Origin of the sequence: Nonomuraea sp. NPDC003560, from assembly GCF_042878785.1 — a bacterium.
In the GTDB taxonomy this organism is placed as follows: domain Bacteria; phylum Actinomycetota; class Actinomycetes; order Streptosporangiales; family Streptosporangiaceae; genus Nonomuraea.
Genome location: NZ_JBIAOF010000002.1, coordinates 459973 through 514555, shown reverse-complemented (window position 1 = coordinate 514555; position 54583 = coordinate 459973). Strand labels below are relative to the sequence as shown.

Below are 54583 nucleotides of genomic sequence, written 5' to 3'. Positions count from 1 at the left end.
GGAACCGATCGCGGCGTGCTCGCCGTGCTCCCCGTGCTCGCCGTGGTGCCCGTCGTCGAGCGGGATCTTCTCCCCGCCGTACGCCTTGGACATCCGGCCGCGGAGCTTGCCGAGCGGGCCGCGCATGCCCTTGGGCGGGATGCCGGAGGCGTCCTCGTCCACGGGCAGGGCCGCCACCGCCTCCTTGCCCCGCATGTGGGCCTCGAGGTCGTCGGACGGCGGCGTGTGCACCTCGATGAACTCACCGTGCGGCAGCCGCTTGATGACACCCGACTCCACACCGTGCCCGATGACCGCGGCGTCGCTGCGCTGCAGGCCGAGGCACATGCGGTAGGTGATCAGGTAGGCCAGCGCCGGCCCGACGAAGACCAGCACCCGGCCGATGTACGTCGTCCAGTTGAGGCTGACGTGGAAGTTGGCCGAGATCTCGTCGTTGGCGCCGAGCAGCCACAGCACACCGTAGAACGTCATCGCCGAGATGCCGATCGCGGTGCGGTGGGGGTTGTTGCGCGGACGGTCGGCGACGTGGTGCTCGCGGTTGTCCCCGGTGACCCACCGTTCGATGAACGGGTAGAGCGCGAGACCGGTCATGATGATGCCCATCGGCACCAGCGCCGGGATGATCACGCTCATCGGCAGCGTGCCCGCGTGGGCCGTGCCGAACAGGTTCCACTCCCACGGCGGCATGAGCCGCAGCGAGCCTTCGAGGAAGCCCATGTACCAGTCGGGCTGCGAACCGGCGGAGATGTCCGCCGGCGTGTACGGCCCGAACAGCCAGATCGGGTTGATCTGGGCGAACGTCGCCAGCCCCGACACCACGGCGAGCGTGAACAGGAAGTAGGCGCCCGCCTTGGCCATGAAGGCCGGGTAGAACGGCGCGCCCACCACGTTCTTGTTGTTGCGCCCCTTGCCCGGCATCTGCGTGTGCTTCTGCACCCACATGAGCACCATGTGAGCCGAGACCAGCGCCAGCAGGATGCCCGGGATGAGCAGGATGTGCAGCGAGTAGAACCGGGAGATGACGTCCTCGCCCGGATACTCCCCGCCGAACAGGAAGAACGTGATGTACGTGCCCACCAGCGGCAGCGAGATCGCCACACCCTCGGTGATCCGCAGACCGGCGCCGGAGAGCAGGTCGTCGGGGAGGGAGTAGCCGGTCAGGCCCTCGGCCAGCGCCAGGGTCAGCAGCAGCACGCCGATGATCCAGTTGAGCTCGCGCGGCTTGCGGTAGGCGCCGGTGAAGAACACCCGCAGCATGTGCACCGTCATGCCGGCCACGAAGAGCAGGGCCGCCCAGTGGTGCATCTGCCTCATCAGCAGACCACCCCGGACGTCGAAGCTGATCTCCAGCGACGACGCGTAGGCCTCCGACATCATGACGCCCTTGAGCGGCGCGTACGAGCCGTCGTAGGCGATCTCGCCCATGCTCGGCTTGAACCACAGCGTCAGGAACGTACCGGTGAGCAGCAGGATGATGAACGAGTAGAGCGCGATCTCACCCAGCAGGAACGACCAGTGGTCAGGGAAGATCTTGCGCAGGTTGCGCTTGAGGAAGTTCGCCCCGCCCAGACGGTCGTCCAGGAAGGTCGACGGCCCGGCGATGGCCTTCGGTACGGCGTTCAGGTCGCTCATGCCTGGCCTCCCTTCTCCCTGGCCTCGGCCTCGGCGTCGCCGCGCTCCCAGTAGCTGGGACCGACGGGCACGTTGAAGTCACCCTGGGCGATCAGATAGCCCTCGCTGTCGACGGTGATGGGCAGCTGCGGCAGCGGCCGGGCGGCCGGGCCGAAGATGACCTTCGCGCCGTCGGCCGCGTCGAAGGTCGACTGGTGGCACGGGCACAGGATGTGGTGGGTGGTCTGCTCGTAGAGCGCCGCCGGGCAGCCGACGTGCGTGCAGATCTTGGAGTAGGCGACGATGCCGTCGTGCGTCCAGTTCTGCTTGACGCCGCTCTTGAGCTCCTCCGGACGGAACTTGATCAGGATCAGCGTGGCCTTGGCGAGCGCGTTGAGGTCGTGCTCGTACCCCTCGGGCACCACCGACAGGATGCCGCCGGGCGAGTTGAAGTCGGCCGCGCGGATCGGCTGGCCGGTGCCCTCGACGACCAGGCGCAGCGGCTTGCCCTCCTTGGTCTTCTCACCCCAGACCGTGTGGCGCAGCAGCTTGTTGAACTTCGCGCCGGGCATCTTGGAGTTGTCGAGGTCGCGCAGCAGCACCAGCGGCACCAGGCCGAGCGGCGCGGCGGCCAGCAGCAGCGTGCGGCGCATCAGCTTGCGCTTGACGAAGCCGCTCTCGTTGGCGCCCTGCAGGAAGGTCTCGGAGACGACCTCGCGGTCGTCCTCGTCGGAGGCCATCGTGTGGCGCTCCTGGACCAGCGCGTACTTCGGCATGATCTGGCGGACCCAGACCACGATGCCGACCGCGAGGCCGAGGACGGCCAGGGTCAGCGTGCCGCCGAGGGCGAGGTTGGAGACCCCCGTCGCCTCGGGGCTGCCGACCTGGAACACCACGTAGGAGATGAGGAAGGCGATGCCGGCCAGGAACGTGATCGCGAAGCAGAGCGCCACGATCTTCTCGGCCTTGCGGGCCTTGCTCTCGTCCTGCAGCGTCACGCCCGGGACGTCGCGGTCGGCGACGTCTTCCTTCTCCGCGGCGCCCAGCATCGACGTGCCCGGCGCGGGAGTGCCGATGACGCGCTTGGGCACGCGTTCGTCCGGCTGCTCGATCTCGTGCTCGTTGTCTGTCATGACTTCTGTCGCTTCTTCGCGGTGATCCAGATGGCGGCGAGGGCTAGGGCGGCGATGCCTACCACGAACGCTACGAGACCTTCGGTGACCGGGCCGATGCGCCCGAGGCCGAACCCTCCGGGGTCCTTCTGCTCACGGACCTGGGTGATGTACGCGATCATGCTGCGCTTCTCCTCAGGCGTGATCGTCGAGTCGTTGAAGACCGGCATCGCCTGCGGGCCGGTGACCATCGCCTCGTAGATCTGCGTCGGTGAGGACTCGTTGAGGTTGGGCGCGTACTTGCCCTGCGTCAGGGCACCGCCGGCGCCCGCCCAGTTGTGGCACTGGATGCAGTTGGCCCGGAACAGCTCGCCGCCCTTGCCGGCGTCACCGAGCTTCGGGTCGACCTGCTCCTTGCCCGGGACCTGCGGACCGCCGCCGAGCGACTGCACGTAGGCGGCGACCTGACGGGTCGTGTCCTCGTTGACCCAGTGGGCCAGGGGCTTGCGCGGCGCCTGCGGGCCGGGGTTGCCGGCGGGCATGCGGCCGGTGCTCATCTGGAAGTCGACCGCCGCGGCGCCGACACCGACGAGCGTGGGGGCGGTGTTGGTGCCCTCCGCGTTCATGCCGTGGCAGCTAGAGCAGTGGGCCACGAACAGGCTCTTGCCCTCGGCCACGTCGTCGACCTTGCCTGCCGCCAGCGCCGCGTCGGCAGGCTTGCCCGCCTGGACAAAGGCGGCGTATACCATCCCGACCAGCGCCAACGCCAAAATCAGGACGGCGTATCTCGCGAGGGGATGCCGCCGCCAAGCGGTGATCCTAGTCACAGAGATCCCGTTCCTTAACGAATGATGTAGATGGTCGCGAAAAGACCGATCCAGACGACGTCTACGAAGTGCCAGTAGTAGGACACGACGATCGCGCTGGTGGCCTGCTCATGCGTAAAGCGCTTCGCGGCGTACGTGCGTCCCAGCATGAACAGGAACGCGATCAGGCCACCGGTCACGTGCAGGCCGTGGAAGCCCGTCGTCAGGTAGAACACCGAGGTGTAAGCGTTGGCGGACAGGGTCGCGCCCTCTGACGCCAGCTCGCCGTACTCGTACAGCTGACCGGCGACGAAGATCGCGCCCATCAGGAAGCTGACGATGTACCAGAAGCGGAGCTTGCCGACCTGCCCCTTCTCCGCGGCCCACACGCCCAGCTGGCACGTCACACTCGACAGGACCAGGATGATCGTGTTGACCGTCGCGAACGGGATGTTCAGGTGAGCGCCTTCTGCCTCAACGCCTGCAGGAAGGAAGGCAGGGCCCCACTCGATGCCCTTCCCCTCGCTCACCGACCGGATGGTGAAGTACATCGCGAACAGCGCCGCGAAGAACATGAGCTCAGAGGACAGCCAGACGATCGTCCCGACACTGACCAGGTTCGGCCGTCGGTACGACTGTGCTGTCGTCGTCGAAGTTATTGCGGATGCTGTCGCCACGGGCAGCATTATTGCGGCTCCGGTGTTCGGTCCGGCCAACGACCCCCCGTTAGGAGGAACAAACCGGCCATCAACCTGGGATAATTGGGACAAAACGCCTGTCAGACCCGGTGGCCTGGGATTGCATCCCGGCGCAACGGTACGATCCAGGTGACCATACAGCTTCGACCGATAGTGAGCGCGACAGTGACGTCCTCTGGGAGCACCGACGACACGATGAGGGTCCTCGTCTACAGCGACGACGCGACCACCCGGGCCGAGGTCCGCCAGGCGATCGGCCGGCGGCCGGCGGCCGATCTGCCCCTCGTCGAGATCATCGAGTGCGCCACCGAGCCCAAGGTCCACCAGTGGCTCGGCTCCGGCGAGATCGACGTGGCGGTCCTCGACGGCGAGACCCAGCCCGCCGGCGGCATGGGCGTCTCCCGTCAGGCCAAGGACGAGGTCTACGACTGCCCGCCCGTCTGCCTGATCATCGCCAGGCGCGACGACCGCTGGCTGGCCGAGTGGTCCAAGGCCGACGCCGTCGTCCCGCAGCCCATCGAGCCCATGGTCCTGGCCGACACCGTCGCCGACCTGATGCGCCGCCGTTCCGCCACCCGACTCAACGCGAAGTAGGTGCCCATGGACTCCCGGACGACCTGGCCTGCCCTGTTCTCCGCGCTCCTTTCCGGCGAGCACCTGTCGGCCGACGAGACGGCCTGGGCGATGCGGGAGATCTTCTCGGGCAACGCCACCTCCGCCCAGATCGCGGGCTTCGCGCTGGCCCTGCGGGCCAAGGGCGAGACGGTGGCCGAGGTGGTGGGCCTGGCCCGGACGATGCTGGAGTTCTCCACGCCGCTGACCGTCGAGGGGCCCGTCCTCGACGTCGTCGGCACGGGCGGCGACCGCGCCCACACCGTCAACGTCTCCACCATGGCCGCCATCGTGGCCGCCGCGGCGGGGGCCAGGGTCGTCAAGCACGGCAACCGCTCGGCCTCCTCGCTGTGCGGGGCCGCCGACGTCCTGGAGCACATGGGCATCAGGCTCGACCTGACGCCCGAGCAGACCGCGCGGGTGGCGCGCGAGGCGGGCATCGCCTTCTGCTTCGCGCCCGTCTACCACCCGGCGCTGCGGTTCGCCGGCCCGGCGCGCAAGGAGATCGGCGTCCCCACGGTCTTCAACTTCCTTGGCCCGCTGACCAACCCGGCCCGGCCGAGCGCCCAGGCCATCGGCGTCTACGACGCCCGCATGCTGCCCGTCATCGCCGGCGTCTTCGCCGAGCGCGGCGTGTCCGCCCTGGTCTTCCGCGGCGACGACGGGCTCGACGAGCTGACCATCACCGGCACCTCCACGGTGTGGGTGGTCCGCGACGGCACGGCCACCGAGGCCAGGTTCGACCCCGCGATCCTGGGCATCCCCCGGGCCGACGCGAACGCGCTGCGCGGGGGCGACGTGCAGTTCAACGCCCAGGCCGTGCACGACGTGCTGGGCGGCAAGAAGGGGCCGGTGCGCGACGCCGTCCTGCTCAACACCGCCGCCGCGCTGGTCGCCCACGACGGCGCCGGCGACGACCTCGACACGGCGATGATCAAGGGCTACGAGCGCGCCACGCAGGCGATCGACTCCGGCGCGGCCGCCGACACGCTGCGCCGCTGGATCGAGGTCAGCAGCTCCTACCGCCCGTCGTGACCGCGAGCGCGCCCCTGAGGCGCGCTCGCATCCTTCGGCGGCAACGAGGTGCCCGAGCGCCCTGGCAGAGCCTCCAGGGCCTGCTCAGGGCCGGGTGGCGGTCAGAAGGTGATGCTCGGGCCGTCCTTGAGCGTGCTCCACTTGAGCCAGTCCTTCCAGTTCTCCTGCCAGTGGCCCCACCCGTTGGTGGGCTCCAGCTTGCGCGGCGAGCCCGTGATGATGATCGGGTCCCCGATCAGGGTGTTCTTGATGAACCAGGCCGCGTTCTCCGGGCTGACGTTCACGCAGCCGTGGCTGACGTTGGAGTTGCCCTGAGAGCCCACCGACCAGGGCGCGCTGTGCACGTACTCGCCGCTGTTGGAGATGCGCACGGTGTTGTAGACGGTGAGCTGGTAGTAGCCCGACTGTCCCGGGCCGATGCCGGGCGAGGTCATGACGGTCACCGGCTCCCGCGACATCGCCAGGTGCACGCCCGAGGTGGTGTAGTACTTCCACTGGCCGCCCTGCCCGGCGCTCATCGGCATGGTGCGGATGCGCTTGCCGTCCCGGCGGACCGTCAGCACGTGCTCGTCGGTGCTGCCGCGGGTGATCTGTGAGCGGCCGATCTTGAAGTCGAGGGTGACGTCGCGCTTGCCGTACAGGCCGGGGCCGCCGCGCACGCCGGCCAGCTTCGCCTCAAGCCGCACCTTCGTGTACGCCGGCCAGTACTCCTCCGGCCGGAAGTCCACATGGCTGTCGTCGAACCAGTGCCAGGCCCCGTCCACCGGCTTGGAGCTGCGGATGGTCAGGTTGCGCTCGACGGCCACCCGGTCGCTCACGGGCTTGTCGAAGGCGATCATGACGGGCATGCCGACGCCGACCGTCAGCCCGGTGTCGTCCTTGTTGGGAGTGATCGTCTGGATGTCGAATGTCTTGTCGCCCTTGACCGTGGTGAACGTGCTGGAGGTCTCGCTCTGCTTGCCCGAGGCGTCCACGCTGACGACGGTGACCGTGTAGCCGGCGCTCGGCCGGGCGGTGGTCGTGCTGCGCCAGCGGGTGCCGTCACCGCTCAGGACGCCCTTCAACCGGCCCGCCTTGCCGCCGTCCACCCGGACGCTCTTGATCGTGCCGCCGTGCGCGGACACCACCACGGGCTGGTCGGTGGCCACGTTCACGGCCTTGTCCTGGGGCGTGACGCCCACCGCCGGCTGCCGCGCGACCGCGGTCAGCTCCTTCGTCTCGTTCGCCGCGCCGCTCAGCGAGCACGCCGTGAGCAGCGCCAGGGCCAGCAGGCCGGCCGATCCATTCGCCACGCGTCTCACGAGTGACCCCCTCGCCCAAGATCCAACCTTCTCCTCCCTTATTACCCTGAGTGATCTATTCACGACATCCGTGACCTGGTAAAGAACACGAAAAAGCGGGCGTCCTCCCCTATGGGAAGGACGCCCGCTTCGAGCCGCTTGTCAGTGCGAGAAGTTGCCCCGGTAGTACTGGAACACGAACCCGATCATGGCCATGATGATCAGGAACACGCCGATCAGGAACATCCAGAAGCCGATCACGAACCCGGCGAAGGCGAAGGCCGCCGCCAGGCACAGGAACAGCGGCCACCAGCTGCTCGGGCTGAAGAAGCCGATCTCGCCGGCGCCGTCGCTGATGTCGGCCTGCTTGTCGTCCTCCGGCTGGGCGCCGATGCGCCGCGCGGTGAACATCAGGTAGTAGCCCACCATGAACGCGAACCCGACCGAGATCGCCATGGCGGTGGTGCCCACGGGCTCACCGTGGCCGGTCGCGGCCTTGGTCCAGAACCAGTAGCCGACGTCGACACCGGCGAAGAACAGGCCGCACAGCAGGAACAGCCAACCCTGGACCTTCATCAGGCCTCCACCTCCTGGGCGGACTTGGCGGACATGTGCGGGTAGTGCAGGTCGAACGCCGGGCGCTCGGACCGGATGCGCGGCAGCGAGGTGAAGTTGTGCCGCGGCGGCGGGCAGGAGGTCGCCCATTCGAGCGAGCCACCGTAGCCCCAGGGGTCGTCGACGGTGACCTTGACCCCCGACCGCCAGGTCTTCCAGACGTTGTAGAAGAACGGCAGCGTCGAGGCGCCCAGGATGAACGCGCCGACCGACGAGATCATGTTCAGGTCGGTGAAGCCGTCGGCCGCGCTGTAGTCGGCGTACCGGCGGGGGAAGCCGACCATGCCCAGCCAGTGCTGGACGAGGAAGGTGGTGTGGAAGCCGATGAACAGCAGCCAGAAGTGCACCTTGCCCAGCTTGTCGTCGAGCATCTTGCCGGTGAACTTGGGCCACCAGAAGTAGAAGCCGGCGAACATGGCGAACACAACCGTGCCGAAGACCACGTAGTGGAAGTGGGCGACGACGAAGTAGGTGTCGCTGATCTGGAAGTCCAGCGGCGGCGAGGCCAGGATGACGCCGGTCAGGCCGCCGAGCAGGAAGGTGATCAGGAAGCCGACGGAGAACAGCATCGGCGACTCGAACGACAGGTGACCCCGCCACATCGTGCCGATCCAGTTGAAGAACTTCACGCCCGTCGGCACCGCGATGAGGAACGTCATGAACGAGAAGAACGGCAGCAGGACCTGCCCGGTCGGGAACATGTGGTGCGCCCAGACCGTGATGGACAGACCGGCGATCGCGATGGTGGCGCCGACCAGGCCGATGTAGCCGAAGATCGGCTTACGGCTGAAGACCGGCAGGATCTCGGTCACGATGCCGAAGAACGGCAACGCGATGATGTACACCTCGGGATGGCCGAAGAACCAGAACAGGTGCTGCCACAGGATCGGCCCGCCGTTGGCCGGGTCGAAGATGTGGGTGCCGAGCTTGCGGTCGGCCTCCAGCGCCAGCAGCGCGGCGGCCAGCACGGGGAAGGCCATCAGCACGAGCATGCTGGTCAGCAGGACGTTCCAGGTGAAGATCGGCATGCGGAACATGGTCATGCCGGGGGCGCGCATGCAGATGATCGTGGTGATGAAGTTCACCGCGCCGAGGATCGTGCCGAGGCCCGACAGGGCCAGGCCCATGATCCACAGGTCGCCGCCGATGCCGGGCGAGTGGATCGCGTTCGACAGCGGCGTGTAGGCGAACCAGCCGAAGGAGGCCGCGCCGCCCGGGGTGAGGAAGCCGGACACGGCGATGACGCTGCCGAACAGGTAGAGCCAGTAGCTGACCATGTTCAGGCGCGGGAACGCCACGTCGGGGGCGCCGATCTGGAGCGGCATCAGCTCGTTGGCGAAGCCGGCGAACAGCGGCGTCGCGAACATCAGCAGCATGATCGTGCCGTGCATGGTGAACAGCTGGTTGAACTGCTCGTTGCTGGTGATCTGCAGCCCCGGCTGCGCCAGCTCGGCCCGCATGATCAGCGCCATGACGCCGCCGATCAGGAAGAAGGCGAACGACGTGATCAGGTACATGTGCCCGATGATCTTGTGATCGGTCGAGGACATCCACTTGGCGATGATCTGGCCCTTGGTGACGGGCCGGACCGGCGCCCGAAGCGGTTCTTGGATGGCGGTCACTGGGCACTCCCAGCCTGGGTCGCGATGTACTGGTCGAACTCAGCCTGCTTGACGAGCTTCACCGAGAACAGCATCCGGCTGTGGTCGACGCCGCACAGCTCGGCGCACCGGCCGGCGTAGACGCCCACGCGGTCGTCGCCGAGCGTCTTGATCTCGAACTTGCGCCCCGGGTTGCCCTCGGGGATGCCGGGGATGATGTCCCGCTTGAACAGGAACTCGGGCACCCAGAACGAGTGGATCACGTCGTCGGTCGAGAGGTCGAACTCGACCTTGGTGTTCGTCGGCAGGACCAGCTGAGGGCCCTGGTGGTAGTCGTGCACCGGCATGCCGGACACGGGCTGCGTCGTCTTGCCGTTGTAGGTCGTGGTGAAGCGCCAGCTCCACTGGTAGGCCTCGACCTTGACCTTGACGGGCGCGTCACCCGCGACGTCCGTGAGGGCCTTGCTGTCGCGGGCGGTGAAGAAGAAGAACACCGACACCATGACGAGCGGGACCACCGTGTAGAGGATCTCGATCGGCAGGTTGTAGCGCACCTGGGGCGGCAGTTCGGCCTTCCCCTTGCGCTTGCGGTGGAAGATCGCGGCCCAGACGATCAGGACGATGACGACGACGCCCGTGGCGAGTGCGGCGATCCAGGCCCCGTTCCACAGATGCTGAACGACCTTGGCCTGCTCGGTCACGCCCTCGGGCAGCAGGCCGTTGGACCAGTCGAACTTGGGAACGTCATTAGCACACGCCGTAGCAGTGGCCAGCAGCAACGCCAAAGCGGCGGCGCGCGGCACCCTGCGCCGGGCCAACGAACGCCGCGTCGTACGGCGAGTCGGACTCACGGATCGCCTACCCCACAGATGAAGCCCAAGAGTCTTTCCCTTGGGTGCTCGTATTTCCAAATGCACAGCTGATTGCAGACACATTAGCGTGCAGGTGTCCCGCCCTACCGCGCGACCCCTCGATGGCGCCGCAAGTGGGACGATGAGTCTCGTGGCGTATTTCGACGCGGCCTCGAGCGAGCCGCTCCACCCTCAGGCACGCGAGGCGCTGCTGGCGGCGATCGACGTCGGCTGGGCCGACCCCGCGAGACTGTACACCCAGGCCCGCCGCGCTCACCTGCTGCTGGAGCAGGCCCGCACGGAGGTGGCCGAGGCGCTCGGCGCGCGCCCCGACGAGGTGTCGTTCACCTCGTCCGGCACGCAGGCCGCGCATCTCGGCGTGCTCGGCACCCTACACGGCAGGCGCAGGGTCGGGCGTCATCTGGTCACCAGCGCGGTCGAGCACTCCAGCGTGCTGCACGCGGCCGGCGTGCACGAACGCGACGGCGGCACGGTCGAGACCGTGGGCGTGAGCCTGGAGGGGCGGGTCGACCTCGACGCGTTCGCCGAGGCCGTCGCGCGTCCCGGCACGGCGCTGGCCTGCCTCCAGACGGCCAACCACGAGGTGGGCACGGTGCAGCCGGTCGCCGAGGCCGCCGCCGCGTGCCGGGCCAACGGGGTGCCGCTGCTGGTCGACGCCGCCCAGACAGCCGGCCGCATGCCGATACCACCGGGCTGGTCGGTGCTGACCGCCAGCGCCCACAAGTGGGGCGGCCCGGCCGGGGTGGGCGTGCTGGCGGTGCGCAAGGGCACCCGGTTCCGCTCGTTCCTGCCCGAGGACGAGCGCGAGCGGCGGCGGGTCCCCGGCTTCGAGAACGTGCCGGGCATCGTGGCCGCGGCGGCGGCGCTGCGCGCGATGAGCGCCGAGGCGGCGCAGGAGCAGGCCCGGCTGTCCACGCTCGTCGCCCGGATCAGGGAGACCGTGCCGAAGGTCGTGCCGGACGTCGAGGTGATCGGCGACCCGGTCGGCCGGGCGCCCCACATCGTGACCTTCTCGTGTCTCTACGTCGACGGCGAGGCGCTGCTCACCGAACTGGACAAGGCGGGATTCGCCGTATCGTCCGGAAGCTCGTGCACCGCTAGTACGCTTCGTCCATCGCACGTCCTCGAAGCGATGGGCGTGCTGACGCATGGGAATGTCCGGGTGTCGCTGCCCAGGGGCACGTCCGCGGCCGAGGTCGACCGGTTCCTGGCCGTGCTGCCCGATCTGGTGCGCCGCATCCGGCACGACGCAGGAGTCGCATGACCGAGGTAACTCAGCCGTCATTGACGATCGACGCGCTCGGGAAGAAGTGCCCGATCCCGATCATCATGCTCGCCGAGCAGATCAACCACGTGCCGCTCAACGCCGTGGTGGCGGTGCTGGCCGACGATCCGGCGGCCTACACCGACGTGCCGGCGTGGTGCCGGCTGAAGTCCCACCGCCACGTGGCCTCGTACGAGCTGCCCGAGGGCGGCTGGGCCATCCACGTGATGCGCAACTACTGACGGTTTGTGGGTAGGGCCCTCCCCTGACGGCACAACGACCATTCGGGGGAGACCATGGCCAAGGGGAACGAGACCGCCCGTGACGTGATGAGCACGGGCGCGGAGTGCATCGCCGCGCACGAGACGCTCGACCGGGCGGCTCAGATGATGCGCAACAACGACGTGGGCGCGCTGCCCGTGTGCGGCCCCGACGACCGGGTGACCGGCATCATCACCGACCGCGACATCGTCATCAAGTGCGTCGCGGCCGGTCACGACCCGGCGCAGGTGACCGCGGGCGAGCTGGCGACCGGCCTGGTCTGGGTGACGGCGGACGCCACCGTGCAGGAGGCGCTGTCGCGCATGGAGCAGAACCAGATCAAGCGGCTGCCGGTGCTGGAGAACGAGCGCATCGTCGGCATGATCAGCGAGGCCGACCTCGCCCGGTGCCTGCCGGACGACCAGCTCGCCGAGTTCGTGCACCGGGTGTACGCCAAGCGCTGACACCCGTACGGGGATCGCCCCGCCACGCCTGCGGCGGGCGGGGCGTACGCGTGTCAGGGGTGGTAGCAGCGCACCTGGCCGGCGATGTCGGCCGCGGCCTCGGCGCCGTAGGCGGCCGTGAAGCGCTCCAGGAAGACCTTCTGCCCCAGCTCGTACTCCTGGCCGCCGACGCGCTCCAGCACGTGCGTGGCCGTCAGGTTGCCGATCTGGCCGCAGCGCTCCAGCGGCAGGCCCCAGGCCAGGCCGGACAGGAAGCCGGCGCGGAAGGCGTCGCCGACGCCCGTGGGGTCGGCCTTGCCGCGCTCGGGGGCCGGGGCGACCTGGATGGACGGCTCGCCCTTGCGGTCGATGACGGCGCCCTTGGGGCCGAGCGTGGTGACGCGGACGCCGACCCGGTCGAGGATCTCCTCGTCGGACCAGCCGGTCTTCTGCTCGATGAGCCCCTTCTCGTAGTCGTTGGAGAACAGGTAGGCGGCGCCGTCGACGAGCTGCCTGATCTGCTCGTCCTCCATGCGGGCGAGCTGCTGGGAGATGTCGGCGGCGAAGGGGATGCCGCGCTGGCGGCACTCGTCGGTGTGCCGCAGCATCGCGTCGGGGTCGTTGGGGCTGATCAGCACCAGGTCGAGGCCGCCGACCCGGGCCGCGACCGGCTGCAGCTCGATCAGCCGCGCCTCGGCCATCGCCCCGGTGTAGAAGGAGGCGATCTGGTTGTGGTGCTCGTCGGTGGTGCACAGGAAACGCGCGGTGTGCTGCGTCTCGGAGATGTGCACGGACTCGCAGTCGACGCCGTGGCGCTCCAGCCAGGAGCGGTAGTCGGCGAAGTCGTTGCCGACGGCGCCCACCAGGATCGGCTTGAGGCCGAGACAGCCCATGCCGAAGGCGATGTTGGCCGCGCAGCCGCCGCGACGGATCTGAAGGTCGTCGACCAGGAACGAGAGCGACACCCGGTCGAGCTGCTCGGCGATGAGCTGATCGCCGAAGCTTCCTGGGAACGTCATCAGGTGGTCTGTCGCGATGGAGCCGGTTACGGCGATGCGCACGGGATTCTTCTTCCTCGTTGTCAGCAGGCCAATGAGCCCCACGAGAATACGCGAAGGTCCCGCTCGCACAAAGGCGGGCGGGACCCCACAGGCCGAAGCCGTGACCCCTTAGTTGAACGAGTCGCCACAGGCGCACGAGCCGGTGGCGTTGGGGTTGTCGATGGTGAAGCCCTGCTTCTCGATCGTGTCGACGAAGTCGATGCTGGCGCCCATCAGGTAGGGGGCGCTCATGCGGTCGGTGACCACGCTGACACCGCCGAAGTCCGTCACCACGTCACCGTCCATGGAACGGTCGTCGAAGAAGAGCTGGTAGCGCAGGCCGGAGCAACCACCCGGCTGCACGGCGACCCTCAGCTGCAGACCTTCCTCACCCTGCTGCTCCAGCAGGCTCTTGACCTTCGCGGCGGCCGCGTCAGTCAGGATCAGGCCCTGCGTCGTGGTCTCGCTGCTCTCAACCGTCATCTGCTGACTCCCTAACCCGGCTGTCTGTTTCCGACGTCCTACTGATGACGCTACCAACACCTCGCCCATGCCACACATTCCCGGGTCCCCTACCCCCGGAATAACCACGTTCGTCCGTGTGTCATAGTGAGTATCGTCAAAACGACGATAAGGGGGTATGGCGATGGCCACCCAGACTGGGCTGCCGCTCTTCGTCCTCGGGCAGGGCGCCGATCCGCACAGCGAGAAGGGCGTCGACTGTCCCGGCGAGCTGCCGCCCGCGTCCGACCCTGACCTGGTCGAACGCGCCCGCAAGGCCAAGGAGGCGCTGGGCGACCGCCTGTTCGTGCTGGGCCACCACTACCAGCGCGACGAGGTCATCCAGTTCGCCGACGTGACCGGCGACTCCTTCAAGCTCGCCCAGCAGGCCGCCGCGCGGCCCGAGGCGGAGTTCATCGTCTTCTGCGGCGTGCACTTCATGGCCGAGTCCGCCGACATCCTCACCGGCGAGGCCCAGAAGGTGGTGCTGCCCGACCTCGCCGCCGGGTGCTCCATGGCCGACATGGCCACGTTCGACCAGGTGGAGGAGTGCTGGGAGGCCCTTGAGGACGCCGGTCTGGCCGGCGAGGTGGTCCCCGTCACGTACATGAACTCCAGCGCCGACATCAAGGCGTTCTGCGGGCGCAACGGCGGCGTGGTGTGCACCTCCTCCAACGCCAAGAGGGCGCTCGACTGGGCCTTCGAGCAGGGCCGCAAGGTGCTGTTCCTGCCCGACCAGCACCTCGGGCGCAACACGGCGGTGCTGGAGATGGGCATGTCCCTGGAGGACTGCGCGGTCTGGAACCCCCACCGCCCCGACGGCGGGCTGACCCGCGAGCAGCTCGACCGGGCGCGGATGATCCTGTGGAAGGGCCACTGCTCGGTGCACGGCCGCTTCACGGCCGAGTCCGTCGACGACGTGCGCGCGCGCATCCCCGGCGTGAACGTGCTGGTGCACCCCGAGTGCCGGCACGAGGTGGTGCTCAAGGCCGACCACGTGGGCTCGACCGAGCACATCATCAAGACCCTCCAGGCCGCTCCCGCCGGGTCGAGCTGGGCCGTCGGCACCGAGCTGAACCTGGTCAAGCGGCTGGCCACGATGTTCCCCGACAAGAACGTGTCGTTCCTGGACCGGACGGTCTGCTACTGCTCCACGATGAACCGGATCGACCTGCCGCACCTGGTGTGGGCGCTGGAGTCGCTGGTGCTGGGCGACGTCGTCAACCGGATCACGGTGGACGAGGACACCGCCCACTGGGCCAGGGTGGCGCTGGACCGCATGCTGGCGCTCCCGTAACGCCCTCCCCCGACGGGCCGGGCCCGTGGCGAGGAGCGCCCGCCCTCGCCGCGGGCCCGGCTCTGTTCCGGCTCTGTTCCAGCTTGGTCAGGCGAAGTCGTAGCCGACGCGGACGCCGACCGTGAGCGTCTGGCGGCCGGGGCTGACCGAGGACGCGCTCTCGGCCGCCGCGGCCATCGCGACCAGCGGCTGGGGGCCGCCCCTGAGCTCCTCGGAGATCGACACGACCGGGCCGAGAGGGCGTCCGGCCAGCTCGGCGTAGTGGGCGGCCTTGGCCGCGGCGTCCCTGAACGCTCTCGTCCTGGCCTCGCCGAGCACCGACGCCGGGTCGGACAGCTCGAAGGTCACGCCGTTGAGCCGGGCCTCCTCGCCAACGCCGGCGACCGTGTCGATGACGGCGTCGGCCCGCGACAGGTCCCTGACGACCACCTCGACGCCCTGGGCCGCCCGGTAGGCGGAGACCTTCGGGTAGACCTCGTACTCGGGGCCGAGCGAGAGCTCGACCGTGCGCACGTCGTGGGCCGCGACGCCGGCCCCGGCCAGCGCGTCGGCGAGCCGGGCCGCGGCGGCCCTGACCGCCGTGAACGCCTCGGACGCCGACGCCCTGCGCACCTCGACGCCCGCCAGCAACCGCAGGACGTCGGGCGCGGCCTGCACGCTGCCCTCACCGACGACGGAGATGTCCACGCCTGCCCCCTAAGACTGGGTTCGCCTCGATCCTACGGGCGTGTCCTGCCCCCGCCCACGGCCGGCTCACACGGCGGTTCAGACAGCGGTTCAGACAGCGGTTCAGACAGCGGTTCAGACAGCGGTTCAGACAGCGGTTCAGACAGCGTCGACGATCGCGCCCGGATCGTCCAGCTCGACCTGGTGCCCCGAGCGGGGCAGCAGGACCAGCTTGGCGTCGAGGCGGGCCGCCAGGCTCTGCCTGCGGGCGTCCCGGCCGCCCGCGCCGAGCACGGTGACCGGGATGTCGGGAAAGGGATGGCCGGCCCGGATGTCACGGAGGTCGGCGGCCATGTCGCGGCGGGCCAGCCACTCCCCCGCCACCGCCGCGGGCACCTTGCCCATCCGGTACACGCCGAAGGGGTCGCCCATGCCCGTGACCAGGCGGTGCGCCGGCGGCCCGGTCAGGCGGGCCAGCACGTTCGCGCCCCACGTGCCGCCGAGCGCGGGCAGCCACGCGCCCAGGACGGCGGCGAGCGCGAGCGGCCGGCGCACGGGCGGCGGGCTGGGGTCCACCAGGACGAGCTTGGCCACGCAGAGCGGGTGCAACCGGGCGAACGCCTCGGCGTGCCAGCAGGACAGGCCGTGCGCGACCAGGGTGACCTGGGACGGCTGCGCGGGGATCAGCGCGGCCAGCCGGGCCACCTCGCCGTACAGGGTGGGCCGGTCGGTCGCGGGCGGGCTGAGGCCGAGCCCAGGACGGTCGAAGCGGACGACCCGGTGGCAGGCGGCCAGGCCGGCGGCCACGGCGTCCCAGTGGAACCAGGCGCCCCCGAGGCCCGCCGTGATGAGCACGCCGGGGCCCGCGCCCTGGTCGAGGACGTGCGGAGGGCCGCAGGGGGCCTCGTCGTCGTCGTGGACGAGCAGCCGGAGCGCCACGTACACGACCCAGACGGCGACCATCGTGAGCTGGATCCGGTGGGCGAGGCCGGCCAGCCGCCCGGCGGCCAGGGCGGCCAGCATGAGCCCGGTGGCCCCCACGTTCAGGCCGGTGAACAACCACGACACCCACGAGCGCCAGCGCGCGGAGAGCACCGCCATCGCGGTCAGCACGGCCGTCGTGGCCAGCGCGCCGGCCACCATGTGGAGCCGGTGCGAGACCGTCTCGCCGCGGCAGGCGGGGTCGCTGAGCACGGCGCAGTCGAGCGGGACCAGGCCGGAGACGACCGTCAGCAGCCCGAAGGCGGCCAGCGCCAGCCACCCGGCCCACTCGCGCGCCACCCTGGGCAGCGTCGCCACGGCGGCCAGGCAGGCCAGCCCGGACAGCACGTCGCTGACCCGGAACAGGCGCGTCCACGGCTGGTCGCGGGCGGCAAGCTCGCTCACGTAGCCGTCGGTCCTGTCCACGGCGGGCGTGGTGAACTGGCCGGTGATCCAGGCGCTGTACAGCACGGCCGCCACGATGAGCGCCGAGGCCGCGGCGACGAACAACCTTCGCTCCACGTGATGATTAGAACACCATCCGTGGTCAAAGGCCCGGAGCACCCCATACCGGGAACCATCGGCCGAGGTCGGCCTCCAGTGGCAGCTCGCCGTCCAGGACGCCCCTGGCCTGCAGTTCGAGGGCGTTGTCGCGCCTGTTCCCGGGCAGCGGCGCGAACGGGTAGAACGTGCCGCGCTTGTACAGGTAGACCACCGCCAGCCGCCTGCCCGCCGGATCGGCGAACGACACCAGCGAGCACAGCAGCGAGGGCCCGAACCCGGCCGACTCCAGCGAGGAGTTGACCGCGTGCAGCTCGGTGACCAGGTCGCTGACGTCGTCCGGCGCGCGGCGGACCAGCAGCCAGGTGTAGCCGTAGCCGTCGTCGGACTCCTCGACGCGCCCGCCGAGCAGCGCCTTGACGTCGCTCTCCAGCGTGGCGAACGCGCCGCCCTCCGCGGCCCTGAACGACACCGAGCCGAGACCGGTGGGGACGAGACCGGTCGCGGCCTGGAGCGTCACGGCGGCGGACGGCAGCGCGAACAGCGCGTCGAGGTTGGGCTTGACCGGCTTGGACCGGCCCAGCAGCGAGTCGAGCCAGCCCATGCGCACCTCAGCCCCTTCCGAGCTGCTTGGAGATGGACGCGAGGAGTTCGAGCCGGCGCTCCAGCGGCGGATGCGTGGAGAACAGGTTCGCCAGCGTCTCCCCCCTGGCCAGGGCCGGGGCGAAGTAGAAGGCGTTGAACGGCGCCGCCTCGCGCAGGTCGGTGGTCGGGATGCGGGCCATGTCGCTGGTGACCTTGGTCAGCGCGCTCGCCAGGGCCGAGGGACGCTGCGTGAGCAGGGCTCCGGCCCGGTCGGCGGCCAGCTCGCGGTAGCGCGACAGGGCTCTGGTGAGCAGGAAGCTGACGGCGTACACGACGAGCGAGACGAACATGATGATCAGCCCGACCGGCACGCCGCCCTGGCCGTTGTCCCGGCGTCCGCCGAAGCCGGCGTACAGGGCGAACCTCGTCATCAGCCCGGCGACGATGCCCAGGAACGAGGCGATCGTCATGACGGCGACGTCGCGATGGGCGACGTGCGACAACTCGTGCGCCAGGACGCCTTCGAGCTCCTGCGGCTCCAGGCGGCGCAGGATGCCCGTCGTCACGCAGACGACGGCCCGCTTCTGGTTACGGCCGGTGGCGAAGGCGTTGGGGACGTCGGAGTCGGCGATCGCCACCCGCGGCTTGGGCATGTCCGCCAGCGCGCACAGCCGGTCGATCAGGCCGTGGAGCTCGGGGGCCTCCTGTGGAGAGACCTCCCGTCCGTGCATCGCGAACAGGGCGATGCGGTCGGACAGGAAGTACTGCACCAGCAGCAGCCCCCCGGCGAGCACCAGCACGGTCAGCGCACGCACGCCGAGGGCGATCAGCACGCCGACGAACGCCACGTAGAGCAGCCCCAGCAGGAACATCGTCACGACCATGCGGCGGGTCAGGCCGCTGTCGGACGCGAACCGCGTGCCCACGGGACTCAGCCCGGGATGAGGCCTTGGTCGCCCAGCATCTCCCGGACCTCCTCGATCGAGGCGTCCGCGGGGGGAAGGATCAGCTCTGACGGCTCAAGGCTGTCGTCGGGAAGCGCCTTGCCCACATGGCGCACCTTGTCGAGCAACGCGTGCAGCTTGACGCGGAAGGCCCCCTCGTCACCGGTCTCGATGGCGGCCTCCAGCTCGCTGTCGAGCTCGTTGAGCACCGCGATGTCGTCCGGCGAGATCTCGACCTGGCCCTCGCCCATGATTCTGACGATCATGCGTTCTCCCCGGGCTGACGCAGCTGCTGGGTGTGCCCCTGCTGCGGCTGGGCCTGCTGCTGGGGCTGCCCCTGCTCGATGGCGCTCTTGGGCGCCGGGCCCTGGCCCAGCTCGGCCTTCATCCGGGCCAGCTCCAGCTCGACGTCCATGCCGCCGCCCATGCGGTCGAGCTCGGCCTGGATGTCGTCGCCGCGGGTGCCGCTGAAGTCGTCGAGCGCGCCACTGGCCAGCAGCTCGTCGATCGCGCCCGCGCGGGCCTGCATCTGCGCCGTCTTGTCCTCGGCGCGCTGGATCGCCAGGCCGACGTCGCCCATCTCCTCGGAGATGCCGGAGAACGCCTCGTTGATGCGCGTCTGGGCCTCGGCGGCGGTGTAGGTCGCCTTGATCGTCTCCTTCTTCGTGCGGAAGGAGTCGACCTTGGCCTGCAGCCGCTGGGAAGCCGTGGTCAGCTTCTCCTCCTCGGCCTGCAGGTTGTCGTGCTGGACCTTGAGGTCGGCCATCTGCCCCTGCAGATTGGACCGCCGCTGCAGGGCCTCGCGCGCGAGGTCCTCGCGCCCGACGGACAGCGCCTTGCGGCCCTGGTCCTCGTAGCGCCTGGCCTGCGCCTCCAGGCCGTTGATCTGCAGTTCTACCCGCTTGCGCGAGGTGGCCACGTCGGCCACCCCTCGACGCACCTTCTGCAGCAACTCGAGCTGCCGCTGATAGGAGTAGTCAAGCGTCTCGCGCGGATCCTCCATCTTGTCCAGGGCCTTGTTGGCCTTGGACTTGAAGATCATCGAAAGTCTCTTCATCACGCTCATGCGCGTCGGCCGTCCCCTTCTAGGTCGTGCTGGTGTTCACCCAATGCAGCGCAGCCGCCTTGGGATTACCCTACGCATAACGCACGGGGGCGTCACTAAGTTGCAGTCCAGGTAGGGTTGACGTGTGTTGCGACGCCGATCCCAAACCTCCGTGGACGACACCCCCGTCCCCGTTGACGATCCTAAGCCCCAGGGTAAAGGTCGTCCCACACCCAAGCGCCGGGATGCCGAGGGCAGACGACGCCAGCCGGTCTCCGCGCCGAAGGACCGCAAGGAGGCCTATCGGCAGATGCGCGCCAAGCAGGCCGCCGAGCGCGACCGGGCCCGCAAGGGCATGCTCGCAGGTGACGAGCGTTATCTTCCGGTTCGCGACAAGGGTCCGGGGCGCAAGTTCGCGCGCGACTGGGTCGACTCGCGGCGCCTGCCCAGCCAGTACTTCCTGCCGTTCTCGCTACTGATCCTGCTGGCGACCTGGATCCCGTGGCCGATCGAGATCCGCGCCAAGGTGCTCAACATCGTGATCGCGGTCGGCTGGCCGATCATGATGGTCGGCGTCCTGGCCACCTCCCTCTACGTGGCGTGGAAGGTGAAGAAGGAGGTCGCGGCCAAGTTCCCGAACGAGAGCGTGAAGGGCGTCGGCTTCTACGCGGCCATGCGCGCTTTGCAGATCCGCAAGCTGCGGTTCCCGCCGCCCACGGTGCTGCCGGGCGGGAAGCCCGCGCCGCCCAAGAAGTAGCCCCGTTTTCCCGATTTTTCGGGAAAACGGCTTATCGGCGACGTCCGCGTGCCCATCACCGTCCGGTGGTGGGCACTCGTGCTTCCCGCCTTCCCGCCTTCTCGCCTTCTCGCGTGCGTCCCCGCTCAGCGGGCCGGTTTCCAGCGCAGGACGCCGCCGGTGACCACGGGGCGGCGGCCGTCGATCGCGCCGCCCCGTTCGAGGGCGTCGGCGACGGTCCGCAGCAGCGTGTACGACGACCGCAGCCGCCTGCCCGTGACCCCCGACACCGTCCCGTCGGCCGAGCTGACGGTGGCGTACGCCGTGACGCCGTCGGCGGCCGTGTAGGACAGGATCGGGATCAGCAGGCCGTCCCAGGACCCGGCCGGACGGCGGGCGCACATCTCGCGCCAGGCGTCCCTGATGCCGCGGACGGTGAGATGGTCGCCCGCCCCGGGGCGGAAGCCCAGGACGCCCGCGCCGCGCGCGCCGTTGTGGCGCAGCAGGGAGGCGCGCAGGGCGTCGGGGAAGTCCACGCCCATCTGCGACTCGGCCACGGCGATCGTGCGCGCCCTGACCGGGCCGCCGAGCGTGCGGTAGGTGCGGGGGGCGTTGCTCCTGAGCCAGCGTTCGATGCGCCGCCATTGGGCGTCCACGGCGCGTTTGACGTCGGGCGCGACCCTGCGGGGGTCGATCGGGCGGCGCCGGGGCGCGCAGTTGGGCGCCTGAGCGGCGGAGGCGGCGGGCGTGGGCAGTGTCGCCACGGGGTCGGCCGGCGGCTCCACGGGCGTCAAGGGCTCGCCGACGGGGGGCTCCAGGGGGTCGGCCCCGTCCGGGGGCGCCTGCTGCTCGGTGACGGCGCGCATGAGGGCCTGGGCGTCGCGCTGCGCCGACGTGCCCATCAGGGCGAACGCCAGCGTCAGGGTCACGACGACCCCGATGGCCAGCCACAGCAGGGCCGTCCGGGCGCCCCGCGGCCGCCGGGCGGCAGCCGGTACGGACGGCGGCGGCTCGGCCCGCGGCAGGCGGGCCCGGCGGCGCAACCGCACCGCGAGGGCGATCAGGACGGCCGCGGTGAGAGCCTGGCGGACGAGCTTGAGCACGTCGCGCACCCTATCCCGAATCGAATCGGCTCATGTGACGCTCTAAGGTCGAACGTATGGAATTCCGACACCTCGGCCGCAGCGGTCTCATGGTCAGTGAGATCAGCTACGGCAACTGGCTCACCCACGGCTCCCAGGTCGAGGAGGACGCCGCCAAGCTGTGCGTGCAGGCGGCGCTCGACGAGGGCATCACCACCTTCGACACCGCCGACGTCTACGCGGGGACGAAAGCCGAGGAGGTGCTCGGCCGGGCGCTCAAGGGCGTCCGCAGGGAGTCGCTGGAGATCTTCACCAAGGTCTACTGGCCCACCGGCCCCGGCAAGAACGACCGCGGGCTGTCCCGCAAGCACATCACCGAGTCGATCAACGCCTCGCTGCGCCGCCTCCAGACCGACTACGTCGACCTGTACCAGGCCCACCGCTTCGACAACGAGACGCCCCTTGAGGAGACCCTCAAGACGTTCGACGACCTCGTACGCCAGGGCAAGGTGCTCTACGTCGGCGTCAGCGAGTGGACGGCCGAGCAGATCGGCCGCGCGCTGAAGATCGCCGACGAGATGGGCTTCGACCGGATCGTGTCGAACCAGCCGCAGTACTCGATGTTGTGGCGGGTCATCGAGGCGGAGGTCGTGCCGCTGAGCGAGCGCGAGGGCCTCGGCCAGATCGTCTGGTCGCCGATCGCGCAGGGCGTGCTCACCGGCAAGTACCTGCCCGGTCAGCAGCCTCCGCAGGGCTCGCGGGCGACCGACGCGAGCGGCAGCGCCATGATCGCGCGGTACATGAACGACGACGTGCTCACCCGCGTTCAGGAGCTGCGGCCGATCGCCGACGACCTCGGCCTGACCATGGCCCAGCTCGCCGTGGCCTGGGTGCTGCAGAACCCGAACGTCTCCAGCGCCATCGTCGGCGCCACCCGCCCCGAGCAGGTGCGCGACAACGTCAAGGCGGCCGGCGTCAAGCTGGAGGACGACGTGCTCAAGCGCATCGACGACGTGCTCGGCACTGTCGTGGAGCGCGACCCGGCCAAGACGGTGAGCCCCGCCATCCGTCCGTGACCCGGAAAACGAGAAACCCCTTGAGCCACAATGCGCTCAAGGGGTTTCCGTTTTTTCGCGGATCACTCCGGACGCAATGACATTCCCGTGTATTCGACGCGGTCCTCGTCGAGCAGCGCCACCTGCTCGACGCCGGATTCGAGCAGCTCACGCCAGTTCTCCCCGAGCCAGGACTCCGCATCGGCCTGACTCGGGAAAACCTCTCGCGGCAAAGGGCGGTCCGTCACCTCACCACCATTTGCATCTTCATAACGCCACCGCCATGTCATGCCATACGCTCCTTCTCCGCGGGTTCGCCGGCGCCTTCCCTCCGACGGCACTGGAACCCTACTCCCGAGCTCGGAGGTCCATCGATGCTGCGCGCGGGCCGTGTTGCCGCGGCGGTCGTCCTGGGGGCGGCCGCCGTAGTCCTTCTCCCCTCCTCCGCGCTCGGCTCACCCTCCTCGCGGCCCGGCGGTCCCGCGCCTGGGGCCGTGCGGCTGTGGGGGGTCTGGCGCAGCGACGGCACGGCGTGGCTGGCGTCCACGGCCGCGTACGAGCCGGCGGACGGCTCGGTCGTCGGGTGGCGCTTCGCGGTCTCGGCCGACGGGTCGGTGGGCGAGCCGCCGGGGGGTGAGCTGCCGTCGTTCCCGGCGGTGTGCGTCCAGGACGCGGCCGGCTCGGGGCACAAGCGGGTGGCGGTCGCGGTGGACTTCGGGGACGGGGAGGGCGACGTCCCGTCCGGTGAGCGGCCGCCGGCGCACCCGCTGCTGCGGTGCGTGACCGGCGCCGAGGACGCGACCGCCGCCCAGCTCCTGGCCTCCGCGGCCAGGGTCGGCGTGAACGGGCGCGGCGAGGTCGTGTCGGTCAGCGGCTACCCGTCCCAGGCCGCGGGGACGGCCCCGTCCCAGGAAGCAGGGGCGGCCCCGTCCCAGGAGGCGCATGCCGCCGAGCGGGCCGGTGCGCCCGCGAGCGCGCCCGGCGGGGCTCCGGCGCTGCTGATCGCGGGCGGTGCGGGGGCGCTGCTGCTGCTCGGCGCGGGCACGGCCCTGGCCACCCGCCGCCGCCCCGGCCGGGCCGGTCGGGCCGGTCGGTAGCCTCTGGGCGGTGAAGATTCTTCTCTCCGGGACCGGGGGTGCGGCGGGCTGGCCGGTGGACGGGTGCCCGTGCGCATCGTGCGTCCGGCTCCCCCAGGACCGCCGTCGCCGCCCCTTCGAGCTGCTCGTGGACGACACGGCGCGGTTCCCCTTCACCGGCGGCGGCGCGTTCGGCGGCGGGCTCGGGCTGGTGGCGGCCGACGGCGCGGCGGTGCTGTGCCTGCCGCCGGGCCGGGAGGCCCCCTCGGACGGTCCCGCCCGCTACGACGTCGTCGTGCTGGACCTGCTGGACCGCCCGCAGCGGCTCGGCGAGCTGCGCCGCGCCGGGCTGGCCGACGACCGGACCACAGTGGTGGCCGCGTGGCTGGACCACCGGATCAGGTCGGAGGACGAGCTGGCCAGGCGGCTGCGGTTGTGGGGGGCGGCGGCCGTGCCGGACAGGACGGTCCTGGGCAGCGGCGGAACGGTCCGCGAGACGCCGCCGCGGCGGGCGCTGCTGCTCGGCGGGTCCAGGTCGGGCAAGTCGGCCGAGGCCGAGCTGCGGCTGGCGGCCGAGCCGTACGTCACCTATGTCGCCACCGGCGGCGACGGCGCGGCGGACGGCGAATGGGCGGCGCGGGTACGGGCGCACCGGGAACGGCGGCCCGCTCACTGGGACACGGCCGAGACGACGGACCTGACCGGGGTCATCGCGGCGGCGCGCACGCCCCTGCTGATCGACGGGCTGGGCACGTGGCTGGCGGCGGTGTTCGACGAGCACGGGGCCTGGGACGGCGACCGCACGCCGGTCGCCCGCCGCTGCGCGGAGCTGGTCGAGGCGTGGCGCGGCACGCCGGTGCCGCTCGTGGCGGTCTCGGACGAGGTGGGGATGGGCGTGGTGCCCGCCACGTCCGCCGGCCGGGCCTTCAGGGACGCGCTCGGCAGGCTCAACGAACGGCTCGCCGCCGAGTCGGAGTACGTCGCCCTGGTGGTCGCGGGACGTCCGCTGGAACTGTGACCCGTGGCCTCCGGGAGCCGGGGCTACGGGCGTACGGCTCTGGCGTACCAGCGGCCGTCGAGGCGGTCGACGTGCAGCGGACGGCCGAAGCACTCCGACAGCAGGCCGGGGGTGAGCACCTCCGACACCGGCCCGGCGGCCAGCAGCCGCGAGTCGCGCATGAGCAGCGCGTGCGTGGTGGTCGCGGGCACCTCCTCCAGGTGGTGGGTCACCGTGACCGTGGTCAGCACCGGACGGGTGGCGGCCAGCTGCTCGACCGCGGTGATGAGGTCCTCGCGGGCCGGCAGGTCGAGCCCGGCGAACGGCTCGTCGAGCAGCAGCACGGCGGGCTCGGCCATGAGCGCCCTGGCCACTCGGATCCGGGCCCGCTCCCCTTGCGAGCACACCCGGAACGGGCGCTCGACCAGGTCCTTGCAGCCCAGGTCGGCCAGCAGGCGGGTGGCGCGCTCGCGCTCGTTGTCGCCGTACTTGTCCCACAGCGGGACGCTCGTGCCGGTGTGGCCGGTCAGGACCACCGTGTGGGCGGTGGCGCCCTCCTCCTCCAGCAGGTCCTCGTCGATCAGCCGCTGACTGGCCGCGACCAGGCCGATGTGGCGGCGCAGCTCCCGCAGGTCGACCCGGCCGAGCCGGTGGCCGAGCACGCTGACCGCGCCCTCGCTCGGGTGGCGCACCGCCCCGGCCAGCGAGAGCAGGGTGGTCTTGCCCGCGCCGTTGGGGCCGAGGATCACCCAGTGGTCGCCGTACGCCACCTGCCAGTCGATGCCGTCGAGCAGCGTTTTGCCGACAACCCGGACAGCTACACCTTCGAGTTCAAGCACGTGCATTCCCGCCACATTAGTCGGCCCTAGGATCGGTCGTTATGCCGCTTGCTGAGCTGACCCATGGGCTGCGCTTCGCGATCGGCATGCTCAGCGCCGTTCCCGTGCGGGTCGACAGGGTCGATCGGGAGGTCGCCGGGCCGGCCATGGTGGCGGCCCCCGCGGTCGGGCTGGGGCTCGGCGCGGTGGCGGGCCTGGCGCTGCTGCTGCCGGGGCCGCCGCTGCTGGGCGCGGCGCTCGCGCTCGGGCTGCTCGCCGCGCTCACCCGCGGCCTGCACCTGGACGGGCTGGCCGACCTCGCCGACGGCCTGGGCAGCGGCCGGCCCGCCAAGGACGCCCTCGACATCATGAAGAAGTCGGACATCGGGCCGTTCGGGGTGATGACGCTGGTCATCACGCTGCTCGTCCAGGCGGCGGCGCTGACCGGGGCCGGTTACCCCGCCCTGGTGACCGCCTGCGTGGCCGGGCGGCTGGCGCTCACCTGGGCGTGCCGGGCGGGCGTGCCCGCCGCGCGGCCCGGCGGGCTCGGGGCGATGGTGGCGGGCACCGTGAGCGATCCGGCGGCGTGGCTGGCCACGGCGGCCGCCCTGGCCGTGACCGCCGGGCTGGGGCTGGCGGCCGGGACGTGGGCGCCGCCGATCGCGCTGGCGGCCGGGCTCGGGGCGGCGCTGCTGCTGCTCCGGCACGCCCGTCGGCGGCTCGGCGGCGTCACGGGGGACGTGTTCGGCGCCCTGGTGGAGACCGGGACGACGGCCGCGCTGGTGGTGTGCGCGATCCTGCCCTGACCGCGCTGACCGGGCTGACCGGCAAACTGGCGGACCGGCAAACGGGCGGACCGGCGGCGCGGTCGCCGCACCCGGCTCCGGCTCTCGGCTCCCGGCGCAGGCCGGGTCAGGCGACCGGCTGCGGGGCGCGGGCCGGGAGGCGGCGCACGAGCACCACGCACAGCAGCGCGAGCGGGACCCAGCCGACCAGCCCGGTGAGCCCGGACACCGCCGTGTCGGGCGGGGCCGCGGCGTCCCCGAGCAGCAGCACGGCGGGCAGCACCGCGTTCAGCGAGCCGTGCGCGACCACGCAGGGCCACACGCTGCCCGTACGCAGCCGCAGCCAGCCGATCGCGATGCCGGCCAGCAAGCAGAAGCCGATGAACTGCAGCGCCGCCCACGACCCGAGGCTCGGGTAGTTGTAGCCGAGCAGGGTGAGCGGGGCGTGCCACAGCCCCCAGATCGCGCCGGACAGCGCCAGGCCGCCGAGCGGGCCGTACGTGCCGGACAGCCGGGGCAGCAGCCAGCCGCGCCAGCCCCACTCCTCACCCAGCGCCGGGACCGCGTTCAGCACCGGGCCCGCCAGCACGCCGATGGCGATCTGCAGGTAGAGCGCCGGGCCAGGGTCGGCCGGCGGTTGCACGCCCCCGGCCGCGAGCTGGGCCCGGAACAGGCTGAACCGGTCGAGGTCGAGCGGGAACAGCCCGACGGCGGTGCTGAGCCCGGCGCAGACGGCGATCAGCAGTGGCACGCCCAGCCAGGCGGCCAGCACGTACCGGCCGGTGCGGCCCTTGCTCTCGCCCAGCGTCAGGCCGGTCTCGGCGGCCCAGCGCCGCCAGGGCGCCCGCGACAGCGCCCACACCCCGAGCACCCCGGCGGTCGGCGTGAACATCATGACCGCGGCCAGCCCCTTGGCCGCGGGCGAGCCCAGGCCCGCGCCGAGCCAGATGGGCAGCGCCACCAGCCAGGACAGCCCGAAGGCGAGGACGAGGAAGACGGGAAGCTGTTTTCTCATGACCGTGCACGCTCCGCGACGAGGGCGTTGATGAGGGACGCGCCGCGCTCGGCGTCGTCGATGCTGATCGCCAGCCGCCCGCCGGAGCGGTAGCCGACGACCAGGCACTCGCCGCCGCGCAGCATGATGGTGGCCGCGCCGGGCAGGCCGCGGAAGCCCCAGCCGCCGACCTCGCTCGGCCTGCGGTCCTCGGTCCAGGCCCGGTCGATCCGCGACAGCGGGATCCTGCGCGCCGGGACGCCGAACGGCCCGAAGCCGATGACGAGCGCGTCGTCGCCGACCCGTACGGACAGCGTCGCCGTCGCCAGCCCCGCGACCAGCACGATCACGGCCCCGGGCAGGGCGGAGGCCATGGTCGCCGCCGGCACGACGCCGGCCAGGCGCAGCCCGCAGAGCACGACGATCGCCGCCGCGGCCACCAGCGTCAGCGCGACCAGCCAGGGGTTGACCAGCCGGCTGATCCAGACCGTGCGGCGACCGGGCCGCAGTTTCATGGCCGGGGGCGGCTGCACCGCCTCGACCGGGTCGGGCCCGCCCCTGCCGAGGTAGCCCGCGAACACGCCGACAGCGAGGGATCCGACGACGACCAGCGGGACGTGCCAGCCCGGCAGGCTCGCGGCCGTCCAGTCGGGCACGTCGAGGTTGGCCGCCAGCGTGGAGGCCTGCGTGCCCAGCACCAGGACGCCGCCGCCGAACAGCCCGCCCCACCACAGCGCCCGCCCGTTCCGGTGCCGCAGCGCCCAGCCCCGCGCGGCGACGGCCAGGAACACGATCCACACCACGGTCCACACCGCCGCCACCGTCAGCACGTGGGCCTGGAAGGACGCCGAGCCGTCGACGCCCGCCGCGCCCCAGTGGGTGGCCAGCGGGTCGGGCAGCCGGTCGCGCAGCCCCATGGGGGCCAGGAGCAGGGCCGCCGTGACGGCCGCGCCCCACCCGGCCGCGGGGATTCGGGGGTTCATGGCAGATCCTCCAGGATGGTGATGAGGTCCTCACGGCGGTAGCCGTGCCTCTCGGCCTCCTCCAGCAGCTCCCGGGCGCGCTGCACGAGCAGCGCGCGCCCGTCGGCCTGGCCCGCGACGCTGACCCCGCGCCCCCGCCTGAACTCCAGCAGCCCCTCGTCGCGCAGGTCGCGCAGGGCGCGCAGCACGGTGTTGGGGTTGATGCCGAGCGCCCTGGCGAGGTCGCGGGCGGGCGGAAGGCGGTCACCGGGCGTGTAGGAGCCCTCGCCGATGGCGCGGCGGATGGCGCCGGCCACCTGTTCGTGGAGGGGCCGTGCGTCGTTGAGATCGAGCGCGAGCAACATGATGCTAATGACACTAGCACCATGAAACGGAATGCGTCCGACCAGCATTTGTAGGATGAACCCCTGTTTGTGAGTACGCAGAAACCGTGGATAGCATCGGTTTACGTGACCACTGTGCGGCTGAACTCAGCAGACCCAGTCTCTGTCGACACCGACGCCCTGATCGTCGGCTTCCGGCCCGGCCAGGACGGCCCCCGCCCGGCCACGGGCGCTGAGTCCCTCGACGCGGCTTTCGGCGGCAACCTCGCCACCTCCCTCAGCTCGCTCGGCTTCTCCGGCAAACCCGGAGAGCTGGCCAAGCTGCCCACGTTCGGCGCCGTCCAGGCCCCGGTGCTCGTCGCCGTCGGCCTGGGCGACTCCTCCGACCACGAGTCCCTTCGCCGCGCCGCCGGCGCCGCCGTGCGGTCGCTGGCCGGCACCGCGCGCGCCGCGCTGGCCCTGCCCGCCGACGACGACGCCCAGGCCGAGGCCGTCGCCCTGGGCGCGCTGCTCGGCGCGTACGGCTTCGACCGCTACCGCACGGGCGAGCCGCCGAAGGCCCCCGTCTCCGAGATCACCGTCCTGTCCGGGCAGGGCGAGTCCGCCGCCGAGCGGGCCGGCGTGCTGGCCGAGTCGGTCTCGCTCGTCCGCGACCTGGTCAACACGCCGCCGTCCGACCTGTGGCCGGCCAAGTTCGCCGAGATCGCCGAGCAGGAGGGCGCCAAGCACGGGCTGACCGTCGAGGTCCTCGACGAGAAGCAGCTCAAGGACGGCGGCTACGGCGGCCTGGTCGGCGTCGGCCAGGGCTCGGTCAACCCGCCGCGCCTGGTCCGCGTCGCCTACAGCCACCCCGAGGCGGGCAAGACGCTGGCGTTCGTGGGCAAGGGCATCACGTTCGACTCCGGCGGCCTGTCGCTCAAGCCGTCGGCCGCCATGGACTGGATGAAGTCCGACATGGGCGGCGCGGGCGCCGTGCTCGGCGCGCTGGTCGGCATCGCCCGGCTCGGCCTGCCGGTCAACGTCGTCGGCTACCTCTGCCTGGCCGAGAACCTGCCGAGCGGCACCGCCCAGCGCCCCTCCGACGTCATCCACAGCTACAGCGGCAAGACCGTCGAGGTGCTCGACACCGACGCCGAGGGCCGCCTGGTGCTCATGGACGGCATCGCGCGCGCCGCCGAGGACGACCCCGACCTGATCGTCGACATCGCCACGCTGACCGGCGCGCAGATCGTCGCGCTCGGCTGGCGCACCGCGGGCGTCATGGCCAACGACGACGCCGTCCGCGAGCTGGTCGTCGAGGCCGCCACCGCCGCGGGCGAGGGCGCCTGGGGCATGCCGCTGCCGGAGGAGCTGCGCAAGGGCCTCGACTCGCCGGTCGCCGACATCGCCAACCTCCACCCCGAGCGCTTCGGCGGCATGCTCACCGCCGCCATCTTCCTCAAGGAGTTCGTGCCCGACGGGGTGCGCTGGGCGCACATCGACATGGCCGGACCGGCCTACAACAAGGGCGAGGCGTACGGCTACACCCCCAAGGGCGGCACCGGCGCCATCACCCGCACCCTCATCGGACTCGCAGAGCGGCACGCGAGCATCTGAAACAAATGAAAAGATGACGGCATCACGAACACCCCGACAAGGAGCCTTCCTGTGGCCTATGACATCGTCGTCCTAGGTGGCGGCAGCGGCGGTTACGCCTGCGCGCTCCGGGCGGCCGAGCTGGGCAAGTCGGTCGTCCTCATCGAAAAGGACAAGATCGGCGGCACCTGCCTCCACAGGGGATGCATCCCCACGAAGGCCCTGCTGCACTCGGCCGAGGTCGCCGACGAGACGCGCGAGAGCGCGTCCTTCGGCGTCAAGGCGAGCTTCGAGGGCATCGACGTCCAGGGCGTGCACGCGTTCAAGGACAAGATCGTCACGCGGGCCTGGAAGGGCGTCCAGGGCCTGCTCAAGGGCGCGGGCGTGACGGTGGTCGAGGGCGAGGGCCGTCTGGTGGGCCCGCGCAGCGTGCAGGTGGGCTCGGAGGTCTACGAGGGCGCCGACCTCGTGCTGGCCACCGGCTCGGCCCCCCGCACGCTGCCCGGTCTGGAGATCGACGGCGAGCGCATCATCACCAGCGAGCACACCCTGAAGATGGACCGCGTGCCGTCGTCGGTGATCGTCCTGGGCGGCGGCGTGATCGGCGTCGAGCTGGCCAGCGTCTACCGCTCCTTCGGCGCCGAGGTCACGATCGTCGAGGCGCTGCCGCACCTGCTGCCCACCGAGGAGGAGTCCAGCTCCAAGCTGCTGGAGCGGGCCTTCCGCCGCCGCGGCATCAAGTACGAGCTGGGCGTCTTCTTCGACTCCGCCAAGACCACCGAGACGGGCGTCGTCGTCACCCTGGCCAACGGCAAGACCCTCGACGCCGAGCTCCTGCTCGTCGCGGTCGGCCGCGGCGCGGTGTCGTCCGGCATGGGCTTCGAGGAGCAGGGCGTGACCATCGAGCGCGGCGCCGTCGTGGTCGACGAGCACTGCCAGACCTCGGTCCCCGGCGTCTACGCCATCGGCGACCTGATCCCCACGTTGCAGCTGGCCCACGCCGGGTTCGCCGAGGGCATCATGGTGGCCGAGCACATCGCCGGCCTCAACCCGCCGCCGATCGACTACGCCGGCGTGCCCCGCATCACCTACTCCGACCCCGAGGTCGCCTCGGTCGGCATCACGTCGGCGCAGGCCGCCGAGCGCGGCATCGAGATCGTCGAGCAGGTCTACGACCTGGCCGGCAATCCCAAGAGCCAGATCCTCGGCACCTCCGGAGCGGTGAAGGTCATCGCCCAGAAGGACGGCCCGGTCGTCGGCGTCCACATGGTGGGCCGGCGCATCGGCGAGCTCGTCACGGAAGGCCAGCTGATCTACAACTGGGAGGCGCTGCCCGCAGAGGTCGCCCAGCTCATCCATGCACATCCGACCCAGTCCGAGGCAGTCGGTGAGGCGATGCTGGCCCTGGCCGGCAAGCCGCTGCACGTACACAACTAGTCCAGCCCTCGAGATCAGAACGCGAGAGAAGAATAACGATGCCGGTCTCCGTACAGATGCCCCAGCTCGGCGAGAGCGTGACCGAGGGCACGGTAACCCGTTGGCTGAAGAAGGAGGGCGAGCGCGTCGAGGCCGACGAGCCGCTCCTCGAGGTCTCGACCGACAAGGTCGACACCGAGATCCCGTCGCCTTCCGCGGGTGTCCTCACCAAGATCGTCGTGGCTGAGGACGAGACGGTCGAGGTCGGCGCCGAGCTCGCCATCATCGACGAGAACGCCCAGCCGGGCGCCGCCGCCCCGGCCCCGCAGGCCGCTCCCGAGCCCGAGCCGGAGCCCGAGCCCGAGCCCGCCCCGGCTCCCCCGGCCTCCTCCATCCCGCAGCCGGCCCCGGCCCAGCCCGCTCCCCAGCAGGCCGCCCCGGCTCCGGCCCCGCAGGCCCCGGCTCCGGCCCCGCAGGCCCCGGCCCCGCAGGCCGCTCCGGCCCCCGCCCCGCAGGCCCCGGCTCCGCAGCAGCCCGCCGAGCCCACGCCGCTGCCGTCCTCGGGCGACAGCCCCTACGTGACGCCGCTGGTGCGCAAGCTCGCCAACGAGCACGGCGTCGACCTCGACTCGATCAACGGCACCGGCGTCGGCGGCCGCATCCGCAAGCAGGACGTGCTGGAGGCCGCCAAGTCCCAGCGCGCCCAGGCCGCCGCCCCGGCCGCGGCTCCGGCCGCCCAGCCGGCCCCCGCCGCCGCCCAAGCCCCGGTCGCCGCGGCGCCCGAGCCGGTCGAGGTGGACACCACGCTGCGCGGCCGTACGGAGAAGATGACGCGGCTGCGTCAGACCATCGCCAAGCGCATGGTCGAGTCGCTGCAGACCGCGGCGCAGCTCACGTCGGTCGTCGAGGTCGACGTCACGAAGATCGCCCAGCTCCGGGCGCGGGCCAAGGACGACTTCTTCCGCCGCGAGGGCGTGAAGCTGACCTTCACCCCGTTCTTCGCGATGGCCACCGTCGAGGCGCTCAAGCAGCACCCCAAGCTCAACGCCACGATCAACAACGAGACCAACGAGGTCACGTACTTCGACGTGGAGAACCTGGGCGTCGCGGTCGACACCGAGCGCGGCCTGCTCGCGGCGGTCGTCAAGAACGCCGGCGACCTCAACCTGGCCGGCCTCGCCCGCAAGGTCACCGACCTGGCCGAGCGCACCCGCAACAACCAGGTGACGCCCGACGAGGTCACCGGCGGCACGTTCACGCTGACCAACACCGGCAGCCGTGGCGCGCTGTTCGACACGCCGATCCTCAACCAGCCGCAGGTGGGCATGCTCGGCACCGGCGCGGTCGTCAAGCGGCCCGTCGTGCTCGACACGCCGGAGGGCGAGGTCATCGCGGTGCGTTCGATGGTCTACCTGGCGCTGACCTACGACCACCGCCTGGTCGACGGCGCCGACGCCGCCCGCTTCCTGACGACGATCAAGCGTCGCCTGGAGGAGGGCCGCTTCGAGGCCCAGCTCGGGCTCGCGTAGTCATCGCTCATGAGGCCGGGTGGCTCCTTCGGGGGGCCGCCCGGCCTTTGGCGTACTGTGGGGCCATGGCGATCATCGTGACCGGGGCGTCGGGCCTGATCGGTACGGCGCTGGTCGGGGCGCTGCGCGACGAGGGGCGGGAGGTCGTCCGCCTGGTCCGGCGGGAGCCCGCGGGGCCCGGAGAGGCCTTCTGGGACCCTTCGGCGGGGGTGATCGACCGGGCCGCGCTCGAAGGAGCCGAGGCCGTGGTGCACCTGGCCGGGGCCTCGGTCGGCGACCGGCGCTGGACCGCGGACTACAAGCGCGAGCTGGTGCGCAGCCGCGTCGAGGGCACCCGGCTGCTGGTCGACGCCCTGCGCGCGCTCGGCAGGCCGCCCGAGGTGCTGCTGTCGGCCTCCGGGGTCGACTTCTACGGCGACACGGGCAGCCGGGAGATCGACGAGAGCCAGGGCCAGGGCCAGGGGTTCCTGGCCGAGCTGTGCGAGCGCTGGGAGCGGGAGGCCGAGCGGGCCGCCGAGGCCGGCTGCCGGGTCGCGCGGCTGCGGACGGCGATGGTGCTGAGCCGGCACGGCGGGGCGCTCGGGCGCATGCTGCCGATCTTCCGCATGGGGCTGGGCGCGCCGCTGGGGACGGGCCGGCAGTACTGGTCGTGGATCTCCTTGGACGATTGGGTGGCCGCCGCACTACATATCCTGAAAAATCGGGATATTGAGGGTCCGGTCAATCTCGGGTCCCCTTCTCCGGTCACCAACGAAGAATTCACCCGGACTCTGGGTAAATGCCTGCGTAAAGGCACAGTCCCCATGCCGGTACCGGCGTTCGCCCTGTCCATCGGGGTGGGCGAATTCGCCCGCGCGGGGCTGCTGCCGAGCCATCGCATGATCCCGCGGAAACTGCTTGACAGCGGCTACGGCTTCACGCATACCCGTCTCGACGAGGCGCTGCGCGCCGTACTGTAGGGTGCCGTTCGTCCTTCAGCACGCAGGAGATCCGACATGAGCAGGTCCGGGCAGTCGCACATTCTGGCCATCGGGGGCGGGTCGTTCCGCCCGAGCGAGCGTCACAACTTCATCGAGGCGAGCGGGTTGCTGCGGTACGGCCTCGACCTGACCGGCCAGGACCGCCCCAAGCTCGGCCTGGTCGCCACCGCCGTCGGCGACTCCTCCGACTGGCTGCTGAAGATGTACGGCGCCTTCTCCGGCTGGGACGTCGAGCTGAGCCACCTGACCGTCTTCCCCATGCCCAACGTGGAGGACGCGCGGGCCTGGGCGCTCGAACAGGACATGATCTACGTCAGCGGTGGCAGCGTGGCCAACCTGATGGCGTTGTGGCGGCTGCACGGCCTCGACGAGGTCTTCGAGGAGGCCTGGCGGGCCGGTGTGGTGCTGTCCGGGCAGAGCGCGGGCGCCCTGTGCTGGCACGTGGGCGGCAACACCGACTCCTTCGGCCCGGCGCTGCGTCCGTGGGCCGACGGGCTCGCGCTGCTGCCGTACTCGTGCGGGGTCCACTACAACGCCGAGCCGCAGCGCCGCCCGCTTCTGCAGGAGTCGGTCGCCTCCGGCGAGCTGCCCGGCGGGTACGCCGCCGACGAGGGCGTCGCCCTGCACTACGTGGGCACCGAGTTCATCCAGGCGGTCACCGTCGACCCGCAGGCGTACGCGTACCGGCTGGAGTACGACGGCTCCAACGGCGTCAAGGAGTTCAGGATCGAGCCACGCCTGTTGACCCCCTGATTACCCGGACAGGGTGAGGGAACGGCACAATGGGCTCATGCGCCCCATCCACGGGGACGATCCCCACGCGCTGGCCGTCGTCCGCCTTGGTGTGGACGTCCCCTACGAGCAAGCCTGGTCGTTGCAGCGCTGGATGCACGGCAAGCGGGTCGCCGGCGAGCTGGGCGACGCGGTCCTGATCCTGGAGCACGCCCCCGTCTACACCGCGGGCAGGCGCACCCTGCCCGGCGACCGCCCCTCCGACGGCACCCCCGTCGTCGACGCCGACCGGGGCGGCCGGGTCACCTGGCACGGCCCCGGCCAGCTCGTCGCCTACCCCATCGTCGCCGTCGCCGACGTGACCCGTTACGTCTGCGCCCTTGAGGAGACGATGATCCAGGTGTGCGCCGACTTCGGCGTCACCGGCCGGCGGGTGCCGGGGCGTCCGGGCGTGTGGGCGGCCGGCGACGTCGCCCTGGGGCTGCCCGACCGGCAGCTCGGCGCGGTCGGCATCCGCGTCGCGCGCGGCGTGACGATGCACGGGTTCGCGCTCAACTGCGCCAACGACCCCCGGTGGTTCAACCGGATCACGCCGTGCGGGCTGCCCGACGCGGGGGTCTCCTCGCTGTCGGCCGAGACCGGCCGCCGGATCGTGGTCGAGGAGGTCATCCCGATCGCCGAGAAGCGGCTGGCCGACGCCCTCGGCAGGGAGCCGTTCGACCTGCACGAGGAGGATCTGCTGCGCAGGTGACCGAATCGGCATCGAACAGCGGTTGAACCTGGATCTTTCCGGCTTAACATCGCCGTGTGAAGCGTTCCGCCGCTCTCGTTCTCGCGCTCCTGGTTCACCTGCTCACGCTGGCCTTCCTCGCGCTGGGCGCGTGGGCCGTGCTGGCGCACCTCGACTCCCTCGTGGCGTGGCTGGTCGGCGGCGTGAGCCTGGCCCTGGGATGGGCGCTGCGGCCCCGTCTTCCCCGTCTGCCGGCCGACGCCGAGGTGCTCGACCGCGCCGCGGCCGGCGAGCTGTACTCGCTGGCCGGCCGGGTGGCCGACCGGGCCCGCGTCAAGAGGCCGCGCAAGGTCGCGGTCCGGGACCTGGCCACGGAGACCGTCTATGACCATGTGGGCGTGCCGCGCACGCCGGTGCTGGTCATCGGGCTGCCGTTGTGGCTGGCCCTGACGCCGCGGCAGCGGGTGGCGCTGCTGGCCACCGCGTACGCGCGCACCCCCGCCGCCGAGGAGCTGATCGTGGACGGCGCCCTGTTCACGCTGGCCTCCTGGCACGACGCGCTGCTCGGGTCGAGCGCTCCGCTGAAGATCAGGGAGGAGGCCCAGGCCAAGATCGCCGCTTCGTCGCTGGGCGCGATCGACCAGCCCGGCACGACGTACGAGGCGGCGGGGTTCTTCGGCCGGATGATCGGGCGGGTGCTGGGCGGCCCGGTGCTGCTGGCGGAGTACGCCCTGACGGCGCTGGCCCGCGCCGGGCGGCCCCGTGCCGAGCAGCGGCGGGAGGCGATCGCCCGGCGGGTCGTGTCCGAGGCCGAGCTGGACGAGCTGCGCGCCCTGGCCGCCGGCGGCTACCTGGCGCCCATCCAGGCCGCGGCGCTGCGCGGCGAGAGCGTCACCGAGATCAGGCAGGGCGCGCTGGCCCGCCACCGGCTCACCGACGACGGCGTGCTGACCTCGGCGCCGCACTCGGAGCTGCTGGACACCGCCGGGTCCGCGCTGATCGACGAGGAGCTGCTGCGCCACTACACCAGGGCGATCCGCGGCTTCGGGCTCATCACCTGACCCTCGACCGGTCCGGTTCCGCGGCGGACGTAAGCTGGACGGGTGACCGTTGCTCCTGATGGCCGAAAGCTCCTCCGCCTGGAGGTGCGCAACGCCGAGACCCCTATCGAGCGCAAGCCCCCGTGGATCAAGACCAAGCTGAAGACGGGCCCCGAATACACCGAGCTGAAATCGCTCGTGCGCCGGGAGGGCCTGCACACGGTCTGTGAAGAGGCGGGCTGTCCCAACATCTACGAGTGCTGGGAAGACCGCGAGGCGACCTTCCTCATCGGCGGCGACCAGTGCACCCGCCGGTGCGACTTCTGCCAGATCGACACGGGCAAGCCCAAGGAATACGACCGCGACGAGCCGCGCCGGGTCGCCGAGTCCGTCCAGCAGATGGGCCTGCGCTACGCGACCGTGACCGGCGTGGCCCGCGACGACCTGCCCGACGGCGGCGCCTGGCTCTACGCCGAGACCGCCCGGCAGATCCACTCCCTGCTGCCCGGCTGCGGCGTCGAGCTGCTGGTGCCCGACTTCAACGGCAACCGCGACCAGCTGGAGGAGGTCTTCTCCAGCAAGCCCGAGGTGTTCGCCCACAACGTCGAGACGGTGCCGCGCATCTTCAAGCGCATCCGCCCCGCCTTCCGCTACGAGCGTTCGCTCGGGGTGATCACGACGGCCCGCGAGGCCGGGCTGGTCACCAAGTCCAACCTGATCCTGGGCATGGGCGAGACCCGCGAAGAGATCGTCGAGGCGATGCGCGACCTGCACGCCGCCGGCACCGACCTGCTGACGATCACCCAGTACCTGCGGCCGACGCCGCGCCACCACCCGGTGGAGCGCTGGGTCAAGCCGGAGGAGTTCGTCGAGCTGCAGGCCGAGGCCGAGGCGATCGGGTTCGCCGGGGTGCTGTCGGGGCCGCTGGTGCGCTCGTCGTACCGCGCGGGCAGGCTCTACCAGCAGGCCATCGCGGCCCGCCAGACCACCTGATCCAGGCTGCCCCCAGCTGATCCCGCCTGATCTTGCTTGAGCGGAGCCCCGGGCCGTTGCCCGGGGCTTTTCGCGTCCCTAGCATGGCAGGGCTGCCGAGGGAGGGCGAGGCCATGGCGACCGTGATCCGCACCAGCGACCTGCCCGCGCGCAGCCGTCACGACGCCTGGCGCGGCATCGTCTGCGACACGCTCGGGCCGCTCGACCTGCGCATCGATTCCGGCGCGCCGCTGCGGGGCGAGATCGAGCTGGGGCAATTAGGCCCCGTGGGCGTGGGCCGGGTGCGCACGTCCACGCCGCACAGCGTCCACCGCACGGCGAAGTTGATCCACCGCGACAACCCCGAGCTCTACCGGGCCGTGCTGGCCGTCTCGGGCAGCCCGGTGCTGCGCCAGGACGGCCGCGAGATCCGCCTGGACAAGGGCGAGTTCGCCATCTACGACTTCACCCGCCCCTACGAGATCGCCTACGACTCGGCCGTGCAGCTGGCGGTGTTCAGCTTCCCGCACGAGCTGCTGCCCCTGCCGTACGACGACGTGGCCCGGCTGACCGCGGTGCCCGTCTCGGCGCGCGAGGGCGCCGGCGCGCTGGCCGTGCCGCTGCTGCGCCGGGTCACCGAGGACTACGACGACTACACCCCGGCCAGCGCGGCCAGGCTGGCGACGGTGGTGATGGACCTGGTCACCACGGCCCTGGCCGAGCGGGCCGAGCAGGCCGCCGCGGTGCCCGAGGACGCCCGCCGCCGCGCCCTGCTGCTGCGCATACGCGCCTTCATCGACCAGCGTCTGGGCTGGTCCGACCTCGATCCGGCGATGGTGGCCGAGGCGCACCACGTCTCGGTGCGTTACCTGCACCGGCTGTTCGAGTCCGAGAACACGACGGTGGCCGCCTGGATCAGGCACCGGCGGCTGGAGCGCTGCCGCGCCGACCTGCTGGGCGCCCGGCACCTGCCGGTCGGCGAGGTCGGGGCGCGGTGGGGGCTGCCCGATTCTGCGCACTTCAGCAGGTTGTTCAAGCGGGCGTACGGGCTGCCGCCGGCCGAGTTCCGGCGCGCCAACCCCGTGCGCTGAACGTCAACCGTCCTGGCACGGGGATCCAAGACGCGCGGGGTCGTGGCCAGCAGACTGAAGGTGTTCCGAAACACCCCAGATGCCTAGGAGCACGACATGCAGCTCTTCCTCAACCTTCCGGTCAAGGACCTGGACCGGTCGCAGAAGTTCTTCACCGAGCTCGGCTTCACGATGTACGGCATGGCCGAGGGCATGGCCTCGGTGCTCGTCAACGAGCAGACCCAGGTCATGCTGCTCACCGAGCCGACGTTCTCGACGTACGTCACCAAGGAGATCGCCGACGCCACCACCAGCACCGAGGCCATCCTGGTGCTCGGCATGGAGAACCCGGCCCAGGTGGACGAGCTGGTGGACAAGGCGCTCGCGCTCGGCGCCACCCCGGCCGGCGTGCCGCAGGAGGCCGGGTTCCGCTACCAGCGCGGCTTCGCCGACCTCGACGGGCACCACTGGGAGGCCCTCTGCCTGGTCCAGCCCGCGTGAACGGCCACGCCACCTCGGCGGACGGCACCGTGCTGGCCTACGACAGCTACGGCGCCGGGCCCGCGGTCGTGCTGGTCAACGGCGCGTTCGGCGACCGGGCGCACCCCACGCTGGCGGGCGTGGCCGCCGCGCTGGCGCCCTGGTTCACGGTCGTCAACTACGACCGCAGGGGCCGGGGCGGCAGCGGCGACACCCGGCCGTACGCGGTCGAGCGGGAGATCGAGGACCTGGCGGCGGTGATCGGGGCGGCGGGCGGGACGGCCATGGTGTTCGGGGGCTCGTCCGGCGCGGCGCTCGTGCTGGAGGCCGCCGCCCGGGGCCTCGGCATCACGAGGGTGGCGGTGTGGGAGCCGCCGTACCACGTGGACGACGACGCTCCCCCGCTGCCGGACGACTTCGCCGCGCAGCTCGACGCGCTGGTGGACGCGGGCCGCTGGGAGGAGGCGGTCGAGCGGTTCATGGTGGAGGCGGCCGAGGTGCCGGTCGAGGCCGTGGCCGCGATGCGGGCCGACGCGTCGTGGGCGCACCTCAAGGACGTGGCCCGCACGCTGGCCTACGAGGCCGCCGTCCTCGGGCCGGGCAACCGGCTGCCGGCCGCCACGCTGGCCGCGATCGCACAGCCGCTGCTGGTGCTGAGCGGGGAGCGGAGCCCCCGGTGGATGGCGGGCGCGGCGCTGGCGGTCGCGGCGGGCGTGCCGGGGGCGCGGCACCGGGTGCTGGAGGAGCAGGCCCACGCCGTGACGCCGGAGGCGCTGGTGCCCGAGTTGCTGGAGTTCTTCGCCCGGTGACAGGCTTTGCGTAACGTAAAGGTCACAAACCTATCGAGTGCTCGGTTTTCTGGTGAACACTGATGCCGTGGAACTCGACGAACTGATCGCCCGGCTCGACCTCCCCACCAAGATCCGCCTGCTCACCGGGGCCGGCATGTGGTCCCTTCCGCCGATCCCCGAGATCGGGCTCGACCGGCTCGTGATGAGCGACGGCCCGATCGGCGTCCGCGGCGAGCAGTGGACCTCCGCCGACCCGTCGATCGCGCTGCCCAGCCCGACCGCGCTCGCGGCCACGTGGGACGTGGAGCTCGTCCGGCGGGCCGGCGCGCTGCTGGCCCAGGAGGCCCGGCGCAAGGGCGTGCACGTGCTGCTCGCGCCCACGATCAACCTGCACCGCTCCCCGCTCGGCGGCCGGCACTTCGAGTGCTTCTCGGAGGATCCGTACCTGACCGGCGAGATCGGCGCGGCCTACGTCGAGGGCGTGCAGGAGGGCGGCGTGGCCACCACGCCCAAGCACTTCGTGGCCAACGACTTCGAGACCGACCGCTTCACCGTGGACGTGCGGGTCGACGAGAAGACGCTGCGCGAGGTGTACCTGCGGCCGTTCGAGCGGGTGGTGCGGGCCGGCGCGTGGGGGCTGATGACGGCCTACAACGCGGTGAACGGCACCACCATGACCGAGCACTCCGCCCTGGTCAACGGCGTGCTGAAGGATGAGTGGGGGTTCGACGGGCTCGTCGTGTCCGACTGGACGGCCGTGCGCAGCACCGAGGCCGCCGCCCTCGGCGGCACCGACGTGGCCATGCCCGGCCCGTTCGGCCCGTGGGGGGACAAGCTGGAGGCCGCCGTCCGGGAAGGGCGGGTGCCCGAGTCGGTGGTCGACGACAAGGTCCGGCGCGTCCTGCGGCTGGCCCGGCGCACGGGCGCGCTCGGCGGCGGCGAGGACCGGCCCGCCCCCGGCGTCATCGACGGACTCGCGCTGGCCCGCGAGGTGGCCGCGCGCGGGTTCACCCTGCTCACCAACGACGGCGTGCTGCCGCTGCGGGACGTGCGCACGCTCGCGCTCATCGGCTCGGCGGCCGGCGAGGCCCGGGTCATGGGCGGCGGGAGCGCCCAGGTCTTCCCCGACCGGATCGTCTCGCCGCTGGCCGGGCTGAGCGCGCTGGAGGGCGTGGAGGTCCGGCACGCCGTCGGGACCGACCCGCGGATCCGCCTGGCGCCGCTGGCCTGCCCGGTCGTGGCGCAGTTCCTCGACGCGGGCGGCGGCCTGCTGGCCGAGCATCCGCTGGCGGCGGCCGAGGCGCGGTGGGTCGGCCAGCTGCCGCCGGACGTGGACGGCGAGCGGCTCGGGGCGGTGCGGCTGCGGGCGGCGTACACGCCGGGCACGTCGGGCCGGCACGAGCTGTCGGTGGCGGGCGTGGGCGCCTTCACCGTCGCGGTGAACGGCGAGACCGTCCTCGACGTGACGATCGAGCCGGAAGGGGGCGATCCGGCGGCCGCGTTCCTGTCGCCGCCGGAGCGGCGCTTCGCCGTCGAGATGGCCGCGGGCGAGTCGTACGAGCTGAGCGTGACGCATCCGGCGGGGGCCTTCGGGGGCATGGCGTTCGTGGCGTACACGCTGGGCCACGCCGACCCGGCGCCGGGGGCGGACGAGCTGATCGCCGAGGCCGTGCGGGTGGCGGCGGACAGCGACGTGGCGGTGGTCGTGGCCTCGACCACGCCGGAGGTCGAGAGCGAGGGCTTCGACCGCGAGACCCTGGCGCTCCCCGGCCGCCAGGACGAGCTGATCCGCGCCGTGGCCGCGGCCAACCCGCGCACGGTGGTCGTGGTCAACGCGGGCTCGCCGGTGGAGATGCCATGGGCGGACGAGGTCGCGGCCGTGCTGCTGACCTGGTTCCCCGGACAGGAGGCCGGGTCAGCGCTGGCCGACGTGCTGTCGGGCCGCGCCGAGCCCGGCGGCCGCCTGCCCACCACCTGGCCCGCGACGCTCGCGGACGCCCCCGTCACGGACGTCACCCCCGTGGACGGCGCTGTGGCCTACGACGAGGGCGCGTTCATCGGGTACCGGGCCTGGGAGCGGTCGGGGCGGGCTCCGGCCTTCTGGTTCGGCCACGGCCTCGGCTACACGACGTGGAGCTACGACTCCATCGCCGCCGAGGGCACGACCGTGACCGTCGCGCTGACCAACACCGGCGACCGCTTCGGCCGCGAGGTCGTGCAGCTCTACCTCTGCCGGGGCGCCGACCGCCGCCTGGCCGGGTTCGACGTGGTCGAGGCCGGGCCGGGAGAGACCGTGATCACGACCGTGTTCCTGCCCGACAGCGCCTTCCAGGTGTGGGAGGACGGCTGGCGCACGGTCGAGGGCGAGTACACGCTCCAGGCGTCGCACCACGTCGCGGACCCGAGGCTGTCGACCACGGTGAAGATCTAGCGACAAAGGCCGGTCGCGTTTTCCATAGTGCACCAGTTGGTTTGTATCCTTCTGAGCATGGCAAAGTCCGAGGATCCAGAGAAGCCGGGGCGCATCAAGCAGCTCCGCATGATCGCGCAGATCATCAAGCAGGCCAATCCCAAGGGGATGCCGATCGTCTTCCTCTCGGCGGTGGGCACGCTGGCTGTGGTCGTCGTGATCGGCCTGGTCACGGACTACCTGTGGTATTCGGTGTTCATCGGCGTCCTGGCCGCGCTCACCGTCGGGCTGGTCGTCTTCGGCCAGCTCGCCCAGAAGGCCCAGTACTCGATCCTGCACGGCCAGACGGGCGCCGCCGCCGCGGTCCTGCAGGGCATGCGGGGCAACTGGCAGGTCACCCCGGCCATCGCGGTCAACCGTGACCAGGACCTGGTCCACCTCGTCGTCGGCTTCCCGGGGGTCGTGCTGGTCTCCGAGGGGCCGGGCAACCGGGTGGCCAAGATGCTCGCGGCCGAGAAGAAGCGGGTCGCGCGCGTGGTGCTGGGCGTCGAGATCTACGACATCCAGTGCGGCGACGGCGAGGGCCAGGTGCCGATCGCCAAGCTCCAGCGGCACATCATGAAGCTGCCGCGCAACCTGAAGAAGCCCTCGGTCAACGAGGTCAAGGACCGGCTGCGCTCGCTGCCGAAGAACCTGCCGATGCCCAAGGGCCCGATGCCCAAGGGGGCCCGCATGCCGCGCGGCCCGAAGATGCGCTAGTGCTGTCGGTCTCCTCGCGGGCCAACCGCCACTGGTGGGACGGCAACGCCGACGACTACCAGGTCGAGCACGGCGGCTTCCTGCGGGACACCGGGTTCGTCTGGTGCCCCGAGGGCGTCGACGAGGCCGAGGCGCATCTCCTGGGCGAGGTGCGCGGCCGGCGGGTGCTGGAGATCGGCTGCGGCGCGGCGCAGTGCGCGCGGTGGCTGGTGACGCAGGGGGCCCGGGTGGCCGCCTTCGACATCTCCCACCGGCAGTTGCGCCACTCCCAGCGCATCGACCTCGACACCGGCCTGCGCGTGCCCGTGGCGCAGGCCGACGCCGAGTCGCTGCCGTACGCGTCCGGCGCCTTCGACCTGGCGTGCTCGGCGTACGGGGCGCTGCCGTTCGTGGCCGACCCGCTGGCGGTCTTCCGCGAGGTGCGCCGGGTGCTGCGGCCGGGCGGCCGGTTCGTGTTCTCGGTGAGCCACCCGATCCGGTGGGCCTTCCCCGACGATCCCGGCCCGCGCGGGCTCACCTCCGACCGCTCCTACTTCGACCGCTCGCCCTACGTCGAGCGGGACGACGACGGCACCCCCTCCTACGTCGAGCACCACCGCACGATGGGCGACTGGATCGGCCTGCTGGCCGCCTCCGGGCTGACCCTCACCGGCCTGCTGGAGCCGGAGTGGCCGCAGGGGCACGAGCGGGCGTGGGGCGGCTGGAGCCCGCTGCGCGGCCGGCACATCCCCGGCACGGCCATCTTCACCTGCGCGAATACCTAGCCGCCAGGGCCGCGAAGACCTCCTTGGGCTCCCAGCGGGTCTCGTCGAGCATCCTGACCACGCCGTAGGAGCCGAGGTCGTCGGCGCCGCGCCGGTTGTAGGCGGCGAAGGTGAACCAGAACGCGGCCGCCAGGCCCTCGGCCTCGAAGACGTCGAGCAACTCCGCCAAGTAGCGGACCTGCTCGCCCTCGTCGGGCACGGCCCCCTCGGGCACCAGCCACGCCGAGCCGCCCCGCTCCCCCGCGCCCTTGTAGGCGCAGGTGCCGAACTCGGTGGCGGCCACCGGCTTGCCGTGGGCGAAGTGGGCGCGCACCTCCGCGGGGAAGTCGGCGGCGTTGTGGGCGGCGCGGTAGGCGTCGACGCCGACGATGTCGAAGGGCGTCCAGTCGACGAACTCCCAGGGGCCCGACGCGTACGTGAGCGGGCCGCCGAACCGGGCCCTGACCGCCGCGGCGGCCTCGGCCAGGAAGGCGTTGAAGCGGGGCGCGACGTCGGCGGCCGTCGTCTGCCACCAGGCGAGGTCGGCCGTCGTCATGGCCTGCAGGCGCTCGCCGTACGTGGCGCCGGGGATGAAACCGTGGCAGAACGCGCTGGTCTCGCACCCGGCGACCAGCACCACCTCGGCGCCGGTGCGGCGCAGGGACTCGGCGCGGGCGGCGCAGTCGGCGTAGAGGGCGACGGCCTGCTCGGGGGTGGCGTCCACGGGGAAGGGCGCGAACCACACCTCCAGACCGGCCGCCGCGGCCCGCTCGGCCGCGACGGAGAGCCGGTCGGGATCGCCGCCGGAGACGCGGACGGCCGTGCAGTGGAGCTCGTCGGCGATCACTCGCATCTCGCGGGCGACGACGTCGGGATCGAAGGTCCGGCGGCTGAGCTGCGGGCCGTTCAGAAACCCAGTGTCATAGTTAATCCCTTTTATCACTATTTTTCCCCTTTTGTCGATGAAAAGCCGTTTTCGAGGAGATCGAAGGCCGTCTCGACGTCGTCCGCCAGCAGCCGGCCCGCCTCCTCCAGCGAGCCCCCCGAGGCGAGCCGGTGGAAGAACGCCTCCTGCAGCGTGGTGATCGTGGCGGTGATCTGGGCCGCCATGAGCTGGGCGGTCAGGTCGCCCGCGGGCGCGCCCACGGCCTCGCCCAGCGCCGCGGCCAGCGCGTGCCGCTCGCCCGCGTGGGTCTGCTGGACGGCCGCCAGCAGCGCCGGGGTGGCCGCGATCACCCGGACGCGGGTCAGCAGCCCCTCCACGTCCACGTCCCGCGCCCCCTGGGCGGCCATCGTCCGGTAGTGCTCGCGCAGCGCGCCGAGCGGCGAGACGCCCGGCGCCCGGCCCGCCACGATCGCGGCCGTGTCCTCCGTGACGCCGTCGAGGGCCAGGCACTCCTTGCTGGGGAAGTACGCGAACAGCGTGACCTTCGCGACCCCGGCCGCCTCGGCGATCTCGTTGACCGTCACCGCGTCGTAGCCGCGCTCGGCGAACAGCCGCAGAGCCGTCTCCGCGATGCGCCGCCGCGTCTGCTCCTTCTTGCGCTCCCTGAGCCCCGCCATCATGGCTCCACGATAACCGTACCGGGTAGGAAAACAAACCCGGTACGGGTTTCTACTCCGCGGTGCTCATCGGCGCGCGGGCTGCCAGACCGGCGGTGGCGGCGAGCATGGCGGCGCTCAGCGCGAAGACGCCGAGCACGCCGGTCGCCCCCGCCACCACGCCCGCCACGGCGGGCACCAGCACCTGACCCAGCCGGTTGCCGGTCAGGCGCAGCGCGAGCGCCGTGCCGCGCTCGCCGGCCCGCGCGCGACCGGCCACCCAGGACAGCGTCAGGGGCTGGCCCAGCCCCAGCGCGAAGCCCATCAGCGCGACCACCGGCACCGCGGCGGCCGGGCCGCACAGCGGCAGCGCGGCGACGGTGACCGCGGCGGCGACGGTGCTGGTCACCAGGACGGCGCGGCGGCCGTACCGCAGGACCAGGCGTTCCATGGCGAGCCTGCTCGCCATGGTGGTGGCGGCCCGCAGCGCCAGCAGCGCGCCGACCGCGGCCACCCCGGCGCCGCGGCTCTGCCCCCAGGCCGGCAGGTACGCCAGCACCAGGTCGATCGTGGACACCGTGGCCAGGCTCGTGACCAGGGCCTGCCACATGCCCTCCTGGCCGAGCGTGCCGCGCAGCGGGAAACGCCGGACGGCGGCCCGCCCGCGCGCCGGGCCCGGCCCGTCGGTCCACAGGCTCGCCAGCCCCGCCACCAGCCCGAACCCGGCCGCCACGACGAGGGCGGGCCCGACGCCGGCCCCACCCCCCGCGTCGCCACCGGTGGCGAGCGTGCCGTCCGCCACGAGGGCCGCGGCGGACGGCCCGGCGAGCTGGCCGAGCGAGGTGAACACGGTGAAGCGCGCGTAGGCGCGGTCGTGGCCCCCGGCGGCCACCCGGTTGGCGATGACGGCCTGCTGGGCGACGACGGACAGCAGGTGCCCGAGCCCGAACAGCGCGTTGAGCAGCACCAGCGCCCACAACGAGCGGGCCACGGCCAGGGCCAGGGCGCTGCCGGTGATCAGCGCGGCGCCCAGCAGGGCCGCGCCGCGCTCGCCGGAGGCGTCCACCCGGCGCCCGACGGAGACGGCCGCGAAGAGCGGGAGCACCGAGAACCCGGCGGTGATGAGCCCGATGCCGAGATTGCCCGCGCCGATCTCGATGGCCCGGTAGCTGACCATGGGACGGGCCGCGAACGTCGCCGCCTGCACGCACACCGCCGCCACCATGAGCGGGCCGAACCACCGGCCCGCCCCGGCCCGGCGGGTCGTCACATCCGGACGACCATGGTGTTGGACACCCGGTCGTGCACCCCGCGGTGGTCACGGTCCCAGATCAGGGCGGGCAGGGCCAGGCCGAGCAGGACGGTGCGCACCAGCACGGGCAGCAGGCGCGGGGCGCCGCCGTCCATGGCGGCGACGCGGACGCCGGCCAGCCGGTGGCCGAACGTCTGGCCCATGAAGCCGACGAGCAGCAGGTATTGGAGCGCGAACACCAGCGCCGGCGCCCACGGGGACTCGGCCGGGTTCATCCTGAGCAGCAGCTGCACGACGACCCAGGTGCAGATCATCCAGTCGATCACGAGCGCGGCGATCCTGCGCCCCCACCCGGCGACCGATCCGCTGCCCTCCTCGGGCAGCCCGAGACGCTCACCCGGATATCCGAGGTCGATCCCGGCGGACCGGATGCCGCCCAGCCAGGTCTGCGTCCACCGAGGCTCGTTGCTGCTCATGCCGTCAACGGTATCCGGCCCCCGGGGCGGTCGGCATCGTGACCCAACCGCGCTCTGCCCTCGCCATCATGGTCGCCATGCCACACGGGGATGACCTTGACGCGCGCTTCAACGAGGTGGTCGCGCAGATCGACGAGGGCGAGCGCCGCAGGATGCGCTCGTCCGCCGCCAAGGGGGCCAAGGAAGGCGTGACGCGGCAACGCCCGCCACGCCCGCCGCGGCGGGACCGCTTACCCGCCGATCACGTGCCGGTCGGCCACGGTCCGCGCCGGCTCGGGCGCATGTCGGTCGCCCTGATCGCGTTGTGCGCGATCGTGGGCGCCGCGGGGCTCGTGGTCACCTACCGCCCCGACCTGCTCGGCGGGAACCCCGGCCTGGAGGCCCTGTCCCTGCCCGCGAACCCCGTCGACGCGGACGACCCCTTCGCCGGCTCGCCCGCCGAGCGCTACGCCGACGGCGCCGCGGGCCTCGTGATGCCGGCGGCGAAGGCGCTGGGCGGCCTGTCGAAGGCGGAGGTGGCCAAGGGCCTGGAGCGCACCCGCGCCCTGCTGGCGGCGGCCCTGCTCGACCGCGAGACCCTGCTGGGCGGCAGGCCCAAGGCGTTCGCCGGGCTGCTCGACGCCGACCAGCGCGAGGAGTTCTCCAAAGAGCTGGGCGGCAAGAAGTACGACAGCCGCCAGATGGTGCACAGCTTCGCCCCCGGCAGCGCCGAGCTCGCCACCGACGTGGTCAAGATCAATGGCGCCGCCCGCCTCGGCACCTTCCGGGAGGACGGGCTGCACGGCGTCAAGGTCGACGTGAACTACCTGGCCGTCTACGCCGTGCGCCGCCCCGGCGTGCCGGCCACCACCATGCGGCTGGTCTCGCAGCTCACCGGCGAGGTGCAGCTCTACCGCTCGGACGGCAAGCCCGCCGTGTACGTGGACTGGGGCATGAGCAGCACCCCGGCCGACTGCGACATCGACGACGGGTTCGTCCACCCCGTCTACGAGGACGACCCGCCCGGTTCCGTCGCGCCGACGGGCCCGGCCACCGACCCCTACGACCTGGACGTCCGGCCGGATTTCGACGGAGGCTGCGACACGTCCCAGGGGACGTGACCCTGCGTAACACATGCGAAACAATCGAGACACCGTACGGAAACGGCCGCGACCTAGCGTCGGCATGATGGCCAGTCCCTCAGGGAGGTTCGAGAGTGTTCAACTCCGCCGACGACGTCCTGAAGTTCATCAGTGACGAAGGGGTGCAGTTCGTCGATGTCAGGTTCACCGACCTGCCGGGGACGACGCACCACTTCACCTTCCCGGTCGAGAACTTCGGCGCGAACGTCTTCACCGACGGGCTCATGTTCGACGGCTCGTCCATCCGCGGCTTCCAGGCGATCCACGAGTCGGACATGCTGCTGCTGCCCGACCCGTCCAGCGCGGTGCTCGACCCGTTCCGCCAGCACAAGACGCTCAATCTCAACTTCTTCGTGCACGACCCGCTGACCGGCGAGGCCTACAGCCGCGACCCGCGCAACGTGGCGCGCAAGGCCGAGGAGTACCTCAAGGGCACCGGCATCGCCGACACGGCCTACTTCGGCCCCGAGGCCGAGTTCTACATCTTCGACGACGTGCGCTTCGAGACGAAGGCGAACGCCGGCTACTACTACATCGACTCCATCGAGGGCGCCTGGAACACCGGCAAGCGGGCCGAGGGCGGCAACCTGGGCTACAAGCCGCGCTACAAGGGCGGCTACTTCCCGGTCCCGCCGATGGACCACTTCACCGACCTGCGTTCGGAGATGGTGCGCAACCTCATCGAGTGCGGCATCGACGTCGAGATGCAGCACCACGAGGTCGGCACGGCGGGCCAGGCGGAGATCGACTTCAGGTTCGGCACGCTGCTCAAGACGGCCGACAACCTGATGCTCTACAAGTACGTCATCAAGAGCACCGCCCTGGAGTACGGCCACACCGTCACGTTCATGCCCAAGCCGATCTTCGGCGACAACGGCTCCGGCATGCACTGCCACCAGTCGCTGTGGAAGGACGGCTCGCCGCTGTTCTACGACGAGGTCGGCTACGCGGGCCTGTCCGACACCGCCCGCTACTACATCGGCGGCCTGCTGCGGCACGCGCCGTCGCTGCTGGCCTTCACCAACCCGACGGTCAACTCCTACCACCGCCTGGTCCCGGGCTACGAGGCCCCGGTCAACCTGGTCTACTCCCAGCGCAACCGCTCGGCCTGCGTGCGCATCCCGATCACGGGGTCCAACCCGAAGGCCAAGCGCATCGAGTTCCGCGTGCCCGACCCGTCGTGCAACCCGTACTTCGCCTTCTCGGCGATGCTGATGGCGGGGATCGACGGCATCCGCAACAAGATCGAGCCGCCGGAGCCGGTCGACAAGGACCTGTACGAGCTGCCGCCGGAGGAGGCCCGCCAGGTGCCGCAGGTGCCCGGCTCGCTGCCCGAGGTGCTCGACGCGCTGGAGGCCGACCACGACTACCTGCTCGAAGGCGGCGTGTTCACGCCCGACCTGATCGAGACCTGGGTGTCGTACAAGCGGGAGAACGAGGTCGACCCGATCCGCCTGCGTCCGCACCCGCACGAGTTCGAGCTGTACTACGACGTGTGAGGCCGCGGTTCTCCCCTCGGGAGAACCCGGAACGAAGGGGCCCGGCGCCGATGACGGCACCGGGCCCCTTCTCGCTCACTCCCGCGCAACGGAGCCACCGCGCCCTTCGGGCCGGTCGTCCGGCCCCCGCAACGGCCGGTTGGGAGGGCTCTGGCGGGGGTCGGCGAACGCGGTTACCTTGATCCCAGATCACGCAACCGGCCATCGGCCGAACGCGCCCGAAGGATCTGGAGGACCGTCATGAGGATCAGACGAGGGCTGTTAGCCGCGGTGCTGGCCGCCGGCGCGCTCTGTCTCGGTTCGACCCCGGCTCACGCCATCCCGCCGCCGCCGCCCGGTGGCGATCTCCTCGTCGTCTTCGCCTACTTCAACGGCGACCAGCTCGTCGGCCAGCGCTGGTTCGGCTGCGGCCAGCCCGCCGGCGAGTGGGGCGTCCTGTCGGGCACCCAGAAGGTCTACTTCACGCCCTGCTGAGCCATGAGCGGGGACCGCCCCGTGGTCAGAAGTCGAAGCGGGGCGCCGACGCGGTGAGGATCTCCGACTTCGGCGACACCGGCCACAGGGCGGTCAGCTCGTCGTAGAGGGCCGTGGCCAGGCGTTCGACGTCCGCGCGGGCCGTCTCGTGCAGGGCCTCGGCCACGATGAGCACGTCGGTGGTGGTGTCGCGGACCGCCGACAGGCCGCTCTGCCGGTTGGTCCAGCGGCGCGCGTGCGCCTGGTCGTCCGCGTCGGCGAAGATCACTTCTCCGGCGGCCGGGTGCTCCGTCTCGCCGGAGAAGGTCAGGTACGTCTCCTCGCCCGAGGCGTACCGCACCTCGACGAAGCCGGAGACGCGGGAGACGTCGAACACCGCCACCGGCACGGCGAAGGCGATCGAGACCGCGTTGCACAGGTCGATCAGGGGATGCAGGCGCGGCAGTGCGCCCTCCTTCCTGAAGCGGCGCAGCAGCGACTCCGACGCGCACCGGTACTGCGTCGGCTTGAGCCCCATCCGGGTGAACGCCCGCCGCCACGCCTGGATCTCGGGCAGCTCGCTCTCGGGCGCGGCCCGCCGGGCGGCCAGGTCGCCGTAGCGGGCCACCTGGTCGTCGACGCGGGCGGCGGCGTCGACGCCCGCCACGTGGAGCGCGAAGGGCACCAGGTCGGGGAAGTCCCGCCAGATGTCCGCGGAATGCTGGAAACGCACTGTCACCTCGCCGGTCGTCTGACTCGTGCGCCTCACGATACTGCGGCGGCCTCCCGTCGTCCCCGCGCGGCATGCCGGGCGCGGGCGGCGGCCAGGGCGTAGCAGCCGAACGTCGCCGCCGTCAGGACGGCCGCGGCGAGCAGGGGCCGCCCGACGACGCCCAGCACCGCCACGCCGAGGGTGGCGCCGACCTGGCGGGAGGCGTTCAGCACGCCGCCCGCGGTGCCGGCCGTGCCGGCGGGGGCGGCGTTCACCATGCCCGCCATCAGCGCCGGGAACACGAACGACAGCCCGAACCCCATGACCACCAGCCAGGGCGCGAGCACGTCGGTGAACGCCACCCCCGCCAGACCGGTAGCGAGGAGGGCGAGACCGCCCAGGATCGGCGGACGCGGGCCGTAGCGGGCCACCAGGCGGCCGGTGAGCAGCGGGTTCACCGTCATGGGCAGGGTGAGCGGCAGGAAGGCGAGCCCGGCGGCGACCGGGGACAGGTGGCGGGTGTCCTGGAGGAGGAGGGTGAGCACGAACAGCGCGCCGGAGAAGGCGAAGTTGGCGACCGTCCCGGCCAGCAGCTCCGGCCAGGTGGCGGCGAGCAGGCCGCCGGGGAGGGCGGGGGCGTGGCTGCGGCGCTCCACCAGCACCAGCGCCACCAGGACGGCCACGGCCAGCCCGGCGGCGAGCGCGGAGCTGTCGATCAGGGCCTCGGCGACCAGGCCGAGCAGCACGCAGGCCAGGGCCTGGACCTGCCAGTCGATCCGCCGGGAGCCGCGCGGGGAAACGACGTTCCGCATGATCAGCAGGCTGACCACGGCGAAGGGCACGTTGACCAGGAAGACCGCGCGCCAGCCGGACAGTCCGACCAGGAGGCCGCCGAGCAGGGGGCCGGCGGCCAGCGCCGAGCCGGTGACGGCCGCCCACAGGCCGGTGGCGCGGGCACGGGCGGCGGGCGCCGGGAACATCTCGGCGAGCAGCCCGAGCGAGCCGCCGGTGCACAGCGCCGCGGCCACGCCGAGCAGCGCGCGCAGCACGACCAGCACGCCGAGGTCCGGCGCCGCCGCGCTGAGCAGCGACAGCGCGCCGAACAACGCCACCCCGGCCTTGAAGACGCGGGCCGCGCCGAACCGGTCGGCCACGGCGCCGGCGGTGAGCAGCGACGCGGCGAAGGCGACGGTGTAGGCGTTGACCGCCCACTGCTGCCCGGCCAGCGAGCCGCCGAGGGAGGCGCGCAGGTCCGGCAGCGCGATCGTCAGCACGGTCGTGTCGAGGATCACCAGGAAGTAGGCGAGGGAGAAACCGAACATTCGCATGCCCACAGCCTGGTCAAACGCCACTTTCCCCCTCAACAGGCGGCGCCGTACGGGGCATTCGGGAAAACCTTATGCTGCTTTATATGGACTTGCGGCAGTTGAGGGGCTTTGTCGCCGTCGCGGGGGCGGGCACCGTCACCGGCGCGGCGAACGCGCTCGGCCTGGCCCCGGCCTCGGTGTCGGAGCAGGTGCGCAGGCTGGAGGGCAGCCTCGGCGTGCCGCTGTTCGAGCGCACGCCGCAGGGCATGCGGCTGACCGAGGCCGGCGCCGCGCTGCTCGGCCGCGCACAGGGCCTGCTCGACCACGCCGAGGAGGTGCGCCGCGCGGTCACCGGCCGGCGCCGCCGTATGCGCGTCGGCGCGCTGGAGATGCTGGCCGCCGCCCGGCTGCCGGCCGTGCTGCGCCGCCTGTCCGAACGCCGCCCCGACCTGGACGTGGACGTGCGCTCCCTGATGCGGCAGGACCTGCTGGCCCAGGTGGCCTCCGGCGACCTGGACGCGGCGCTCCTGCTCGACCTCGGCCCGCGGATCGGCGGCCTCGGGTTCACCCCGCCGCCCGGCATGGACTTCCTCGACGTCGGCGAGGTCGCGCTGTCGCTGGTCGCCGCGCCGGACGGCGAGCGGGAGCCGCTGCTGGTGAGCCCGCCCGGCTGCTCGATCCGGCTCGCGGCCGACCAGGCGTTCGGCCCGGACGTGCCGCGCAGGGAGCTGACCAGCATCGCCACCGCCCGCGAGTGGGCCAGGCAGGGCTTCGGGCAGGCCCTGCTGCCGGACTTCGCGCTGGGCGCCGACCTCGGCTCCGGCGCGCTGGTCGCGCTGGACTGCCGGGCGCCCGCGCTGGCCCTGCGCCTGGTCTGGCTGCGCGGACGCGAGGAGTCGCTGCGGGACGTGCTGTACGCCATGAGCGCCTGATCCGGCGGCCTGTTCACTGGTCCTTGCGCCGGGCCTTGATGCCGGTGATGCGGCGGAACACGTCCCACCAGAAGGGGGCGCCGAACAGCAGTGCCACGTACGTCAGCAGGTAGCCGGGCCAGTGGCTGGGGGTGGTGAGCCGGCTCCACCAGGTGGCGCCGTTCCAGTGCAGCGTGGGGTCGCCCTCGGCCGGGATGGCGATGCTGACCAGCGCGTGCTGGAGCATCTGGACCATCGCGGGCTCGCTGAGCGTCTCGGTGATGCACGGCACGGGGTCTGACTGGCCGCACCGGGCCTTGAGCTCGTCGTAGGCCGCCGGGCCCGCCTCGGCCACGGCGGTCACCGAGGCGCGGAAGGCGTTGTCGCGCAGCAGCGTCTTGCCGTACTCCAGGCCGTCCATGGTGAACAGCAGGGTGACCAGGAGGCCGAGGACGGCCACCACCCACTTGACGTAGCGCTTGTACAACATCGACAGGCGTTCCATCTCGCCGTCGAACCAGGTCTCGACGCCCTGCCTGAACCGGTCGAGGTCGCGCTGCGCGGTCTCCCAGACGCCGCGCAGGTGGCCGTACAGGGGGCTGCCCATCCCCTTGAGCTTGGCCAGGAAGCCCTCGACGCCCTCGGGCTCGGCGGCCGCCATCTCCATCAGGGCGACGGCGAAGCGCCCCGGCGGGATGTTCGCGATGCTCGTCCGGCCCTTCGTCGGGTGGTCGATCTCCTGGACGCGTTCGTACAGCAGCCTGACCATGGCGTCCTGCGCCTTGGGCTCGGCGACCGGCAGCGTGCCGGGCTCGGCGGGCGCGGGCTGGTCGCTGTGGACCGGCCGGGGATCACGGGTGAACGGCAGCGCGGCGAACACGTCGCGCACCTTGGCGGGCAGCCACGACCTGCCCTGCGCGTCGGCGCCGTCGAGGGTGTCCCTGAGGTAGGCCCACAGGAACTTGCTGCGGATCGCGAGCAGGCGCACGAACGCCTCGTTGACCCCGCTCACCAGCAGTGAGAGCAGCAGGAACGACACCACCAGGCCGAGGGCCAGGTCCACGTAAACGGATAACACCTGCGCCTTGATACACCCGGCCGCGGACCGGGATCAACCCCCGTAGAAGACGCGCTCGACGACCTGGCGGGCGCGGCGGGTGACGCGGCGGTAGTCGTCGAGGAAGTCCTCCGAGCCGTCCGGCGGGTAGCCGAGCGTACGGGCGATGAGCCGGCGCTCCCCCGCCTCGGCCGGCACGCTGTCCCCCGGCCTGCCCCGGACCAGCATGATCGCGTCGCGGACCCGGGAGGCGAACCGCCACGCCTCGGCCAGCACGCGCTCGTCGTCCGGGTCCAGCAGCCCCTCGGCCGCCGCCGCGCGCAGCGCCCCGATGGTACGGGTGGTGCGCAGGGCCGGCACCTCGCCCGCGTGGCAGAGCTGGAGCAGCTGGGCCACCCACTCCACGT

At 71.8% G+C, this 54583-nt stretch carries 59 protein-coding genes (2 of these 59 running past the window's edge); 29 read left to right on the top strand and 30 right to left on the bottom strand.

From position 1 onward, the window contains the following. The 4 genes in view from ACFYUV_RS07740 to ACFYUV_RS07725 are tightly spaced (at most 14 nt apart) and all read right to left on the bottom strand, a layout consistent with a single transcriptional unit that may run on beyond the window. Positions 1 to 1632, bottom strand: the 5' portion of a protein-coding gene (locus ACFYUV_RS07740; RefSeq protein ID WP_387666139.1) for a cytochrome bc complex cytochrome b subunit. 27 nt of this gene lie to the left of the window's left edge; only the first 1632 of its 1659 coding nucleotides appear in the window; the start codon lies at positions 1630 to 1632; its stop codon lies off the left edge, out of view. Then, complete coding sequence (locus ACFYUV_RS07735) at positions 1629 to 2744, bottom strand: Rieske 2Fe-2S domain-containing protein (RefSeq protein ID WP_387666136.1); 1116 nt, start codon at positions 2742 to 2744, stop codon at positions 1629 to 1631. The genes ACFYUV_RS07740 and ACFYUV_RS07735 overlap by 4 nt, the downstream gene beginning before the upstream one ends. Next, positions 2741 to 3550, bottom strand: coding sequence for a c-type cytochrome (locus tag ACFYUV_RS07730; RefSeq protein WP_352326595.1), 810 nt, complete (start codon positions 3548 to 3550; stop codon positions 2741 to 2743). Before ACFYUV_RS07730 ends, ACFYUV_RS07735 begins: the two co-directional genes overlap by 4 nt. Before the next feature lie 14 nt (positions 3551 to 3564). Further along, the gene (locus tag ACFYUV_RS07725) at positions 3565 to 4215 is read right to left on the bottom strand and encodes a heme-copper oxidase subunit III (RefSeq protein ID WP_125630774.1); all 651 of its coding nucleotides are present in this window, start codon (positions 4213 to 4215) and stop codon (positions 3565 to 3567) included. 207 nt (positions 4216 to 4422) lie between these two features. On the opposite strand from ACFYUV_RS07725, the gene ACFYUV_RS07720 reads away from it, so the two are divergent. Together ACFYUV_RS07720 and trpD are read left to right on the top strand one after the other, a co-directional pair. After that, the gene (locus ACFYUV_RS07720) at positions 4423 to 4821 is read left to right on the top strand and encodes a hypothetical protein (protein ID WP_352353671.1); all 399 of its coding nucleotides are present in this window, start codon (positions 4423 to 4425) and stop codon (positions 4819 to 4821) included. Positions 4822 to 4827: 6 nt separating this feature from the next. Continuing rightward, positions 4828 to 5874, top strand: coding sequence for an anthranilate phosphoribosyltransferase (gene trpD / locus ACFYUV_RS07715; RefSeq protein ID WP_358294143.1), 1047 nt, complete (start codon positions 4828 to 4830; stop codon positions 5872 to 5874). Between the two features lie 101 nt (positions 5875 to 5975). Here the strand turns inward: trpD and ACFYUV_RS07710 are convergent, their stop codons facing one another. The 4 genes from ACFYUV_RS07710 to ACFYUV_RS07695 form a co-directional block, all read right to left on the bottom strand. Beyond that, positions 5976 to 7175 (bottom strand): Ig-like domain-containing protein, encoded by a 1200-nt coding sequence (locus ACFYUV_RS07710; RefSeq protein WP_387666134.1) that lies wholly within the window; start codon positions 7173 to 7175, stop codon positions 5976 to 5978. Positions 7176 to 7316: 141 nt separating this feature from the next. Continuing rightward, positions 7317 to 7730, bottom strand: a complete 414-nt coding sequence (locus tag ACFYUV_RS07705) for a cytochrome c oxidase subunit 4 (protein ID WP_352353336.1) — start codon at positions 7728 to 7730, stop codon at positions 7317 to 7319. Continuing rightward, positions 7730 to 9391: a cytochrome c oxidase subunit I gene (ctaD, locus tag ACFYUV_RS07700; RefSeq protein WP_387666130.1), complete on the bottom strand. Its 1662-nt coding sequence runs from the start codon at positions 9389 to 9391 to the stop codon at positions 7730 to 7732. The genes ACFYUV_RS07705 and ctaD overlap by 1 nt, the downstream gene beginning before the upstream one ends. Further along, positions 9388 to 10221: a cytochrome c oxidase subunit II gene (locus ACFYUV_RS07695; protein WP_387666127.1), complete on the bottom strand. Its 834-nt coding sequence runs from the start codon at positions 10219 to 10221 to the stop codon at positions 9388 to 9390. Before ACFYUV_RS07695 ends, ctaD begins: the two co-directional genes overlap by 4 nt. A 142-nt stretch (positions 10222 to 10363) precedes the next feature. Here ACFYUV_RS07695 and ACFYUV_RS07690 point away from each other — a divergent pair, with 142 nt between their 5' ends. The 3 genes from ACFYUV_RS07690 to ACFYUV_RS07680 are packed head-to-tail and all read left to right on the top strand — an operon-like array spanning position 10364 to position 12231. Further along, positions 10364 to 11506, top strand: a complete 1143-nt coding sequence (locus tag ACFYUV_RS07690; RefSeq protein ID WP_352326603.1) for an aminotransferase class V-fold PLP-dependent enzyme — start codon at positions 10364 to 10366, stop codon at positions 11504 to 11506. Further along, positions 11503 to 11748: a sulfurtransferase TusA family protein gene (locus ACFYUV_RS07685; RefSeq protein WP_352353344.1), complete on the top strand. Its 246-nt coding sequence runs from the start codon at positions 11503 to 11505 to the stop codon at positions 11746 to 11748. The genes ACFYUV_RS07690 and ACFYUV_RS07685 overlap by 4 nt, the downstream gene beginning before the upstream one ends. 54 nt (positions 11749 to 11802) lie before the next feature. After that, positions 11803 to 12231 (top strand): CBS domain-containing protein, encoded by a 429-nt coding sequence (locus tag ACFYUV_RS07680; RefSeq protein ID WP_387666124.1) that lies wholly within the window; start codon positions 11803 to 11805, stop codon positions 12229 to 12231. A 53-nt stretch (positions 12232 to 12284) separates the two neighbouring features. Here ACFYUV_RS07680 and ACFYUV_RS07675 read toward each other — a convergent pair whose 3' ends face one another. Next, the gene (locus tag ACFYUV_RS07675; protein ID WP_364331808.1) at positions 12285 to 13271 is read right to left on the bottom strand and encodes a carbohydrate kinase family protein; all 987 of its coding nucleotides are present in this window, start codon (positions 13269 to 13271) and stop codon (positions 12285 to 12287) included. Between the two features lie 108 nt (positions 13272 to 13379). After that, positions 13380 to 13733, bottom strand: coding sequence for an iron-sulfur cluster insertion protein ErpA (gene erpA / locus ACFYUV_RS07670; protein WP_049566397.1), 354 nt, complete (start codon positions 13731 to 13733; stop codon positions 13380 to 13382). Positions 13734 to 13890: 157 nt separating this feature from the next. On the opposite strand from erpA, the gene nadA reads away from it, so the two are divergent. Then, positions 13891 to 15048 (top strand): quinolinate synthase NadA, encoded by a 1158-nt coding sequence (gene nadA / locus ACFYUV_RS07665; RefSeq protein ID WP_387666121.1) that lies wholly within the window; start codon positions 13891 to 13893, stop codon positions 15046 to 15048. An 87-nt stretch (positions 15049 to 15135) separates the two neighbouring features. Here nadA and ACFYUV_RS07660 read toward each other — a convergent pair whose 3' ends face one another. From ACFYUV_RS07660 to ACFYUV_RS07635, 6 genes are all read right to left on the bottom strand, one after another. Next, positions 15136 to 15735 carry an SIMPL domain-containing protein gene (locus tag ACFYUV_RS07660; protein WP_387666119.1) on the bottom strand — a complete coding sequence of 200 codons (600 nt, stop codon included), beginning with the start codon at positions 15733 to 15735 and terminating at the stop codon, positions 15136 to 15138. Positions 15736 to 15873: 138 nt separating this feature from the next. After that, positions 15874 to 17217, bottom strand: a complete 1344-nt coding sequence (locus tag ACFYUV_RS07655; RefSeq protein ID WP_387666116.1) for an alpha/beta fold hydrolase — start codon at positions 17215 to 17217, stop codon at positions 15874 to 15876. Positions 17218 to 17242: 25 nt separating this feature from the next. Further along, positions 17243 to 17800: a hypothetical protein gene (locus ACFYUV_RS07650; protein ID WP_352323078.1), complete on the bottom strand. Its 558-nt coding sequence runs from the start codon at positions 17798 to 17800 to the stop codon at positions 17243 to 17245. A 7-nt stretch (positions 17801 to 17807) separates the two neighbouring features. After that, a complete protein-coding gene (htpX, locus tag ACFYUV_RS07645; RefSeq protein WP_387666114.1) occupies positions 17808 to 18707 on the bottom strand; it encodes a zinc metalloprotease HtpX in 900 nt (299 codons plus the stop codon). 5 nt (positions 18708 to 18712) lie between these two features. Next, on the bottom strand, positions 18713 to 18991 hold the full coding sequence (locus ACFYUV_RS07640) for a hypothetical protein (protein WP_352323076.1): 279 nt from the start codon (positions 18989 to 18991) through the stop codon (positions 18713 to 18715). After that, positions 18988 to 19791 carry a PspA/IM30 family protein gene (locus ACFYUV_RS07635; protein ID WP_352323075.1) on the bottom strand — a complete coding sequence of 268 codons (804 nt, stop codon included), beginning with the start codon at positions 19789 to 19791 and terminating at the stop codon, positions 18988 to 18990. The genes ACFYUV_RS07640 and ACFYUV_RS07635 overlap by 4 nt, the downstream gene beginning before the upstream one ends. 151 nt (positions 19792 to 19942) lie before the next feature. On the opposite strand from ACFYUV_RS07635, the gene ACFYUV_RS07630 reads away from it, so the two are divergent. Then, complete coding sequence (locus ACFYUV_RS07630) at positions 19943 to 20527, top strand: DUF3043 domain-containing protein (protein ID WP_358294154.1); 585 nt, start codon at positions 19943 to 19945, stop codon at positions 20525 to 20527. A gap of 125 nt (positions 20528 to 20652) precedes the next feature. On the opposite strand, the gene ACFYUV_RS07625 is transcribed toward ACFYUV_RS07630, so the two are convergent. Then, positions 20653 to 21609, bottom strand: coding sequence for a hypothetical protein (locus ACFYUV_RS07625; protein ID WP_387666111.1), 957 nt, complete (start codon positions 21607 to 21609; stop codon positions 20653 to 20655). A gap of 56 nt (positions 21610 to 21665) precedes the next feature. On the opposite strand from ACFYUV_RS07625, the gene ACFYUV_RS07620 reads away from it, so the two are divergent. Beyond that, positions 21666 to 22664: an aldo/keto reductase family protein gene (locus ACFYUV_RS07620; protein ID WP_358294156.1), complete on the top strand. Its 999-nt coding sequence runs from the start codon at positions 21666 to 21668 to the stop codon at positions 22662 to 22664. A 62-nt stretch (positions 22665 to 22726) separates the two neighbouring features. On the opposite strand, the gene ACFYUV_RS07615 is transcribed toward ACFYUV_RS07620, so the two are convergent. Further along, positions 22727 to 22933 (bottom strand): hypothetical protein, encoded by a 207-nt coding sequence (locus tag ACFYUV_RS07615; RefSeq protein WP_357967657.1) that lies wholly within the window; start codon positions 22931 to 22933, stop codon positions 22727 to 22729. Between the two features lie 84 nt (positions 22934 to 23017). Here ACFYUV_RS07615 and ACFYUV_RS07610 point away from each other — a divergent pair, with 84 nt between their 5' ends. Continuing rightward, positions 23018 to 23740, top strand: coding sequence for an SCO2322 family protein (locus tag ACFYUV_RS07610; RefSeq protein WP_387666107.1), 723 nt, complete (start codon positions 23018 to 23020; stop codon positions 23738 to 23740). Positions 23741 to 23750: 10 nt separating this feature from the next. Continuing rightward, entirely contained in the window at positions 23751 to 24737 is a 987-nt protein-coding gene (locus ACFYUV_RS07605; RefSeq protein ID WP_387666105.1) for a bifunctional adenosylcobinamide kinase/adenosylcobinamide-phosphate guanylyltransferase, read from the top strand. A gap of 23 nt (positions 24738 to 24760) precedes the next feature. On the opposite strand, the gene ACFYUV_RS07600 is transcribed toward ACFYUV_RS07605, so the two are convergent. Then, positions 24761 to 25561, bottom strand: coding sequence for an ATP-binding cassette domain-containing protein (locus ACFYUV_RS07600; protein ID WP_358294161.1), 801 nt, complete (start codon positions 25559 to 25561; stop codon positions 24761 to 24763). A gap of 35 nt (positions 25562 to 25596) precedes the next feature. Here ACFYUV_RS07600 and ACFYUV_RS07595 point away from each other — a divergent pair, with 35 nt between their 5' ends. After that, the gene (locus ACFYUV_RS07595; RefSeq protein ID WP_387666101.1) at positions 25597 to 26340 is read left to right on the top strand and encodes an adenosylcobinamide-GDP ribazoletransferase; all 744 of its coding nucleotides are present in this window, start codon (positions 25597 to 25599) and stop codon (positions 26338 to 26340) included. Positions 26341 to 26446: 106 nt separating this feature from the next. On the opposite strand, the gene ACFYUV_RS07590 is transcribed toward ACFYUV_RS07595, so the two are convergent. Genes ACFYUV_RS07590 through ACFYUV_RS07580 form a run of 3 tightly spaced genes read right to left on the bottom strand, consistent with a single transcriptional unit; the run spans position 26447 to position 28640 of the window. Continuing rightward, complete coding sequence (locus tag ACFYUV_RS07590) at positions 26447 to 27334, bottom strand: CPBP family intramembrane glutamic endopeptidase (RefSeq protein ID WP_387666098.1); 888 nt, start codon at positions 27332 to 27334, stop codon at positions 26447 to 26449. Further along, a complete protein-coding gene (locus ACFYUV_RS07585; RefSeq protein WP_387666096.1) occupies positions 27331 to 28296 on the bottom strand; it encodes a hypothetical protein in 966 nt (321 codons plus the stop codon). Before ACFYUV_RS07585 ends, ACFYUV_RS07590 begins: the two co-directional genes overlap by 4 nt. Continuing rightward, on the bottom strand, positions 28293 to 28640 hold the full coding sequence (locus ACFYUV_RS07580; RefSeq protein WP_352353377.1) for a GntR family transcriptional regulator: 348 nt from the start codon (positions 28638 to 28640) through the stop codon (positions 28293 to 28295). The genes ACFYUV_RS07585 and ACFYUV_RS07580 overlap by 4 nt, the downstream gene beginning before the upstream one ends. Positions 28641 to 28745: 105 nt before the next feature. On the opposite strand from ACFYUV_RS07580, the gene ACFYUV_RS07575 reads away from it, so the two are divergent. The 14 genes from ACFYUV_RS07575 (at position 28746) to ACFYUV_RS07510 (ending at position 43867) form a co-directional block, all read left to right on the top strand. Further along, a complete protein-coding gene (locus tag ACFYUV_RS07575) occupies positions 28746 to 30215 on the top strand; it encodes a leucyl aminopeptidase (RefSeq protein ID WP_358294170.1) in 1470 nt (489 codons plus the stop codon). A gap of 51 nt (positions 30216 to 30266) precedes the next feature. Then, entirely contained in the window at positions 30267 to 31631 is a 1365-nt protein-coding gene (gene lpdA, locus ACFYUV_RS07570; RefSeq protein ID WP_387666092.1) for a dihydrolipoyl dehydrogenase, read from the top strand. A 38-nt stretch (positions 31632 to 31669) separates the two neighbouring features. Next, the gene (sucB, locus tag ACFYUV_RS07565; protein WP_387666091.1) at positions 31670 to 33139 is read left to right on the top strand and encodes a 2-oxoglutarate dehydrogenase, E2 component, dihydrolipoamide succinyltransferase; all 1470 of its coding nucleotides are present in this window, start codon (positions 31670 to 31672) and stop codon (positions 33137 to 33139) included. Between the two features lie 65 nt (positions 33140 to 33204). Beyond that, complete coding sequence (locus ACFYUV_RS07560; protein ID WP_387666090.1) at positions 33205 to 34098, top strand: TIGR01777 family oxidoreductase; 894 nt, start codon at positions 33205 to 33207, stop codon at positions 34096 to 34098. A 36-nt stretch (positions 34099 to 34134) separates the two neighbouring features. Continuing rightward, positions 34135 to 34872 carry a Type 1 glutamine amidotransferase-like domain-containing protein gene (locus tag ACFYUV_RS07555; RefSeq protein WP_387666088.1) on the top strand — a complete coding sequence of 246 codons (738 nt, stop codon included), beginning with the start codon at positions 34135 to 34137 and terminating at the stop codon, positions 34870 to 34872. A gap of 37 nt (positions 34873 to 34909) precedes the next feature. Next, positions 34910 to 35602 (top strand): lipoyl(octanoyl) transferase LipB, encoded by a 693-nt coding sequence (lipB, locus tag ACFYUV_RS07550; protein WP_358294179.1) that lies wholly within the window; start codon positions 34910 to 34912, stop codon positions 35600 to 35602. 56 nt (positions 35603 to 35658) lie between these two features. After that, entirely contained in the window at positions 35659 to 36642 is a 984-nt protein-coding gene (locus tag ACFYUV_RS07545; protein ID WP_387666086.1) for a hypothetical protein, read from the top strand. 42 nt (positions 36643 to 36684) lie between these two features. Then, positions 36685 to 37614 carry a lipoyl synthase gene (gene lipA / locus ACFYUV_RS07540; RefSeq protein WP_352353393.1) on the top strand — a complete coding sequence of 310 codons (930 nt, stop codon included), beginning with the start codon at positions 36685 to 36687 and terminating at the stop codon, positions 37612 to 37614. A gap of 113 nt (positions 37615 to 37727) precedes the next feature. Further along, complete coding sequence (locus ACFYUV_RS07535; protein ID WP_387666085.1) at positions 37728 to 38684, top strand: helix-turn-helix domain-containing protein; 957 nt, start codon at positions 37728 to 37730, stop codon at positions 38682 to 38684. Positions 38685 to 38780: 96 nt separating this feature from the next. After that, positions 38781 to 39164, top strand: coding sequence for a VOC family protein (locus ACFYUV_RS07530; protein WP_387666083.1), 384 nt, complete (start codon positions 38781 to 38783; stop codon positions 39162 to 39164). Then, the gene (locus ACFYUV_RS07525) at positions 39161 to 39952 is read left to right on the top strand and encodes an alpha/beta hydrolase (protein ID WP_358294186.1); all 792 of its coding nucleotides are present in this window, start codon (positions 39161 to 39163) and stop codon (positions 39950 to 39952) included. The genes ACFYUV_RS07530 and ACFYUV_RS07525 overlap by 4 nt, the downstream gene beginning before the upstream one ends. A gap of 67 nt (positions 39953 to 40019) precedes the next feature. After that, positions 40020 to 42365 carry a glycoside hydrolase family 3 C-terminal domain-containing protein gene (locus ACFYUV_RS07520; protein WP_387666081.1) on the top strand — a complete coding sequence of 782 codons (2346 nt, stop codon included), beginning with the start codon at positions 40020 to 40022 and terminating at the stop codon, positions 42363 to 42365. A 57-nt stretch (positions 42366 to 42422) separates the two neighbouring features. Then, positions 42423 to 43103, top strand: a complete 681-nt coding sequence (locus ACFYUV_RS07515) for a DUF4191 domain-containing protein (RefSeq protein ID WP_352323051.1) — start codon at positions 42423 to 42425, stop codon at positions 43101 to 43103. Next, on the top strand, positions 43103 to 43867 hold the full coding sequence (locus ACFYUV_RS07510; protein ID WP_387666078.1) for a class I SAM-dependent methyltransferase: 765 nt from the start codon (positions 43103 to 43105) through the stop codon (positions 43865 to 43867). The genes ACFYUV_RS07515 and ACFYUV_RS07510 overlap by 1 nt, the downstream gene beginning before the upstream one ends. Here the strand turns inward: ACFYUV_RS07510 and ACFYUV_RS07505 are convergent. From ACFYUV_RS07505 to ACFYUV_RS07490, 4 genes are all read right to left on the bottom strand, one after another. After that, positions 43848 to 44699 carry a hypothetical protein gene (locus ACFYUV_RS07505; RefSeq protein WP_387666075.1) on the bottom strand — a complete coding sequence of 284 codons (852 nt, stop codon included), beginning with the start codon at positions 44697 to 44699 and terminating at the stop codon, positions 43848 to 43850. The genes ACFYUV_RS07510 and ACFYUV_RS07505 overlap by 20 nt on opposite strands. 89 nt (positions 44700 to 44788) lie before the next feature. After that, a complete protein-coding gene (locus ACFYUV_RS07500; protein ID WP_387666073.1) occupies positions 44789 to 45412 on the bottom strand; it encodes a TetR/AcrR family transcriptional regulator in 624 nt (207 codons plus the stop codon). A 49-nt stretch (positions 45413 to 45461) separates the two neighbouring features. Continuing rightward, positions 45462 to 46658, bottom strand: coding sequence for an MFS transporter (locus ACFYUV_RS07495; RefSeq protein ID WP_387666070.1), 1197 nt, complete (start codon positions 46656 to 46658; stop codon positions 45462 to 45464). Then, entirely contained in the window at positions 46655 to 47116 is a 462-nt protein-coding gene (locus tag ACFYUV_RS07490; protein ID WP_387666068.1) for an RDD family protein, read from the bottom strand. Before ACFYUV_RS07490 ends, ACFYUV_RS07495 begins: the two co-directional genes overlap by 4 nt. 77 nt (positions 47117 to 47193) lie before the next feature. Between ACFYUV_RS07490 and ACFYUV_RS07485 the strand changes: the two genes are divergently transcribed. The 3 genes from ACFYUV_RS07485 (at position 47194) to ACFYUV_RS07475 (ending at position 50210) form a co-directional block, all read left to right on the top strand. Then, the gene (locus ACFYUV_RS07485) at positions 47194 to 48216 is read left to right on the top strand and encodes a hypothetical protein (protein ID WP_387666066.1); all 1023 of its coding nucleotides are present in this window, start codon (positions 47194 to 47196) and stop codon (positions 48214 to 48216) included. 95 nt (positions 48217 to 48311) lie between these two features. Further along, the gene (gene glnA, locus ACFYUV_RS07480; RefSeq protein WP_352323044.1) at positions 48312 to 49736 is read left to right on the top strand and encodes a type I glutamate--ammonia ligase; all 1425 of its coding nucleotides are present in this window, start codon (positions 48312 to 48314) and stop codon (positions 49734 to 49736) included. 240 nt (positions 49737 to 49976) lie between these two features. Then, on the top strand, positions 49977 to 50210 hold the full coding sequence (locus ACFYUV_RS07475) for a hypothetical protein (protein ID WP_352353417.1): 234 nt from the start codon (positions 49977 to 49979) through the stop codon (positions 50208 to 50210). 25 nt (positions 50211 to 50235) lie between these two features. Here ACFYUV_RS07475 and ACFYUV_RS07470 read toward each other — a convergent pair whose 3' ends face one another. Further along, on the bottom strand, positions 50236 to 50922 hold the full coding sequence (locus ACFYUV_RS07470) for a B3/4 domain-containing protein (protein WP_387666064.1): 687 nt from the start codon (positions 50920 to 50922) through the stop codon (positions 50236 to 50238). Positions 50923 to 50954: 32 nt separating this feature from the next. Further along, positions 50955 to 52229, bottom strand: a complete 1275-nt coding sequence (locus ACFYUV_RS07465; protein ID WP_387666061.1) for an MFS transporter — start codon at positions 52227 to 52229, stop codon at positions 50955 to 50957. Positions 52230 to 52312: 83 nt separating this feature from the next. On the opposite strand from ACFYUV_RS07465, the gene ACFYUV_RS07460 reads away from it, so the two are divergent. Next, the gene (locus ACFYUV_RS07460; protein WP_387666058.1) at positions 52313 to 53140 is read left to right on the top strand and encodes a LysR family transcriptional regulator; all 828 of its coding nucleotides are present in this window, start codon (positions 52313 to 52315) and stop codon (positions 53138 to 53140) included. 13 nt (positions 53141 to 53153) lie between these two features. On the opposite strand, the gene ACFYUV_RS07455 is transcribed toward ACFYUV_RS07460, so the two are convergent. Together ACFYUV_RS07455 and ACFYUV_RS07450 are read right to left on the bottom strand one after the other, a co-directional pair. Further along, complete coding sequence (locus ACFYUV_RS07455) at positions 53154 to 54197, bottom strand: hypothetical protein (protein ID WP_387666056.1); 1044 nt, start codon at positions 54195 to 54197, stop codon at positions 53154 to 53156. 33 nt (positions 54198 to 54230) lie between these two features. Next, positions 54231 to 54583, bottom strand: the 3' end of a protein-coding gene (locus ACFYUV_RS07450) for a bifunctional [glutamine synthetase] adenylyltransferase/[glutamine synthetase]-adenylyl-L-tyrosine phosphorylase (protein ID WP_387666054.1). It continues 2569 nt past the right edge of the window; only the last 353 of its 2922 coding nucleotides appear in the window; the start codon falls outside the window, past its right edge; it ends in the stop codon at positions 54231 to 54233.

What these genes read in the sequence shown, in the direction of transcription:
- ACFYUV_RS07735 (WP_387666136.1), bottom strand. Translation starts at nt 2,744, where the DNA reads ATGACAGACAACGAGCACGAGATCGAGCAGCCGGACGAACGCGTGCCC.
- ACFYUV_RS07725 (WP_125630774.1), bottom strand. Translation starts at nt 4,215, where the DNA reads ATGCTGCCCGTGGCGACAGCATCCGCAATAACTTCGACGACGACAGCA.
- ACFYUV_RS07720 (WP_352353671.1), top strand. Translation starts at nt 4,423, where the DNA reads ATGAGGGTCCTCGTCTACAGCGACGACGCGACCACCCGGGCCGAGGTC.
- trpD (WP_358294143.1), top strand. Translation starts at nt 4,828, where the DNA reads ATGGACTCCCGGACGACCTGGCCTGCCCTGTTCTCCGCGCTCCTTTCC.
- ACFYUV_RS07705 (WP_352353336.1), bottom strand. Translation starts at nt 7,730, where the DNA reads ATGAAGGTCCAGGGTTGGCTGTTCCTGCTGTGCGGCCTGTTCTTCGCC.
- ACFYUV_RS07690 (WP_352326603.1), top strand. Translation starts at nt 10,364, where the DNA reads ATGAGTCTCGTGGCGTATTTCGACGCGGCCTCGAGCGAGCCGCTCCAC.
- ACFYUV_RS07685 (WP_352353344.1), top strand. Translation starts at nt 11,503, where the DNA reads ATGACCGAGGTAACTCAGCCGTCATTGACGATCGACGCGCTCGGGAAG.
- ACFYUV_RS07680 (WP_387666124.1), top strand. Translation starts at nt 11,803, where the DNA reads ATGGCCAAGGGGAACGAGACCGCCCGTGACGTGATGAGCACGGGCGCG.
- erpA (WP_049566397.1), bottom strand. Translation starts at nt 13,733, where the DNA reads ATGACGGTTGAGAGCAGCGAGACCACGACGCAGGGCCTGATCCTGACT.
- nadA (WP_387666121.1), top strand. Translation starts at nt 13,891, where the DNA reads ATGGCGATGGCCACCCAGACTGGGCTGCCGCTCTTCGTCCTCGGGCAG.
- ACFYUV_RS07650 (WP_352323078.1), bottom strand. Translation starts at nt 17,800, where the DNA reads ATGGGCTGGCTCGACTCGCTGCTGGGCCGGTCCAAGCCGGTCAAGCCC.
- ACFYUV_RS07640 (WP_352323076.1), bottom strand. Translation starts at nt 18,991, where the DNA reads ATGATCGTCAGAATCATGGGCGAGGGCCAGGTCGAGATCTCGCCGGAC.
- ACFYUV_RS07635 (WP_352323075.1), bottom strand. Translation starts at nt 19,791, where the DNA reads ATGAGCGTGATGAAGAGACTTTCGATGATCTTCAAGTCCAAGGCCAAC.
- ACFYUV_RS07620 (WP_358294156.1), top strand. Translation starts at nt 21,666, where the DNA reads ATGGAATTCCGACACCTCGGCCGCAGCGGTCTCATGGTCAGTGAGATC.
- ACFYUV_RS07615 (WP_357967657.1), bottom strand. Translation starts at nt 22,933, where the DNA reads ATGACATGGCGGTGGCGTTATGAAGATGCAAATGGTGGTGAGGTGACG.
- ACFYUV_RS07610 (WP_387666107.1), top strand. Translation starts at nt 23,018, where the DNA reads ATGCTGCGCGCGGGCCGTGTTGCCGCGGCGGTCGTCCTGGGGGCGGCC.
- ACFYUV_RS07600 (WP_358294161.1), bottom strand. Translation starts at nt 25,561, where the DNA reads ATGCACGTGCTTGAACTCGAAGGTGTAGCTGTCCGGGTTGTCGGCAAA.
- ACFYUV_RS07595 (WP_387666101.1), top strand. Translation starts at nt 25,597, where the DNA reads ATGCCGCTTGCTGAGCTGACCCATGGGCTGCGCTTCGCGATCGGCATG.
- ACFYUV_RS07590 (WP_387666098.1), bottom strand. Translation starts at nt 27,334, where the DNA reads ATGAGAAAACAGCTTCCCGTCTTCCTCGTCCTCGCCTTCGGGCTGTCC.
- ACFYUV_RS07585 (WP_387666096.1), bottom strand. Translation starts at nt 28,296, where the DNA reads ATGAACCCCCGAATCCCCGCGGCCGGGTGGGGCGCGGCCGTCACGGCG.
- ACFYUV_RS07580 (WP_352353377.1), bottom strand. Translation starts at nt 28,640, where the DNA reads ATGTTGCTCGCGCTCGATCTCAACGACGCACGGCCCCTCCACGAACAG.
- sucB (WP_387666091.1), top strand. Translation starts at nt 31,670, where the DNA reads ATGCCGGTCTCCGTACAGATGCCCCAGCTCGGCGAGAGCGTGACCGAG.
- ACFYUV_RS07560 (WP_387666090.1), top strand. Translation starts at nt 33,205, where the DNA reads ATGGCGATCATCGTGACCGGGGCGTCGGGCCTGATCGGTACGGCGCTG.
- ACFYUV_RS07555 (WP_387666088.1), top strand. Translation starts at nt 34,135, where the DNA reads ATGAGCAGGTCCGGGCAGTCGCACATTCTGGCCATCGGGGGCGGGTCG.
- lipB (WP_358294179.1), top strand. Translation starts at nt 34,910, where the DNA reads ATGCGCCCCATCCACGGGGACGATCCCCACGCGCTGGCCGTCGTCCGC.
- ACFYUV_RS07535 (WP_387666085.1), top strand. Translation starts at nt 37,728, where the DNA reads ATGGCGACCGTGATCCGCACCAGCGACCTGCCCGCGCGCAGCCGTCAC.
- ACFYUV_RS07530 (WP_387666083.1), top strand. Translation starts at nt 38,781, where the DNA reads ATGCAGCTCTTCCTCAACCTTCCGGTCAAGGACCTGGACCGGTCGCAG.
- ACFYUV_RS07515 (WP_352323051.1), top strand. Translation starts at nt 42,423, where the DNA reads ATGGCAAAGTCCGAGGATCCAGAGAAGCCGGGGCGCATCAAGCAGCTC.
- ACFYUV_RS07505 (WP_387666075.1), bottom strand. Translation starts at nt 44,699, where the DNA reads ATGCGAGTGATCGCCGACGAGCTCCACTGCACGGCCGTCCGCGTCTCC.
- ACFYUV_RS07500 (WP_387666073.1), bottom strand. Translation starts at nt 45,412, where the DNA reads ATGATGGCGGGGCTCAGGGAGCGCAAGAAGGAGCAGACGCGGCGGCGC.
- ACFYUV_RS07490 (WP_387666068.1), bottom strand. Translation starts at nt 47,116, where the DNA reads ATGAGCAGCAACGAGCCTCGGTGGACGCAGACCTGGCTGGGCGGCATC.
- ACFYUV_RS07485 (WP_387666066.1), top strand. Translation starts at nt 47,194, where the DNA reads ATGCCACACGGGGATGACCTTGACGCGCGCTTCAACGAGGTGGTCGCG.
- ACFYUV_RS07475 (WP_352353417.1), top strand. Translation starts at nt 49,977, where the DNA reads ATGAGGATCAGACGAGGGCTGTTAGCCGCGGTGCTGGCCGCCGGCGCG.
- ACFYUV_RS07465 (WP_387666061.1), bottom strand. Translation starts at nt 52,229, where the DNA reads ATGCGAATGTTCGGTTTCTCCCTCGCCTACTTCCTGGTGATCCTCGAC.
- ACFYUV_RS07460 (WP_387666058.1), top strand. Translation starts at nt 52,313, where the DNA reads ATGGACTTGCGGCAGTTGAGGGGCTTTGTCGCCGTCGCGGGGGCGGGC.